Origin of the sequence: Jeotgalibaca sp. PTS2502, from assembly GCF_001975685.1 — a bacterium.
Taxonomy (GTDB): Bacteria; Bacillota; Bacilli; order Lactobacillales; family Aerococcaceae; genus Jeotgalibaca; species Jeotgalibaca arthritidis.
Window position 1 is genome coordinate 1,326,444 of the sequence record NZ_CP019433.1, and the last position, 57,671, is coordinate 1,384,114.

Annotated in this window: 51 protein-coding genes and 1 riboswitch (1 of these 52 only partly in view); of the genes, 10 read left to right on the top strand and 41 right to left on the bottom strand. The window is 39.4% G+C overall.

Annotation, left to right across the window (positions count from 1 at the left end; all coding sequences use genetic code 11):
• From BW721_RS06495 to BW721_RS06505, 3 genes are all read left to right on the top strand, one after another.
• Positions 1–242: the 3' end of a vitamin B12-dependent ribonucleotide reductase gene (locus tag BW721_RS06495; protein ID WP_076767235.1), read on the top strand. Its footprint begins 2,332 nt before the window's first position; 242 of the gene's 2,574 nt are visible here — the last part of the coding sequence; the start codon falls outside the window, past its left edge; the stop codon is at positions 240–242.
• Between the two features lie 243 nt (positions 243–485).
• Positions 486–2,288, top strand: a complete 1,803-nt coding sequence (gene uvrC, locus BW721_RS06500; protein ID WP_076767237.1) for an excinuclease ABC subunit UvrC — start codon at positions 486–488, stop codon at positions 2,286–2,288.
• A gap of 70 nt (positions 2,289–2,358) precedes the next feature.
• Complete coding sequence (locus BW721_RS06505) at positions 2,359–3,210, top strand: DegV family protein (RefSeq protein ID WP_076767239.1); 852 nt, start codon at positions 2,359–2,361, stop codon at positions 3,208–3,210.
• Positions 3,211–3,378: 168 nt separating this feature from the next.
• Here BW721_RS06505 and BW721_RS06510 read toward each other — a convergent pair whose 3' ends face one another.
• From BW721_RS06510 to BW721_RS06540, 7 genes are all read right to left on the bottom strand, one after another.
• Positions 3,379–5,364, bottom strand: a complete 1,986-nt coding sequence (locus BW721_RS06510) for an HIRAN domain-containing protein (RefSeq protein WP_076767241.1) — start codon at positions 5,362–5,364, stop codon at positions 3,379–3,381.
• Positions 5,365–5,685: 321 nt separating this feature from the next.
• Positions 5,686–6,465 (bottom strand): DUF975 family protein, encoded by a 780-nt coding sequence (locus BW721_RS06515; RefSeq protein WP_076767243.1) that lies wholly within the window; start codon positions 6,463–6,465, stop codon positions 5,686–5,688.
• 26 nt (positions 6,466–6,491) lie between these two features.
• A complete protein-coding gene (locus BW721_RS06520) occupies positions 6,492–6,866 on the bottom strand; it encodes a zinc-ribbon domain-containing protein (protein WP_076767245.1) in 375 nt (124 codons plus the stop codon).
• 23 nt (positions 6,867–6,889) lie between these two features.
• Positions 6,890–7,102, bottom strand: a complete 213-nt coding sequence (locus BW721_RS06525; protein ID WP_076767247.1) for a YdbC family protein — start codon at positions 7,100–7,102, stop codon at positions 6,890–6,892.
• A gap of 144 nt (positions 7,103–7,246) precedes the next feature.
• Complete coding sequence (locus BW721_RS06530; protein WP_076767249.1) at positions 7,247–8,071, bottom strand: TIGR00366 family protein; 825 nt, start codon at positions 8,069–8,071, stop codon at positions 7,247–7,249.
• 24 nt (positions 8,072–8,095) lie between these two features.
• Positions 8,096–8,278 carry a hypothetical protein gene (locus BW721_RS11930; RefSeq protein ID WP_076767251.1) on the bottom strand — a complete coding sequence of 61 codons (183 nt, stop codon included), beginning with the start codon at positions 8,276–8,278 and terminating at the stop codon, positions 8,096–8,098.
• A 248-nt stretch (positions 8,279–8,526) separates the two neighbouring features.
• Positions 8,527–8,674: riboswitch (Lysine riboswitch) on the bottom strand.
• A gap of 78 nt (positions 8,675–8,752) precedes the next feature.
• On the bottom strand, positions 8,753–9,532 hold the full coding sequence (locus BW721_RS06540) for a GyrI-like domain-containing protein (RefSeq protein WP_076767253.1): 780 nt from the start codon (positions 9,530–9,532) through the stop codon (positions 8,753–8,755).
• 109 nt (positions 9,533–9,641) lie between these two features.
• Here BW721_RS06540 and BW721_RS06545 point away from each other — a divergent pair, with 109 nt between their 5' ends.
• Positions 9,642–10,256 (top strand): CAP domain-containing protein, encoded by a 615-nt coding sequence (locus BW721_RS06545; RefSeq protein ID WP_076767256.1) that lies wholly within the window; start codon positions 9,642–9,644, stop codon positions 10,254–10,256.
• A 49-nt stretch (positions 10,257–10,305) separates the two neighbouring features.
• On the opposite strand, the gene argS is transcribed toward BW721_RS06545, so the two are convergent.
• Positions 10,306–11,997 (bottom strand): arginine--tRNA ligase, encoded by a 1,692-nt coding sequence (gene argS, locus BW721_RS06550; RefSeq protein ID WP_076767258.1) that lies wholly within the window; start codon positions 11,995–11,997, stop codon positions 10,306–10,308.
• A 415-nt stretch (positions 11,998–12,412) separates the two neighbouring features.
• Between argS and BW721_RS06555 the strand changes: the two genes are divergently transcribed.
• Entirely contained in the window at positions 12,413–12,835 is a 423-nt protein-coding gene (locus BW721_RS06555; RefSeq protein WP_076767260.1) for a DUF2188 domain-containing protein, read from the top strand.
• A 289-nt stretch (positions 12,836–13,124) separates the two neighbouring features.
• On the opposite strand, the gene BW721_RS06560 is transcribed toward BW721_RS06555, so the two are convergent.
• The 9 genes from BW721_RS06560 to BW721_RS06600 all read right to left on the bottom strand — a co-directional run bounded on the left by BW721_RS06560 (position 13,125) and on the right by BW721_RS06600 (position 21,585).
• A complete protein-coding gene (locus BW721_RS06560; protein ID WP_076767262.1) occupies positions 13,125–14,309 on the bottom strand; it encodes an IS256 family transposase in 1,185 nt (394 codons plus the stop codon).
• A 218-nt stretch (positions 14,310–14,527) separates the two neighbouring features.
• Positions 14,528–15,262, bottom strand: a complete 735-nt coding sequence (locus BW721_RS06565; protein ID WP_076767264.1) for an alpha/beta fold hydrolase — start codon at positions 15,260–15,262, stop codon at positions 14,528–14,530.
• A gap of 14 nt (positions 15,263–15,276) precedes the next feature.
• Positions 15,277–15,555 carry a barstar family protein gene (locus BW721_RS06570; RefSeq protein WP_076767267.1) on the bottom strand — a complete coding sequence of 93 codons (279 nt, stop codon included), beginning with the start codon at positions 15,553–15,555 and terminating at the stop codon, positions 15,277–15,279.
• Between the two features lie 2 nt (positions 15,556–15,557).
• Positions 15,558–16,043 (bottom strand): ribonuclease domain-containing protein, encoded by a 486-nt coding sequence (locus tag BW721_RS06575; RefSeq protein ID WP_076767269.1) that lies wholly within the window; start codon positions 16,041–16,043, stop codon positions 15,558–15,560.
• Between the two features lie 14 nt (positions 16,044–16,057).
• A complete protein-coding gene (locus BW721_RS06580; protein ID WP_083686812.1) occupies positions 16,058–16,483 on the bottom strand; it encodes a hypothetical protein in 426 nt (141 codons plus the stop codon).
• A gap of 192 nt (positions 16,484–16,675) precedes the next feature.
• On the bottom strand, positions 16,676–17,167 hold the full coding sequence (locus BW721_RS06585) for a CarD family transcriptional regulator (RefSeq protein ID WP_232222972.1): 492 nt from the start codon (positions 17,165–17,167) through the stop codon (positions 16,676–16,678).
• A gap of 325 nt (positions 17,168–17,492) precedes the next feature.
• Entirely contained in the window at positions 17,493–18,476 is a 984-nt protein-coding gene (locus BW721_RS06590) for a diacylglycerol kinase (RefSeq protein ID WP_076767273.1), read from the bottom strand.
• Positions 18,477–18,551: 75 nt separating this feature from the next.
• Positions 18,552–19,385, bottom strand: a complete 834-nt coding sequence (locus BW721_RS06595) for an endonuclease/exonuclease/phosphatase family protein (protein WP_232222900.1) — start codon at positions 19,383–19,385, stop codon at positions 18,552–18,554.
• Between the two features lie 67 nt (positions 19,386–19,452).
• Positions 19,453–21,585 (bottom strand): PTS transporter subunit IIBC, encoded by a 2,133-nt coding sequence (locus BW721_RS06600; protein WP_076767275.1) that lies wholly within the window; start codon positions 21,583–21,585, stop codon positions 19,453–19,455.
• Positions 21,586–21,799: 214 nt separating this feature from the next.
• Between BW721_RS06600 and BW721_RS06605 the strand changes: the two genes are divergently transcribed.
• From BW721_RS06605 to BW721_RS06615, 3 genes are read left to right on the top strand one after another with little or no spacing between them, the layout of a single operon-like run.
• Entirely contained in the window at positions 21,800–24,061 is a 2,262-nt protein-coding gene (locus BW721_RS06605) for a glycoside hydrolase family 65 protein (RefSeq protein WP_076767277.1), read from the top strand.
• Positions 24,062–24,064: 3 nt separating this feature from the next.
• A complete protein-coding gene (gene pgmB, locus BW721_RS06610; RefSeq protein WP_076767279.1) occupies positions 24,065–24,733 on the top strand; it encodes a beta-phosphoglucomutase in 669 nt (222 codons plus the stop codon).
• Positions 24,734–24,773: 40 nt separating this feature from the next.
• Positions 24,774–25,802, top strand: coding sequence for a LacI family DNA-binding transcriptional regulator (locus BW721_RS06615; RefSeq protein ID WP_076767281.1), 1,029 nt, complete (start codon positions 24,774–24,776; stop codon positions 25,800–25,802).
• A gap of 69 nt (positions 25,803–25,871) precedes the next feature.
• Here the strand turns inward: BW721_RS06615 and gatB are convergent, their stop codons facing one another.
• The 21 genes from gatB to BW721_RS06720 form a co-directional block, all read right to left on the bottom strand.
• Positions 25,872–27,302 carry an Asp-tRNA(Asn)/Glu-tRNA(Gln) amidotransferase subunit GatB gene (gene gatB, locus BW721_RS06620; RefSeq protein ID WP_076767283.1) on the bottom strand — a complete coding sequence of 477 codons (1,431 nt, stop codon included), beginning with the start codon at positions 27,300–27,302 and terminating at the stop codon, positions 25,872–25,874.
• A 12-nt stretch (positions 27,303–27,314) separates the two neighbouring features.
• Positions 27,315–28,772 carry an Asp-tRNA(Asn)/Glu-tRNA(Gln) amidotransferase subunit GatA gene (gene gatA / locus BW721_RS06625; protein WP_076767285.1) on the bottom strand — a complete coding sequence of 486 codons (1,458 nt, stop codon included), beginning with the start codon at positions 28,770–28,772 and terminating at the stop codon, positions 27,315–27,317.
• A complete protein-coding gene (gatC, locus tag BW721_RS06630) occupies positions 28,769–29,074 on the bottom strand; it encodes an Asp-tRNA(Asn)/Glu-tRNA(Gln) amidotransferase subunit GatC (RefSeq protein WP_076767287.1) in 306 nt (101 codons plus the stop codon). Before gatC ends, gatA begins: the two co-directional genes overlap by 4 nt.
• Before the next feature lie 94 nt (positions 29,075–29,168).
• Positions 29,169–30,296 carry a CamS family sex pheromone protein gene (locus BW721_RS06635; RefSeq protein WP_076768670.1) on the bottom strand — a complete coding sequence of 376 codons (1,128 nt, stop codon included), beginning with the start codon at positions 30,294–30,296 and terminating at the stop codon, positions 29,169–29,171.
• On the bottom strand, positions 30,289–32,334 hold the full coding sequence (gene ligA / locus BW721_RS06640; RefSeq protein ID WP_232222973.1) for an NAD-dependent DNA ligase LigA: 2,046 nt from the start codon (positions 32,332–32,334) through the stop codon (positions 30,289–30,291). The genes BW721_RS06635 and ligA overlap by 8 nt, the downstream gene beginning before the upstream one ends.
• A gap of 63 nt (positions 32,335–32,397) precedes the next feature.
• Entirely contained in the window at positions 32,398–34,671 is a 2,274-nt protein-coding gene (gene pcrA, locus BW721_RS06645; protein ID WP_076767289.1) for a DNA helicase PcrA, read from the bottom strand.
• 261 nt (positions 34,672–34,932) lie between these two features.
• Positions 34,933–36,042 (bottom strand): ATP-grasp domain-containing protein, encoded by a 1,110-nt coding sequence (locus BW721_RS06650; RefSeq protein ID WP_076767291.1) that lies wholly within the window; start codon positions 36,040–36,042, stop codon positions 34,933–34,935.
• Between the two features lie 34 nt (positions 36,043–36,076).
• Complete coding sequence (locus BW721_RS06655; RefSeq protein ID WP_076767293.1) at positions 36,077–36,700, bottom strand: glycoside hydrolase family 73 protein; 624 nt, start codon at positions 36,698–36,700, stop codon at positions 36,077–36,079.
• 33 nt (positions 36,701–36,733) lie between these two features.
• Positions 36,734–37,600 carry a M15 family metallopeptidase gene (locus BW721_RS06660; protein ID WP_076767295.1) on the bottom strand — a complete coding sequence of 289 codons (867 nt, stop codon included), beginning with the start codon at positions 37,598–37,600 and terminating at the stop codon, positions 36,734–36,736.
• A gap of 29 nt (positions 37,601–37,629) precedes the next feature.
• Positions 37,630–38,166: a hypothetical protein gene (locus BW721_RS06665; RefSeq protein ID WP_076767298.1), complete on the bottom strand. Its 537-nt coding sequence runs from the start codon at positions 38,164–38,166 to the stop codon at positions 37,630–37,632.
• 102 nt (positions 38,167–38,268) lie between these two features.
• Entirely contained in the window at positions 38,269–39,096 is an 828-nt protein-coding gene (locus BW721_RS06670) for an SMP-30/gluconolactonase/LRE family protein (RefSeq protein ID WP_076767301.1), read from the bottom strand.
• A 127-nt stretch (positions 39,097–39,223) separates the two neighbouring features.
• The gene (locus BW721_RS06675; RefSeq protein WP_076767303.1) at positions 39,224–39,880 is read right to left on the bottom strand and encodes a CBS and ACT domain-containing protein; all 657 of its coding nucleotides are present in this window, start codon (positions 39,878–39,880) and stop codon (positions 39,224–39,226) included.
• A 3-nt stretch (positions 39,881–39,883) separates the two neighbouring features.
• Positions 39,884–40,588 (bottom strand): ABC transporter ATP-binding protein, encoded by a 705-nt coding sequence (locus tag BW721_RS06680; RefSeq protein WP_076767305.1) that lies wholly within the window; start codon positions 40,586–40,588, stop codon positions 39,884–39,886.
• 2 nt (positions 40,589–40,590) lie between these two features.
• Positions 40,591–41,364 (bottom strand): ABC transporter ATP-binding protein, encoded by a 774-nt coding sequence (locus tag BW721_RS06685; protein WP_076767307.1) that lies wholly within the window; start codon positions 41,362–41,364, stop codon positions 40,591–40,593.
• On the bottom strand, positions 41,361–42,350 hold the full coding sequence (locus tag BW721_RS06690; RefSeq protein WP_076768671.1) for a branched-chain amino acid ABC transporter permease: 990 nt from the start codon (positions 42,348–42,350) through the stop codon (positions 41,361–41,363). Before BW721_RS06690 ends, BW721_RS06685 begins: the two co-directional genes overlap by 4 nt.
• Positions 42,351–42,359: 9 nt before the next feature.
• The gene (locus BW721_RS06695) at positions 42,360–43,238 is read right to left on the bottom strand and encodes a branched-chain amino acid ABC transporter permease (RefSeq protein ID WP_076767309.1); all 879 of its coding nucleotides are present in this window, start codon (positions 43,236–43,238) and stop codon (positions 42,360–42,362) included.
• Positions 43,239–43,344: 106 nt separating this feature from the next.
• Complete coding sequence (locus tag BW721_RS06700; RefSeq protein WP_076767311.1) at positions 43,345–44,508, bottom strand: ABC transporter substrate-binding protein; 1,164 nt, start codon at positions 44,506–44,508, stop codon at positions 43,345–43,347.
• A gap of 258 nt (positions 44,509–44,766) precedes the next feature.
• A complete protein-coding gene (locus BW721_RS06705) occupies positions 44,767–48,597 on the bottom strand; it encodes an FtsX-like permease family protein (RefSeq protein ID WP_076767313.1) in 3,831 nt (1,276 codons plus the stop codon).
• A 16-nt stretch (positions 48,598–48,613) separates the two neighbouring features.
• A complete protein-coding gene (locus BW721_RS06710) occupies positions 48,614–49,315 on the bottom strand; it encodes an ABC transporter ATP-binding protein (protein ID WP_076767316.1) in 702 nt (233 codons plus the stop codon).
• A 119-nt stretch (positions 49,316–49,434) separates the two neighbouring features.
• The gene (locus tag BW721_RS06715) at positions 49,435–49,743 is read right to left on the bottom strand and encodes a hypothetical protein (protein ID WP_076767318.1); all 309 of its coding nucleotides are present in this window, start codon (positions 49,741–49,743) and stop codon (positions 49,435–49,437) included.
• Between the two features lie 36 nt (positions 49,744–49,779).
• The gene (locus BW721_RS06720) at positions 49,780–49,965 is read right to left on the bottom strand and encodes a hypothetical protein (RefSeq protein ID WP_076767320.1); all 186 of its coding nucleotides are present in this window, start codon (positions 49,963–49,965) and stop codon (positions 49,780–49,782) included.
• A gap of 186 nt (positions 49,966–50,151) precedes the next feature.
• Between BW721_RS06720 and BW721_RS06725 the strand changes: the two genes are divergently transcribed.
• Complete coding sequence (locus BW721_RS06725; protein ID WP_076767322.1) at positions 50,152–51,414, top strand: NAD(P)/FAD-dependent oxidoreductase; 1,263 nt, start codon at positions 50,152–50,154, stop codon at positions 51,412–51,414.
• A gap of 412 nt (positions 51,415–51,826) precedes the next feature.
• Here BW721_RS06725 and BW721_RS06730 read toward each other — a convergent pair whose 3' ends face one another.
• Positions 51,827–53,017, bottom strand: coding sequence for a class I SAM-dependent rRNA methyltransferase (locus BW721_RS06730; protein WP_076767324.1), 1,191 nt, complete (start codon positions 53,015–53,017; stop codon positions 51,827–51,829).
• 217 nt (positions 53,018–53,234) lie between these two features.
• Here BW721_RS06730 and BW721_RS06735 point away from each other — a divergent pair, with 217 nt between their 5' ends.
• On the top strand, positions 53,235–55,424 hold the full coding sequence (locus BW721_RS06735) for an LTA synthase family protein (RefSeq protein WP_076767326.1): 2,190 nt from the start codon (positions 53,235–53,237) through the stop codon (positions 55,422–55,424).
• 42 nt (positions 55,425–55,466) lie between these two features.
• On the opposite strand, the gene BW721_RS06740 is transcribed toward BW721_RS06735, so the two are convergent.
• Together BW721_RS06740 and BW721_RS06745 are read right to left on the bottom strand one after the other, a co-directional pair.
• Positions 55,467–56,876 carry a sensor histidine kinase gene (locus BW721_RS06740; protein WP_076767327.1) on the bottom strand — a complete coding sequence of 470 codons (1,410 nt, stop codon included), beginning with the start codon at positions 56,874–56,876 and terminating at the stop codon, positions 55,467–55,469.
• An 11-nt stretch (positions 56,877–56,887) separates the two neighbouring features.
• Positions 56,888–57,601: a response regulator transcription factor gene (locus tag BW721_RS06745; RefSeq protein WP_076767329.1), complete on the bottom strand. Its 714-nt coding sequence runs from the start codon at positions 57,599–57,601 to the stop codon at positions 56,888–56,890.
• Positions 57,602–57,671: the final 70 nt, after the last annotated feature.

The window sequence follows — 57,671 nt, forward strand, 5'->3', positions numbered from 1 at the left end:
TGTTGACATTGAAGGCTGAAGAAAATCAATTCGACGATGTTGACGAAACAAATGAATCAGCTAAAGTGAATAAAGATAAAACATTCTTAGTTGAAACAATTGCTGACCTAGAATCAACAGATGTGACAATCGGAAATGAAATTGGCGATACTTGTCCAATTTGCCGAATTGGTACGGTTGAAGACTTAGGTGGCTGTAATACCTGTAATAACTGTGCTGCACAATTAAAGTGCGGTTTGTAATAATGAGTTAAAAAAGAGCGAAGACGGTTTTAGCATCTTCGCTCTCTTTATGTTGTGTGGTTTGTATATGTTTTGGAAGTTCGGAGAGTATTTTTGCACTGAACTTCCGTAAAATGCCTTTTTGAGTGAGTAGAAACTGATTTTTAGCTTTCTACTCACTCTAAACTGCTAAAGCTTACAGTTATTTGCTTTCAATCAAGTCGTGGTATACTGGTAGTACTAGATTATAAAGGATTTGAACATATGAGCAGAGAAGAAATTAACCAAAAATTGGCGATTCTTCCCGAATTGCCAGGCTGCTATATTATGCGTAATAAGGATAACGACATTATTTACATTGGTAAAGCTAAAAATCTTCGGTCACGCGTGAAATCCTACTTTCACTCCAAGCATGAAGGTAAAACAGCTTTGTTAGTAGCGGATATTGATCATTTTGAAATCATCGTAACAAAGACGGACAAAGAATCTTTGCTACTTGAGATTAATCTAATCAAACAATATCAGCCTAAATACAATATTAAATTAAAACAAGGAACCATGTACCCTTATTTAAAAGTAACCAATGAAAAAGATCCCCAACTCATTATCACCTCTGTCGTCGAAAATGATGGTGGTGTTTATTTTGGACCTTATCCAAACGTTTATGCAGCTAGCGAAACGCAACAATTTATTCAAAAAGTTTATCCCCTTCGCAAATGTAACAAAGGACAAAAGCGCGCCTGCCTCTACTACCATATGGGCCAGTGTATCGGTTGCTGTGATCACGATGTTTCTAAAGAAGAATATGATGAACAAATCAAACGTATTTCTCGCTTTTTAAATGGTGACGTGAAAGAAATCAAGCAAAACCTCGTTACAAAAATGCAAGCAGCTGCCGGTGATATGAATTTCGAGCAAGCCGCTGAATATCGCGATCAAATCCGTTACATTGAAGCAACGGTAGAAAAGCAAACCATTATGTCACGCGACTATACCAACCGCGATGTCTTTGCCTTTCATATGGATAAAGGCTGGATTTCGATTCAAGTCTTTTTACTTCGTCAGTCAACTGTTATTAAGCGTGAAGCCGCCCTTTTCCCAAGTTACGGCAATCCAGAAGAAGAACTTCTTTCTTTTATTATGCAATTCTATCAAGAACAAAATCATATTTTACCAAAAGAAATCCTCGTTCCAGAAGGCGTTGATGTAACCTTACTAGCTGAAGCACTCGATATTAAAGTTCACGTTCCTAAACGTGGCAGTAAAAAAAGTATCCTTGATTTAGCAATTACCAATAGTGAATTGGCTCTGACTGAAAAGTTCATGTTAATTGAGCGCAGCAAAAACAAAACGGTTGGGGCGATTCAAGAATTATCTGAGGCACTCGGCCTGAATTATTTAGAAACGATTGAATCCTTTGACCACTCTAACATCCAAGGAACGAACCCGGTATCGGCCATGGTCGTTTATAAAGATGGCCAGCCAGACCGCAAGTCTTACCGTAAATATAAGGTCAAAACGGTTGAAGGTGCCAACGAATTTGCGACTACCCAAGAAGTGATTAGACGTCGCTATAGTCGACTATTGAGAGAACGCAAACCATTACCTGATCTCATTTTGATGGACGGTGGTAAAGTTCAAATTAGAGCGGCCAAAGAAGTTTTAGAAGATGAACTAGGCATTCATATTCCCATTGCAGGTATGGTTAAAAATAAAAAGCACAAAACGGCCTCCCTCATGTATGGTGATGACAATGACGTGATTGATCTCGACCCTCGTAGTCAGGCCTTCCACCTTGTTCAACGTATCCAAGATGAAGTCCATCGTTTTGCGATTACTTTCCACCGTCAGATTCGTGGTAAAAATAGCTTTTCATCGTTACTGGATGACATTGATGGTGTCGGTCCTAAAACACGTACTAAAGTCTTGCGTCACTTTAAAACGATGACTAATATTCGTCAAGCCAGTCTCGATGACATTAAAAAGTTAGGGATTTCTGAGAAAGTGGCTATTAGCATTAAAGATGCCTTCCAAAATGAAGAAAATCCATCATCTTCTGATACTTAGGAAGTCAACTTTAAAAAGAACATGCTATACTAGGATTTAGATTTCGTGAAAACGTTAGGAGGAAAAAGAAATGAATATTATTGTCGATAGTGCTTGTGATTTGCCTTTGAGCTATCTTCAAGAGCATGAAGTAAACCATTTACCGCTATCTGTCATTATGGACGGTAAAGAATATAATGATCAAATTGAGATTACAAACAACCAAATTTATGATTTTATAAAAGTAGGCAAGCATCCATCAACGAGCCAAGTGGGTCTAGAAAAATTTGATAGCTTGTTCCGCAAGCTAGCGTCAGTCGGGGAAAGTGGTATTTACATCGCCCTTTCAAGCGGCCTATCTGGAACCTATCAAGCAGGCGTTTTAGCCTACCAACAAGTAAAAGAAGACTATCCTGATTTTGATTTGCGAATTGTAGATTCTCAGAACGCCTCACTCGGTATGGCCTTGATGGCTCGTGAAGCCATTCAAATGAAAGCTGATGGCTTCAGTTTAGATGAAATTGAAGAGCGTATGCAATTCATGGTCAAACATGTGGTATCTCTCTTTACCGTTCAAGACTTAAACTACTTAGCTGAAGGCGGTCGTTTATCGAAGTCTAGTGCCTTTCTTGGCGGACTTTTAAATATTCATCCGCTGCTTGAGGTCGTTGATGGTAAGTTAGAGCCTAAAGAGAAGCTACGAGGTCGTAAAAAAGTGCTAAACCGTATGTACAAACGCTTAGAATCAGAAGCCAAATATATTGAAAAGCAAACTATTTTAATTGTTCACACGAACGAAACTGAGACGGTTAAAGAGATGAAAGACCATTTGCACGATACGCTTAAACCAGCAAACATTATAGACTATCCAATCGGAGCTGTCATTTCTGCTCACACCGGAATGGGAACAATTGGTATTTTCTATATGAATGACTATGAATAACAAAAAGGGGCTCCCAGCCCCTAAAATATATACGAATCATTGTTGCGCAAACGTGCTCAAAAAGGCAGCCCCGACGTCACTTCACGAATAATGCTCGGATGATCTACGACCATCCTGTGCCTATTCGTTCCAGTGATTCGGGGCTAAACGCCTTTTTTCCCACTCTTTTTATTTTTTACTCGGGAAAGCTACAATATTATCCCTTGATAAGGCTCTATCTTTTAAGGGTCCCTCAATTGTTTTTCTGAGATAAATAGAAATCATTGTCTCATCGGCTTCTAGGGCGTCTGTTTCTACAAGCGCATAGAGCTTTTCGTTGGAATCAAGCAGAGTCGCTAGGACACGATTATCTGCCTTTGGAACATAGCCAATTAAATAGCCATCATCCATGGTAATACCAATCGCATATCGATCAAATTCGTTGTCTTTCTCACGAACAAGCTGTAAGATTTTCCCGCGCTTAATCAACTCTTCCACAATGGATAAATCCCGGTAAGTCATTCCAGCGATATAGGTATCCAACAACTTTTTGTCGGTCAAAGCCGGCTCACTAATAATATAAGGAAGTGGCAAATTTATTTTTTCTTTGTTTGAATCATCTTCTTTTTTCAACAAGCGGCGTAAAATTCTGATATTACGCTTATTTTCTTCGAATTCAAATAAGCTTTCTAGTGCATCAGCAACGTCTTCCTCTTCCCACAAGTCTTGGTATTTGCGCAACGCCTGCAAGGCTAGTCGTCTCATTTTTGGATGATAGTAATTTAAGGCATCCAAACACCACTCTAGAGCAAACAAATCTTTTTCTAGCATGGTTTTAAACAAGGTTTCCATCCAGATATTCAATTTAAATAGGTCCCGGGATTCTTTTTCAATTTCTTCTTCGAATTTAAATGGTAAATCAAAAACGTGGTCACTCAACAAATTCGTCAGATAGTAACACACCTCTTCAAAATAATAGAGCGGATTGTTAGCCAAGAAGAAATCGAGTAAATTCAACCCTAATGGATTAGCCGCCAACCGTGGCATAAAGTCTGCCATCTCTGGTTTCATTTCTAAAAACTGTAACACACTGACGATCAGAAAATCTGTTTCCTTGGCAACTTTTAATTCTTGTAAGGCGACATGTTGCCATTTTGGTTTATTTAAAAAGACTTCAATCATCCGAATCATTTCTTCGTAGTTATTAAAACGCTGATCCCAATAGTCACTCAATTGCTCCGTTTTATCAAGCTGTTTTTCAAGATAAGCATAGTCCCGCTTCCAGCTATCAATGACTTGTAACCAAATCATAACTAAGCCTGCTTGTTCGATAAAGGAGGTTGCAAATTCCCTTGCGTCAACTATTTTTCGCATAAAGAGTAATATATCATCTGCTAACTGCCCTTCATCTGTCGGCTCACGATAAGCTAACACATACATCGAATGGCGGTAGTTTTCGGCTGTAATCGGCGAATAGAGTAAATAATGACGAATATCAGCTTTTTGTAAGGCGACATTGACATAAATACTAGACAAAAAATCGCTCTTAATAGCGTGATTAATAATCCATTCTTTTTGTTCGTCTGACACCGCCTTGACTAAAAAGAGAGCTGCTAGTCTGCCGTAGCCATCGGTATTTTGCAGTAACTCAAATAAAAATTGATTTTCTTTAGTGGCGCTTTGACGGATACTTTCTGCTGCATAAACCGTATAGTCACTATGAAATCCTAATGTTCGCAACACTTTCATCGTTAAGTCATTCGGATAAAGGCCTAAAATCATAATACCAAGCTTTACTTCTTCTGGAGATGTACTTGTTTTTACCAGTCTCATTCCTAATTTGTAGAGCTCTTGACTGTCGATTAGTTCTTCTTCTAACAGTGCTTTGAGGCGCTCTTTTAGTTCAATGAAAAAGAGGCGCATCGGGTATTGTTTTAAAAAAGGTTGGATTTTATTGTAGGCTGTATCTGTTTGTCTAATCAGCATCTCTTTAATTATCTGGCAACATTGTAAGGCAATTTCTTCCTTTTGCGTAAATGAGATGCCATCGGTCATTAATATGAATAAGGTGTCTTCTCTTCCTGCTAGTTGTGGATCCTGGAATGTATAAGGAAGAGATGAATCGTCTTCTCTTTGCTTTAAAATTGTTTCATAAATACTCATTTTCTCGTTCATCTGCCCTCACCCTTACCCATCGCTTTAGTGGTAAACTTCTTATCTCAACTATAACACAAGTCGTCTAAACAAAAAACGAGCAAGGACAGATGTCTTTACTCGTTTTTATTTATAGACTAGGAGATTATACGTTCAGCCATCAATGTCTAGCTCCCAAGTCCTGACCTAGTGAAAAAAAGATAAATTTGCCCCATTGCTCGCTTCACTGCTCGCTAACGCATATCATTCGACTAACCCACTGAAGCGTGAAGTCTCCTGACAATTCAGGGTCAGATGTCCTATTTTTTCATAGGCCAAGGCGGACTTGTTCGCTTTTCTTACTTAGACAATATCGTTACTTTTCCCAACTAAATCTACATAGAAGGCTGCTCGTGCTGATAGTCGACGCGGTTCAATAATAAAAGCTAGCACCGTAGTCAGGCCTATTACAACAACCAAAATACCTAGTAATGCAAAAGCAGCAACATAGCTCTCATTATCACCCTGACTTGCTAATGTTACTAAGAAGAAAACAAGCCATAGTAGAATAGGAATAAAATATAAAATGCTGTAGAAAAAGTCCATTTTAAAGAGTCTCCAACGGCTTCCCTTCATGATATAAGAACTTTCAGCTAGAATATCTTTAATTGCTAAATCACGGTTATCATAGTAAATAAATTCTGCCATCGCCCATGAATAGCTTTTAATAATTCCGGGTACAATCAATAGTAGTGTCCACAGCATTAATAAGAATTGCTTAACTAATGAAAAACCAATTGATTTACCCATACCTTCTTTAAATGGTTTAAATAAGTGACCGACCGTTAATTTTTCACCATCTTGAATATCTAAAAATCCCCAAGTCAAACCTAACGTTAAAAGTGCTGAAACAAATGATGTAATCATTGTTATTATAAATTGCTTAACGCCATATGGATCACTTAAATCATTAGCAGTTATATCTGCAGTTATATCTATTGTTGAGATACCTAACACTTTTCCAAGGATGCTTTGAAGAATAAGACCAAAAACACCAACTAAAATTAAGTTAGATACCGCTGTTAAATAATTTCCTCTTAAATTTTCTCTCCCAATCATTCGAAGCTCTTTGTTCGTTTTCATAATTTTCCTCCTATAGTCATGTCAGCTTAGTCTTGAACCGGATTCCCGCAATGCGGACAGAATCTTGACCCGGTTGGATAAGCATGTTGGCAAAGGTCACACCTGCCTGTCGCTTGTCTTCCCTCTTGATAGAGGTCTAAATCTGTCAATTCAATACTAACTGTTTCATGCCGTTCAATCGCCTTACCTTTCAGTGAATCCAACACATACCAACTCTCACAGCAACTTGATTTAACCATATATTTTTTCCCAAAAGTGAAAATCGGAATAAAAAATAATCGGAATCGATTTCCTATTAAATAAACCTCGTAGCGACCAAAATGGCCACAGTTGTGGCAAGTCAATGTTTGGTTGTAGTTAAGTTGCTTGCGAAATTGTCCCACATCAAAAAATAAAAACATGGCCTGTCATCCTTTCTAACGAATTAATTGATGATTAACAAGCGCAATTGTCCAATTTCTTCTTCGTTTAAGGTAATTCCTTTACCCATCTTCGTATGGTCAGGGCTCCAGTCACGAATATCGTATTTTGGTTCGCCACCATTCCAACTCACTACGTTTAGCTCTTTCGTCCAGCCACTTTTTGAGGTGCTCAGAACGCCAATCTCAGCAACAATTTCATAATTTAAGTCAGCCATCTTTATCTCTCCTTCTTCTATTGAAACTTTTTATCTTTCTCATAAGTCTAGAGTTTTTTAGTAAAAATTGCAACTATTATTATATATTCTAAACTGTATAAAAAAAATAAACTGAGCGCAAACGTCTCAGTTTATTTTTAATTTTTAGAATGGGCCGTAGAGCTTGTAGTATGCAAAGACTAAGAATACTACCCCTGTTAACAACCAAATCATCATCAATGGACCTAAGTAGCGAACCCATTTGTTGTAAGGAATTTTAGAAATGGATAGTTGTGCCATCAATACACCTGATGTCAACATAATCGAATCCATAAACCCCGCGCCTAATTGGTAAGCCATGACAGCCGTTTGTCTTGTGATACCCACTGCATCAGCAAGTGGTACCATGATAGGCATGGTCGCCGCTGCCTGTCCTGAACCAGATGGAATAATAAAGTTAATAATAATTTGAATCACATACATAGCAACTGCAGGCAATGCACCTGCTACAAATAAATCAGCAATTTTTGATGGGCTGTAACCATAAGCAAACCCTGCATTGATCCCTGTTGTCATAAAGATTGCACCAATTTCTTGGATATACCAACCATATTTAACAACACCGAATGCAATCGCACACATACCGATAAGGAAAACCAAACCAACGATACTATGACCTTTTTTCATTTCAACAAAACTTGCTGCTTCTGTTGTATCGTCTTTATCAATATCTGAATATACTAAACTATTAGTTGGATCTTGTTTCACTTTTTTTGCGTAGCGCATAATGTAAGCTGATGTAATCAACCATAAGACAATAAAAAGTGCAACGCGTAATCCCATACCAGAGAAAGTTGGCAATTCGGCAATCCCTTGTGCAATTCCTACCGCAAAAGGATTCATAAAACCTGCACTAAACACAATCGTTTCTTCAGAGAAGCCAAGCGTTGCGCCCATGATCCCGAAAATCAATAGGAATACGGGAATCACCAAACTTTCTCTACCGTTTAACTTTTATGATGTTTTGTAAATCAACGCCTCAACTGTTCCTTTTTCATTAATAACAGTAAACGCACCACCGATTAAAAAGATAAAGAATGATATCTCCGCCGATTCAACTAAACCACGTGGAATAGAATTAATAATCGCAAAGAAACCTTGCGGATTTTGCTCTACCGCATGCCATGTTCCTGGCAATGAAATCGTACGACCGTTTTATTCGATGACATCAAATTGTCCTGCTGGAATAATCCAAGTTAACAGTGCCATTACTAACATAACCCCCATTTATAAGACATATGTATGAGGTATTTGAAATGATGTTTTCTTTTTCAACATTGTTCCCACCTTACTCTTTTTTTCAATCACTAAAAGCGGAACGCACCTAAAATGGATACAAAAATCCCCAGTGAGCAAAAGGTCACTGGGGATTTCCTTCTGCCCTCAACAATGACAGCACTCCTTAATAGTCTTTGGGCAAGACTATCAGGCAGTTCCCGTCTTATTCAAACGGACCCCAACACAGCTAAGCTGCATTTCGGCGAAAAACCCTTTCGAAACCTACTGATTTTTTTCGCATCCTCTTTCAATATTGAACATGATTATTATCTTGCTTGTAATAGCTCTTATTGCTTTCAATTTCAATGAGAATAGCTTATTATCATAAATCCTTTATAAAAGTCTCATCAGTTCAGCTTGTAAGAGGTCATATTCTTCAAAGGCAAGAGTGACATTGTGCTGAGCGAAGTAGCGATAAGTTTGGGCAATTCGAACGGCATAAGCTTGGGGAAGTTGTTCCAATTGCTTTGCTGCTTTTATAGTTGGTTTTTGGGTAGGTAGTAGTTGGTTATTTAAGGCAAATAGGAACTGATTCCACTTGTCGACCGTTTGACTAAAATAACTAATGAGTTCATGATTGTTCGTTGTATCGCTTATTTGACGTGCTTCTTCCATAAGAGTTTGAGCTTGGTTTAAGTATATGATCAGGTTTAATGGACGAACCGCAATTAAGAGTTGGGTGAGTAGCTGGTCTTCGTCTTCATGATAGTTGAGATAAATCTCCTCTGATTGGCCGTACTTAACAAAACCGTGGTCAGCTAACCATTTCTCTGCTTCTTTATAGAGTTTGGGTATTTTTTGGTAAGGTCCTTTGTCGTAACAACTTAAATAAAGGCCTGCCACTCTTTGAGATGGCTCAATAGAGCCGGTTCCATTGAGTGGTACAGCAAGAGGAAATCCTGCTTCATAAGTGACTCCCCCTTTTCTGAATTGATGATAGTAGACAAAAAAATCGCCAGCCGGATAGCTATCACGACTGTCTAAGTAAGCCAATAAATCTGCTTTGTGTTTTTTCAGTATCGGAATTAATTGACTTTGGGCAACCGTTTCTTTGATCACGACTGTTGGTTGGCTGTGGCGTTCAATCAGTTGCCACTGACTTATTTGAACCATATTCATTCCCCCTACTCATTTTCTTACGACAAGGATAGCATATTTTAAGGACTGAAGGTAAATGTTTGCTATAATACAACTAAGAAAAAGGGAAAGAGGTGGCTAAACAATGATGCGATTTCTAAAACGAGTCATTACAATTCTTTTTCTAATTGGAACATTTTTTTATATGATTGACAGTGGACTATTGGTCACTCAGGTTATACCTTTTTTCCAAAACTTAGTACCGCAAACTCCCGCTAGTGAATCAGTCACAGATTCATCCAGTATGGAACAGTTTGTTATTAACCAACCTATTAGCCAGCCCGATGAAGTTGATTCCCTTTTACTTCGCGAGACTATCCTTCAACTAACTAACGATTTACGCAACAGTTTAGAAGTCGGAACATTAACCCAAAATGATACGCTTCAGCAAGCCGCTGATATTAGAGCACTCGAGTCTGCTCAAAGCTTTTCGCATACAAGACCGGATGGCAGTGACTTTTATACGGTTTTAAATGAAGACGGTCTCTCTTATACTTATCAAGTTACAGGAGAAAACTTAGCACTAGCCACTTATCATTTGGATGATGTAGGTATGGCAGAATTTCTTTTCGATGGCTGGGTAGAGAGCCCAGGCCATTATCAAAATATGATTGAGGCTGACTTTTCAGAACTAGGTGTTGGTGTCTACTATGATGGTGACATTTTGTACTTGGTTCAAATCTTTGGCACTTCCTATTAAAAAACCCAAGAAAGACGCGCTTTTCAGCAGTCTTTCTTGGGTTCTTTGATTACATTTTATTTGGTGCCTTAACGCCTAGTAGACGTAAGCTTTCTTGTAAAATAACTGTTGTTGCTTTAACTAATACAAGACGAGCATTCTTTTCTGCATCATCATTTAAAATACGTGTGTTACCGTAGTATTTGTTAAAGGCTTGTGATAAGTGTAAAGCGTACTTAGCAATCACTGATGGCTCGAATTTTTCGAAGGCTGTCATAACTACATCTGGGAAGCTGTTAATTAATTTAATCACGTCCCACGCATAATCGTCACTCAAGCTTAGTGGTTGGTCAAGATCAAGTTCAACCGCGGCTTTACGCAAGATACTTAACGCACGAGCGTTAGTATATTGTACGTAAGGACCAGTCTCCCCTTCAAATTGCACCACTTCTTCTAAAACAAAGTCAAAGTTATTTAAGCGATCATTTTTAAGATCGTGGAAGATAACAGCGCCAATACCAACTTGTTTAGCTACTTCTTCTTTATCTTCAAGGCTTGGGTTTTTCTCATTAATTTGAGCCATAGCCAAGTTTGTTGCCTCATTCAACACTTCTTCTAGTAAAATAATTTTACCTTTACGCGTAGATAGTTTCTTACCGCCTTGTGTAATCAAACCGAATGGAATGTGGTGCATATCATCTGCCCAATCATAGCCCATCTCCGTTAGAACAGCCTTCAATTGTTTGAAGTGGTTTGATTGCTCGTTACCCACTGTATATAAAGACAAAGCAAAGTCGTATGTACGTTTACGGTAAATCGCAGCCGCTAAATCACGTGTAATGTATAGCGTTGCGCCGTCGCTCTTCTTAATCAAGGCAGGATTCAAGTTGTATTTCTCTAAATCAACGATTGTTGCACCACGGTCAGTCGTTAGAAGGTTTTTCTCTTCTAGTAATTGAACCACTTCATCCATTTTATCGTTGTAGAATGCTTCTCCGTTAAATGAATCGAAATCGATATCAAGCATATCGTAGATTTTCATGAACTCTTTTAATGACTCTTTGCGGAACCATTTCCATAGTTCATTCGCTTCTTGGTCGCCGTCTTCTAGTTTCTTGAACCATTCACGCGCTTCGTCTTCCAACTCTGTTTCTTCTTCTGCAACTTCGTGAAAGTGAACGTAAAGTTTCAATAGTTGTGCGATAGGGTCAGCTTTAACATCCGCTTCATTTCCCCATTTTTTGTATGCCACAATCAACTTACCAAATTGTGTTCCCCAGTCACCCAAGTGGTTAATTTTAACCGGTTGGTAACCAACTTTTTCAACAATATTAGCTAATGCATTACCGATAACTGTTGAACGCAAGTGCCCCATTGAAATTGGCTTCGCGATATTTGGTGATGACATATCAATCGGAACTGTCTTGCCTTCCCCTACTGTTGCATTACCGAATGCTTCTTTTTTGCTAGCGATTTCTTTTAGAACAGCTGCACTAATTTCACTCTTATTTAAGAAAAAGTTTAAGTAAGGTCCTACAGTTTGTACTTTTTCAATAAATGGGTGGTTCATCTTCTCTGCTAGTTCACTCGCAATCATTGGTGGTGCTTTGCGCAATGCTTTCGCTAAGGCGAAAGCTGGGAAAGCCACATCCCCATGATCATCATGTTTAGGGTTTTCTAGTAAGTTATAAACAGCTTCTTCTGTTAAATACTCAGCAACATGGTGGTGAATTTCTTTTGCAATTAATAATTTATAATCCATTCTTCTACTCCTTCATGGTTTCTTGCCATTATTTACTGTTCTCTTGTAGACAAAAAAAAGCGTCCTCTTTTGCCATGCAAAAGAGAGACGATCATCCGTGGTACCACTCTCGTTCAGTGCTAGACAGCACCCTTCTTACCGTTAACGGAGCCACCCGAACAATCCTACTCATTTCAGACTATTTTCAAAAGAAGTGCGGTTCGTTTCTCGCTTCCTTGTAGGCTCTCACCTTTCCCACTCGCTAAAAAGGAATCTGACAAATTACTCTCTTCTCTATCGAATCTCTATATCCACACTAATATAGCAATAAATGCTTGACTTGTCCATGTTTTTTTTAAAGTCTTATCTTTTGAGCCTACTTTCCTTTTTCAGTAAACTAAAGCTATAAAATATACCATATTGAGGAGGAAATATGATGCCTTGGACAGAAAACGACTACCCTAATAGTTGGAAAAACGTTGACGAGACAACTAGACTTAAAGCCATTGATATTGCCAATGCTATGTTAGCTGATGGCTACAAAGAAAGCGACGCTATTCCAATCGCAACCGCGAAAGCCAAAGAGTGGGCTGAAGACGCTACTAATGCAGATAAACAGCAACTCAAGAAAAAAGATATTACTGACCATCAAGCTGATGCTAGTAATAAAGGAGCTGACTATATTGAAAAGGACGTCCATGTCCGCTACGTCGAAGAGGACGACCACTGGGAAGTAAAAACAGAAGGCGCCCAACAAGCAGCTGAGACCTTTCCCACTAAAAAAGAAGCAGAAAGCCGTGCCAATGAAATTGCTGCTAACCGAGACACAACAGTTATTTCTCATAAGAAGAATGAATAAAAGCTAAACTGAGAGATACAACACTCAATTTGGAGCTGTATCTTACATCTTGAGAGAGAAATGTAAGATACAGTATGGATAGACTAGTCAAGTCCTAATTTATGTGTAAATTTGTAGTTACAGTTATGTTTTATTCGCATTTAAATCTTACTAACTAAAATTAGTCATATTCTTTTTATCCTGTTTCTATTTTTTGATAATTGAAGGCAACCTAAATAACCCTTCTTTTTTAGGTATCTTTCTAGGATAAGAGTGATGGTCTTGACAAGACTCCTAAGGGAGTTAGCCTTTAGGAATCTAACAGAGGAACAACACGTAAGAGTCTCCGTTTTGGCTTTTGAAATTCCTCTTGAATATCCATTAATACTGCACCAAATAATCGTGTGACTGATTCTGTATTTGGAAAAATGGAAATAACTTGTTCGCGTGAGCGTAAGTTACGATTGAGACGTTCTAGTGAGTTGGTTGATTTTAACGAGCAATGATAAGCTTCGGGTTCGTTTAGGAATTGTGTCGCATCATCAAATCCTTCCTCAAGAACACGCAGGGCGTCTGCAAAACGTTTGTCTGTACCAACGAGCTGAAATAAGGCATCTCTTCTTTCGCGTGCTAACGATAACGTGCTTGATTTAAAGATACTTTTTAAAATTTCTCGTGCTTGAACAGTATCTTTCTTCGGCATTCTAGTAACAATGTTTCTCATAAAATGAACAGCGCACCGTTGCCAAATGGCACCTGTCAATTCCTTTTGAACAGCTAAAACAAGACCTTTGTGAGCATCTGAAATGACCATTTTAGGTGTTGCTAGACCACGTTCTTTGAGTTCTGAAAAAAAGTCACGCCAGTTATGTTCAGATTCCACATCAGCTACTTTAAAGCCAACAAGTTCCCGAAACCCGTCTTCTCGAACTCCTTGAGCAATATAAACTGCCTTAGATACAATCTTTTGATTTTCTCGCACTTTAACATATAAGGCATCCGCATATAAATAAGGAAAGGCTGGTGTTAACGGTCGATGACGAAACGCTTTTATATCAGGATCAATCTTTGCGACAAGTGAGGATACCAATGATTTTGAAACACTCTCGCCAACTAGGGCTTCAACTACTTTAGTGACCTTACGAGTTGAGACACCATTAATATAGGCTTCAATTATAGTGAGAACAAGAGCCTGATCCATTCGTTTATATTTCTCGAAAACAGCTGTTGAAAACTCGCCAGATCTTGTCCTAGGGACGGTTAACGTCATTCTCCCAATGTTCGTGACAAATTCTCTTTTATAATAACCATTTCGATAATCGACACGTCCTGTAGTCCGTTCATAATGTTTCGCCTTAATATATTGGTCACGTTCGTATTCCATCGTATGATTAATCATCATGGTCAACTGACTTTTAATCAGACCTGACAAATTACTCCCCATAACTTGTTCTATTAATTCTTCCATGTTTATAGTAAAATTAATTTGAGTCATATCAATACACCCTTTCTAATGTTGTGTCGTAACTACATTATACAAGAGTATTGATAGGGCTCTTTCTTTTTACACAATTATACGGACATAACCGGATAGACTAGTCTGTATCTTACATTTGGTGCTCCCAGTGTAAGATACAAACTTTTTATTTGAGCTGTATCTTACACGTTTACATAAAAATGGCACCCAAGATCTTGGGTGCCATTCTTTTTCGATTAATGAGCTTGAATAAATTCGGTTATTGCTGAAATAGTCATTGCTTGTTGGTCTTTGGCTGATAGACTTGCTTGTCCATCACCTTCTTGATGACCATAGTCACCAAACTGACCATGGTTGCCGCCATCAATCATGACTTCTTCGAAATCAGCTGGTAGCATTGGTTGATATTCCGCTAATTTTTCCATATTCAAAACCCCATCTTGGCTACCGTGAATACTCATCACAGCAAGGCCAGATTCCGATAAATCTGCTGTTGAATAGGAAGCCAATAAAATAAGACCTTTGATTTTATCGCTATTGGCTTCAGCGAAAATGGCGCCCATCGAGCCGCCCAATGAATGTCCTACCAAGTACCAGTTGGTAATCTCTGGATGAGACACGATAATGTCCTCTGCAGCACCTGTACCAAATACCGCTAAATTAAAGGGCATTTCTACCAAAAAGACCTGATAACCCACTTCTGCTAAGCCTTTCATTAATGGTGCATAGGCTTCTTCATCCACTTTTCCACCGGGATAAAAAATAATGCCCACTGTTCCATCCGCTACTTGGCTTGGGCTAAACTGAATCACACTGTCCGCTTCTTTCACCGTTACCGATTCATCTGATGTCAGCGCTGAAGTCGCCACTTCTGTTCCTTCATAATAGTCATTCACGTACCAGAAAAAGGCGCCAAAGCCGATAACTAATACAGGCGTTAGTACGATTACTAATCGTTTTAAGATTTTCATACGTCCACCTCAATCTAAAATTGATAAGCCATAACAATCACCATACTGGGATTCGCCCGTTTCAGTTGGCTAAATAATCTTAAGAGCATCACACCATACTGCCCTAGCTGTTGGTTGATGGCTTGCGGGTGACGAATCACAATCCGTTTAGGAGTGAAATCCGTTGTTAGGCAGTCCCACAAAGCATCCAAATTCCGCCCATAATGGTCAGGTAAGCCTAACTGCTGGCTGAGGTAATCATGACTTATTTCCTTGTTTAAAAATTCTCTACCATCCAAAATAACTTGTTCCATGCTTACTCCTCCCCATATAGGTGCTCGAAGCTCTCGTAATGATCATCGGTATAGTAAATCAAACCGTCATTCGAAAAAATAAGGCGTTTTGCGTTACGGTAACCACCTTCGTAGTCAATGTCTGCCTCATAGTAATCGCGGCCCGACTCGTCAGGTAGCAGCCCTTCGTAGTTCCCGAAATAGTCACCACCAATGGACATACCGTCTGCCACCTCCCAGAGATTTCCTTTGGCATTATCCCAACCTAATTCTCTAGCTTCCGATTTCGTTAGGTAGTTGGGCGGCAGTTCGTCGTAGGTAATCAAGTAGTCGGTTACCTCGTCTTTGGAGGAATACCATTCGCCTTCTATGACACCAACTTCAGTTTGATTGTCTTCTAGCGGTGATACGAGTTGTTCAAAATCAACAGTTGTACAGGCAGCTAGCAGCCCTACCATTAAAAATAAGAGTGATGATTTGGACAACCACTTTTTAACTATTGCTAACATCTTCATAACGCTCCTTAACTCTTCTTCACAAATTTATGACTACATGACGGACACTTGATGGCAATCTTGCCCTTGCCTTTTGGTACTCTTACCTTTTGGCCGCAATCTGGGCACTTGTAAAAGCGATGTGTTTTTCTTTGCTTCATCCGATTTTGCTTATTCATCAAGCGATTACGAAAATCATTAATCCGTCTCATTACTTGATTTCTGTATTTTAAATAAAGTTGATTTTCTCTGTAGTAGCGTTGTTTGTCTTTCGAAAATATTCGGACATACAACACAATAATCGCTGAAAATCCTAACCACAATATTGTTTTGAGCGATAATATAATCCCAATCAAGCCTAGAACAACACCTAATTTTAATAAAAAGCGTGTTAAATCATCTGGGCGGTTTGTCTTTTTCATTGTTTCTTGAAACCAAGCTAACAGTTTATTCATCTATGGATACAACCTCTTTTCTTTTTCAGTCTTGTTTATTATAGCTCAAAGATAGCCTGCTGACACTGGTCCAAGGTCTGAAAAACGTCTTATTTATAGTTGTAGGACGTTAAAAGTGTTTTTTTATTTCCTTTAACCAACAAAAAAACGAAGCCAGCTCATTCACTGTCTTCGTTTGATAAACTATCTCTATTAAGCTTCAATCTTTTCTTTAATATATGTATGCACTTGATTGGCTGGCATATCTAAGGCAATGGAAAATTCGCTATACAACAGGTCTTCTGCCTTACGCAAGTAATATTTGTCGGTCTGACCGATTTTTTTATTCTTCTTTTCGGCAATATCTTCTTTCGTTGTCACCGTTTTAATAATTTGTATTAATTCACTGCAGTCATTAGCGAGCAGCATTTCAGTATATTTGTTCTTTAGGAATGTCGCATTTGTCGGCCCATCTGTCTCTGCTTGGATGGTAGGAATCTCACTTATTAAACGTTCTGCAGCCTCTTTAGAAATGACAGGTCGCATTGAAACTTTAGTATCGACTGGTGTATAAACTGTCCCACTTCTATAAACAGGTTGTAAAACGTAATATATTTTTTTTTCGTTCATACCTGTTAAATCAAGCGCTTCAATCGCCGTAATCTGACAAACACCTTCGTTACCATAAACAACATAATCTTCCACTTGATACAATGCAAGTCCTCCTTTAAATATGTGTGCAACGTACAATATATATTTTTTGCACATCACTATATATATATTATAACAGAAAAAACAAAAAAATGTAAGCGACTAAAAATGATGCCTGTTATACCAGCTTTTTTTTGAAAATAAAAGGGCTGTGAACTAACACCACTCCCTAAAATAGATACGACTAATTGTTGCGTAAACGTGCTCAAAAAAACAGCCCCGACGTCACTTCACGAATCATGCTCGGATGATCTACGACCGTCCTGTGCTGATTCGTTCCAGTGATTCGGGGCTAACGCCTTTTTTCCCACTCTCTGCTTTAATCCATTTCATTTGTTTCAAGTTGTTCTACCATATCCACAAACTGGTTACGGTGGTTAGACGTATCAATTGGGTCTGCAAAATCTGAACGATTCCCAATAATTTGAATATGTTGCTGATGATTAGTAAAGGTCGTCGGAGCATCTCCACCGTATTCGCCATCTAAATTAATCATCAAACGTTGGTTATCTTTCGACTCGACTTTTACAAAACTAGTCTTCGCGTAGAGGACCTGAGGATGGTTTAAGTGTTTCCCACCATTTAAGACTGCTGCAATAATTTGTAGAATTTCAAAAATATTAGCCGTTTTTAAGATAAACAGGGAAAACTTCCCATCACCTAAAACGATATTCGGGTCCAACATTTCAAAGCCACCCGTTGAATTGGTCATTGCCACAAAAAACATTGACGCGCTACCGTCATAAATGCCGCCTTCATACTCCACTCGCATGTGAATCGGTCTCACACTTGGCAGTTTTTCAGCACCTTTTACCAAATAAGCTAAGTAACCGAAAATGGTTTTTAGCTTAGCTGGAACTTCATAAGTTAAGTCGGTTAAGTAACCACCCGCTGCAATATTCACAAAATACTGATTATTGGCTTGGCCAATGTCCATGGGTATGACGTGTCCAGCCGCAATCACTTCAGCAGCAGCCAACAAATCTGATCGTGGAATTTTCAGTGCTCGTGCATAGTCATTCGTCGTACCAGCAGGGATAATTCCTACTTTCGGGCGTCGTTCTAAATCAGCAATACCATTAATCACTTCATTAATTGTACCATCACCACCTGCCGCTACAAGTAGGTCAAAACCAGCTAAAGCTGCTCGTCTCGCTTCATTTCGTGCAGAATGTGATTCCGGTGTTGTAGCGTAGGTGCTCGTTTCATAGCCAGCTTTCTCTAGTATGCGCAAAATGTCGAGCATATTTTTCGTTAAAATTTCTCGACCTGCTGTTGGATTATAAATTATTCTTGCTCGCATGTTTCAATGCCTCTTCTTTCGCTATTCAATATGCCAGTCATTATAGCACACTTTGGTTTTTCTAGCTAAATTTTATCATTGAACGAGTCGCACTTCCACACCATAATGATCGCTGACTACTGGCCCTGTTTTCCCATCAAAAATAACCCGGTAAGTTTCAACGCTAAAATCTGCCGTCAGAAAAATATAATCAATACGCAATTGTTGGTGATTCCCTTCCCAGCCATCAATACTTTTTTCAACGGTATAGCGGCCCTGTTTTTCAGAAGCTATTCGATAAGCATCCTGTAATTGTGGCGCTGTTTGGTGTACGTAGTCATAACCTTCTTCACGAACATCAGCTGCATTGTTCAAATCCCCCATTAAAATAATTGGCCCAGACTCTTGTTTTAAGTAGTCAAGGGTGCGATCCCATTCATAAGAAAAACCTGCTTCTTGATCTGCTTGCCACCAAGAATAATGGCTACTTATAATACGAACACTCTGTCCAAATAAGTTAGTTTTCCCAATTAATAATCGGCGCGTATGATAGTCTGAAAAGTCATCTTCGACAGACACACGACAGTCGCTAGCTTGGATAGGTTGTTTAGATAAAATCGCTGCCCCTTCCGCATAACGGTCATAACCAATATGACTAGCAGTCCAAGACCAATAGTAGCTACGTCCTCTTTCTTTCAATAACTCTGTTAAGACATAAGCAAAGTTATCAACATGAATAGGGCTTTGGTTAGCTATAGCTTGGAAAAACTGGTCCGTTATTGCTTGCTGAGAATCGAGAAGTTGATTCACTTCTTGTAATGCAACAACTTCATAATCCATTTCAATAATGCGGTCGGCTAACTGTACCAGCTTTTCATTGGGCTCCTCTTCCATCCAGCTGTGTGTATTTAACGTCATAATATAAGTCATGGTATCTTCCTTTCTAATGACACAAAAAGCCAGGAATCATTTCCCAGCTTTTTGTTTATTTATCTGATTAGCTTTCAAAATAACCAATAACAGCTTTTGCATGTTGCTGTCCTTCTTGAGTGAGTTGGTAAGATTTCACCATATCGCCATTGGTTAAAACAACAACAATCGTTGTTTCTTTTCCTTCAGCCTTAACAGTTTCTAAATCCATTTCTGCCAATAAATCTCCCGCAGCAATCGTTTGTCCTTCTTCAACATGCACGTTAAAAGCTGCTGCTTTCAACTCAACGGTATTTAATCCCATATGAACTAAAACATCTACACCCGATGCCGTTTGCAAACCAATGGCATGCTTAGTCGGGAAAACAGAAACGACTTTACCAGCAACTGGGGAATAAACCAGCTTATCTGCTGGCTCAACAGCAAATCCGTCTCCCATCATTTTGCCTGCAAAAACGGGATCGTTAACCTTTTCAATGGCAATAACATCACCAGTAGCGACACTCAATAAATCTGTTTTTTCACGCTGCATTGAGTTATCAGATGTATATGCTGGTAATGCTACACCGGAATCCAATAAATCTTGAATATCAGATTTTAAGACATCTGCTTTAGGTCCATAGACCGCTTGAACGCCTTTATCTTTCACTATCAGTCCCATTGCGCCAAGTTTTTTCCATTCTAGCTCCTGAGCAACATGAGCGTTTTCTTTTACAGTTACACGTAAGCGTGTCATACACGCATCCACATCAACAATATTGTCGCGTCCACCTAGTAGTCCAACAATAGACGCTGCTTGACTATCAACTGCTGCTCCATTTGATGATGGCGTTGATTCTGCATCCACCTCATAATTTCCATTACGGCCTGGTGTTGCAAAGTTAAATTTACGAATCATGAAGCTCGCTAAGAAATAAGTTAAGACACCATAAGCAATCACTAAAATAACAAAATAAATCAAATCAGCACTCAGCCCTGCTTTAATTGCAAGTGGTGTTCGTGTCAATAATTCAATATTACCAAAAGAATGCAAACGTAGTGGCAAGATATCTGCCATCGCAAATGCAGTCCCTTGAATAAAGGCATAAACCACATACAATGGCACTGCCGCAAACATAAACATAAATTCAAGCGGTTCTGTTACACCTGTTAAGAAAACAGCTAATGCTGCTGAAATATACATGGATTTGTAGGCACCACGTTTGTCTGCATCGACATTTTTAAACATAGCTAAAGCAAGTCCCATTAAAATACCTGATGCACCAATCATTTGGCCAACTTTAAAACGAGCTGGCACCCAACCATTGATGACATACTCATACTGTGATGCATCAACACCACGCAAGTTTACTAAGTCAGTTGCCCATGCTAACCACAATGGATCCTGACCAAATACTTGTGTACCTGCCTGTGCGCCAGAAAGAATCGTATATGTGCCACCTAATTGCGTGTAGTTAATTGGAATCGTCAACATATGGTGTAAGCCAAATGGTAGTAGCAGACGTTCTAACGTTCCATACAAGAATGGTGCTAAAACAGGTGCAGAGTCTTGCGACTGCGCAATCCATAAACCAAAGTTGTTGATTCCTGCTTGAATATACGGCCAAACAACAGCTAATCCTAGTGAAATCACTGCCGACCATAGAATCACCACAAACGGGACAAAACGTTTACCATTGAAGAATGATAACGCATCTGGCAGCTTACGGAAATTATAGTATTTATTGTAAGCCATTGCGCCAACAAAACCGGCAATAATCCCAACAAATACACCCATATTAAGCGCTGGCGCTTCCAAGACACTCGTAAAGAACCCGTTTACCATAATCTTTGTACCAAAGAAAGTATGAGTAAATGCTTCTGGATCATTTAGCATATCCCCTGTGACACCAAATAAACTTCCTGTAATACGGTTAATTAAAATAAATGCAATTCCTGCTGAAAATGCACCACCCGCACGTTCCTTAGCCCAGCTTCCCCCGATGGCTAAAGCAAATAACAAGTGAAGATTGCCAATGACTGCCCAACCAATGTTTTCAATCACACTAGCAGTTGTTGTTAGCAACGCTAGGTCTGCATTAATCAGTGGTAATGTTTTACCAATACTAATCATTAAACCTGCTGCCGGCATAACGGCAATTACAACCATCAATGCTTTTCCAAATTTTTGCCAAAATTCAAAATTAAATACTTTTTTCAAACTATTTCCTCCTCAACTTTCCGATGCCATAACGCAAACGGTTTCGTTGAAACATATTATAGTATCTCTCAAACAATTTGTAAACCCTTAATGCCAAGTTTAAAACACAATATTTATTTAATAAAATTAATAATTCAATGAACCTCTTGACTACGCAACCGGTTGCGTCTATTATTAAGGTAAGTATTTATTAATTTATTAGGAGGAATTATGAATGAATAACGTACAACGTCTCTTCAATGTTGACCCATGGAAGGTATATACAAACACACTCGACCGGGAAAATTTACGCTTGCAAGAATCATTAACAAGTATTGGTAACGGCTATATGGGGATGCGTGGAAATTTTGAAGAATCTTATTCTGGTGACCACCATAAAGGGACTTACCTTGCTGGTGTCTGGTACCCCGACAAAACACGTGTTGGTTGGTGGAAAAATGGCTACCCTGAATATTTTGGTAAAGTGATTAACGCGGTTGACTTTGCGTCCATTGACTTGTATGTCAATGATCAAGCAGTTGATTTAGCAACTATGGATCCAGAAGAATTTTATTTGGAATTAGATATGAAGACTGGTGTTCTCACTCGCCATTTTACTCTAACTATTAATGATGTTACTGTTCGCTTTAATTTTGAACGGTTCTTGAGTTTGACGAAAAAAGAAATCGGCGCATTTCGACTAACCGTTGAAACCTTATCAGGGAACGGCTCATTAAATGTCGTATCAAAACTGAACGGTAACGTTCAAAATGAAGATAGCAACTATGGCGAAATGTTCTGGGAAGAAATCGAGACTCAACCGTCTCACCTAACCATGCGTACCATCCCTAATCCATTCGGGGTGGACCAATTCACCGTAACAGCAGCTATGCAAAACCGTACAACTGTTACATCTGAACCAGCACAGTCTAGTCTTTTAACTGAAGAATCCTTTGATTTTGAATTAGCAGAAGGAACAACCATTCAATTAGATAAATTCGTCGCTATTGTTACTAGCCGAGACATTGAAGAAAACCAGCAAGTAGCTGTTGCAACGGGTCTATTAACTGACCTAACAGAAACTTACGAAGAATTAAAAGCTGCACATGCTGTTGCCTGGTTAGAGCGTTGGAAGTTAGCAGATGTGGTTATTGATGGTGATGTTGCAGCCCAACAAGGGATTCGTTTCAACCTCTTCCAGCTGTTTTCAACTTACTACGGTGAAGATGAGCGTTTAAACATTGGACCAAAAGGCTTTACAGGTGAAAAATATGGTGGTGCAACTTATTGGGATACAGAAGCTTATGCCGTACCACTTTACTTAGCTTTAGCTGATTCAAGTGTAACGAAAAATCTATTGAAGTACCGCTACAACCAGCTAGATGGCGCTATTCATAATGCTCGTCAACAAGGTTTAGCTGGCGCTTTGTATCCAATGGTGACATTCACTGGCGTTGAATGCCATAACGAATGGGAAATTACTTTTATGGAAATCCATCGTAACGGTGCTATTCCTTACGCTATTTACAACTATACCAATTACACTGGCGACGACAGCTACTTGAAAAAAGAAGGGCTTGAAATCCTTCTCGAAATTTCACGTTTCTGGGCAGACCGCGTTCACTTCTCTAAACAAACAGGCAAATACATGTTGCATGGCGTAACAGGACCAAACGAATACGAAAATAACGTTAATAACAACTGGTTCACGAATACAATCGCAGCTTGGGTGCTACGTTACACCATCGAAAATTATAAAAAGTATCAAGACACTGCAACGATTACGATTTCTGCCGACGAACTAGCGACTTGGCAAGACATCGTAGACAACATGTACTATCCTATTGACCCTGAGACAGGTGTCTTTATCCAACATGATACATTCATGGACAAAGATTTAATGGCCGTTTCTGAGGTTGATCCAAAACATCTACCATTAAACCAAAATTGGTCATGGGATCGTATTTTACGCTCGTGCTTCATTAAACAGGCGGACGTCTTGCAAGGTATTTATTACTTCGGCGATCAGTATACTGAAGAAGAAATTCGTAAAAACTTTGCATTCTACGAGCCAATGACCGTTCACGAGTCGTCACTTTCCCCTTCTATTCACGCTATTTTAGCTGCTGAATTAGGGATGGAAGAAAAAGCTGTTGAGATGTATCAACGTACAGCTCGACTTGACTTAGATAACTACAACAATGATACAGAAGATGGCCTTCATATTACATCCATGACAGGAAGTTGGTTGGCGATTGTTCAAGGCTTTGCTCAAATGAAGACTTGGAACGAGACACTATCTTTTGCACCGTTTGTGCCCGCTTCATGGAATAGTTATGCCTTCCATATCAACTATCGTGGCCGCTTATTATTAATTACAGCTAACAAAGAAACTGTATCAATCGACTTACTAGAAGGCGAACCGTTAACTCTTCATTTATATGGTGAAGCTGTTACATTATCGGACCGTCTTGAAGTTGAAACAAGGGGGAACTAACAAATGTTCGAAGCCGTATTATTCGATTTAGATGGTGTCATTACAGATACTGCTGAGTACCACTATCAGGCTTGGAAAGGTTTAGCTAACAAACTAGGTATTGATATTGATCGCCGTTTCAATGAAACACTAAAAGGAGTCAGTCGTGAGGATTCATTACAATTGATTCTTGAGCATGGCGGACAAACTGGACGCTATAGCGATGCAGAGTTTGAAGCCTTTGCAAAAGAAAAGAATGATTTTTACGTTGAGTCCATTCAAGCTTTCTCAGCTAACGATATTTATCCAGGTATTCTAGATCTCTTAAAAGAACTAAAAGATAAAGACATTAAAATCGCCTTAGCCTCTGCTAGCAAAAACGGTCCTTTTTTACTTGAGCGCATGGGACTAACTGATTACTTTGATGCCATCGCGGATCCAACTGCTGTTAAAGAAGGAAAGCCCGCTCCTGATTTATTTTTACTAGCGGCAGAATTAATTGGGGTTCCTATCCAACATTGTATAGGAATTGAAGATGCTAAAGCTGGAATTCAAGCGATTCAGGCAGCAGGTGCTTTACCAATCGGTGTTGGGACAGCAGAAGATTTGGGTAAGGATATCCCCCTTGTTTCTGATACAAGTCTATTGTCTTATGATTATTTGGTTTCAGAATGGCAGCAGACAAACGGCTAAAATAGTAGTAAGATAGATAAAATAACGAAGGAGGATAATCATGACGATTACTGTAAAAGATGTGGCGAAACGTGCCGGTGTTGCGACATCAACTGTTTCTCGTGTCATTAATGACCACCACAGCATTTCGCCTGCTACCAAGAAAAAAGTACGCAAAGTGATGGAAGAAATGGGTTATGTACCAAACAAAACCGCCCAAAACTTAGGTAAAGGTTCTGCAAATGCAATCGGCGTTATTCTTCCTCCATTAGATTCAAAAGAACGGATAGGGAATCCCTTTTATTTGGAGATTATTGAAGCCATTAACGAAGAAGCCCATAAACATGGGATGGCAACGGCCATCGCTTCTGCACGCGACTTTGATCATTTACTTTTAAATGTTAAACAGATGCATTTGCAACGGCAAGTCGATGGCTTCATCCTTCTTTATTCAGATCGGTCTGATCCTATCGTTGATTACTTAACGAAATATGAGATTTGCTTTACGTTAGTCGGCCAACCTTACAGACATGAAGAGAAGATTTCTTACGTCGATAATGACAACCAACTACTCGGAAAGCACGCAACCGATTATTTAATTAGAAATGGACACAAGCGTATTTTATTTATTAGTAATACAACCGAGGAAATCTTGTATTTCGAACGTTACTTTGGTTATCAAAAAGCATTAATACTAGCTGGACTTGACGTTTTCCCAGCAGTTACCTTGCTAGGTCCTGAAGACTACATGCACTTTGGCGATCGCCTAAAAGATGCGAAAGCAACAGCAGTTGTTGTGATTGATGATATCTTTGCCCTTCGCATCATTCAACTAGCTGAATTACATCATTACACCGTACCCGATGACTTATCGTTGATTAGCTTTAACAATTCTATTTTTGCAACATTGACACATCCGTATTTAACAAGTGTCGATATTGCCATACAGGATTTGGGTCGCCACGGCATCCAGTCCTTAATTAAGCAATTAAAAGAACCTGATCAGCCTTCAGCTGGTCTGAGAGTTGTCGTTCCCCATCAATTGATGGAGCGAGAAACGGTTCTAGATATTAATGAAAAAAAGGATTGAGTTTCAGACTCAATCCTTTTTTATGTGGTAGAGCTTTTTTAAAGCTGTATCGACCATCCTTATCTACTATTAACGTTTGCCAAGTTCTTCGGCTAGTAATTTGTTTACTATTCCAGGATTTGCCTGACCTTTTGTTTGTTTCATAATTTGACCAACAAGGAAACCTTTTGCACGGTCTTTTCCTGCTTTAAAGTCTTCGATTGATTGTTGGTTACCATCTAAAACAGCATTGATAATTGGTAGAAGTTGTGATGGATCGGACAGTTGAATCAATCCTTCTTTTTCAACGACTTCCTTAGCATCGCCGCCCTTAGTTGCCAACAAGCGGAATACTTTTTTCGCAATTTTCGAACTGATTGTGCCATCAACAATCAATTGAATCATTCCTGCTAAGTTAGCTGGTGTTAGTTTAGTATCGTGTAGTTCCAATTTCTCACTGTTTAGGTAAGCAGAAACTTCACCCATTAACCAGTTCGATGCTTGTTTTGGATCTGCGCCAGCAGCAATTGTTCCTTCAAAGAAATCTGACATTTCTTTTGAAAGGGTCAATACCATTGCATCATATTCAGGCAAGTCATATTGAGTGATGTAAACTTGACGACGTTCTTTCGGCATAACTGGTAATTCTGAACGAACTTTTTCAAGCCATTCTTGTGAAATTTCTAAAGGTGGTAGGTCTGGCTCTGGGAAGTAACGGTAGTCACTTGACCCTTCCTTCACACGCATTAATAATGTTTCACCTGTTGTTTCGTCAAAACGACGTGTTTCTTGTTGGATCACGCCACCTGCATTCAAGACTTTAGCTTGACGTTTTTCTTCGTAAATCAACCCACGGCGAACAAAGTTAAATGAGTTTAGGTTCTTTAACTCAGCTTTTGTTCCGAACTCTTCTTGACCATAAGGACGAAGAGAGATATTAGCGTCACAACGCATTGATCCTTCTTCCATCTTCACATCAGAAACGCCGGTGTACATAATAATTTCGCGCAATGCTTCCAAGAACGCGTAAGCTTCTTCTGGTGAGCGAATATCTGCTTCAGTAACAATCTCAATCAAAGGTGTGCCTTGGCGGTTTAAGTCCACATAAGAATAACCATCTGATCCATGGGTATTTTTACCAGCATCTTCTTCTAAATGCACGCGGTTAATACGGATTTTCTTTTTCTTACCTTCGACTTCAATTTCAACCCAGCCGTCGTAACCGATTGGTGTATCCATTTGAGTAATTTGGTAAGCTTTTGGATTATCTGCATAGAAATAGTTTTTACGGTCAAAGTAGTTATTTAGGTTAATGTCACAGTTCAAAGCTAAAGAAGCTTTCATTCCGTAACCAATGGCACCTTCATTAATAACTGGCAAGACCCCTGGGTAACCCCAGTCAATAACGTTTGTATTTGTATTTGGTTCTGCCCCAAAATGTGCTGGAGATGGGGAGAACATTTTTGATTCAGTTTTTAATTCCACATGGACTTCAAGTCCAATGACTGTTTCATAATTCATCTCAGTTTCCTCCTACAGGTTTGGGTGTTTTGTATGGTAGTCATTTGCTTGTTCTAAGGCAAATGCAGCTTGGTATAATTTTTCTTCTTCAAAATAGTTCCCAATCAATTGAATACCAATCGGCATGCCGTTTTCTGCAAAACCACCCGGTACAGAAATCGCCGGAACACCAGCCAAGTTAACTGTAACAGTCAATAAATCTGACATATACATTTCAACTGGGTCTTTTTCGAATTTCTCTCCCAAGCCGTAAGCTGTTTTTGTTGTGGTTGGTCCTAGGATAAAGTCATAACCTTCAAAAATACGAGCAAAGTCGCGTTTAATTAAGGTACGAATTTGTCCTGCTTTCTTAAAGTGAGCATCATAGAAACCAGCACTCAATGAGAATGTTCCTAGCATGATACGACGTTTTACTTCCATACCAAAGCCTTCTGAACGGCTATTAACATACATATCTTCAAGCGTACTTGAGTTTTCAGAACGGTACCCATAACGAACACCGTCAAAACGTTGCAAGTTTGATGATGCTTCTGAAGATGCAATAATGTAGTAAGCAGGAATACCGTATGATAGTGTCGGAAGTGACACTTCTTCAACGATTGCGCCCATTTCTTCATATTGGCGAGCAGCTTTTTTAACGGCTTCTTGAATCTCTTCAGATACACCATTTTGGAAGTATTCTTTTGGTAGAGCAATCTTCATACCCGCTACTTTACCATTTAAGCTAGCGCTGAATTTTGGAACCTCTAGTTTAACACTTGTTGAATCTCGTTTGTCATAACCACTAATTGCTTCAAGCATAATCGCATTATCAGTGACATTACGAGTCAATGGTCCAATTTGGTCTAAACTTGATGCAAAGGCAATCAAACCATAGCGTGATACACGACCATACGTTGGTTTCATCCCAACAAGACCATTGAAGGCTGCTGGTTGGCGGATTGATCCACCTGTATCCGTTCCAAGAGATGCTAATACTTCTCCTGATGCAACCGCAGCTGCTGATCCACCTGAAGAACCACCAGGAACTTTTGTTAGATCCCATGGGTTTTTAGTCTTTTTAAAGTAAGATGTTTCGGTTGATCCGCCCATTGCGAATTCATCCATGTTCAATTTACCAACGTTAACAGCTCCTGCTGCTTTCAATTGAGACACAACGTTTGCGTCATAAATCGGAACAAAGTCCTCTAACATACGACTTGCTGCTGTTGTTGTTAAGCCATCAGTCACGATGTTATCTTTAATCGCCAAGGGAATTCCGTTTAAACTATTTTCTGCTGTATAGCCTTTTTCATCAGCTGCTGCTGCTTGTTTTAATGCTTCCTCTTCATTTAAAGCAAGGAATGCATCCACTTTAGGATCAGTTTCAGCAATGCGTTTAAACGCTGCTTTTGTTAATTCAACTGACGTATATTCTTTGTTAACTAGTCCTTCATGTAGGCTGCTAATTGTTTGATCGAAGATACTCATGCGCCTTCCTCCTCACCGTCAATCATAGCTGGTACTTGAATCATGCCATCTTCTGCGGTTTTTACATTTTTAAATAATAGGTCACGATCGGTCCCTTTTTCAGCAATATCTTTACGCAATACGTTCTTCAATTCAAAACCATGCGTTGTAACAGGAATATCAGTTGTATCAACTTCATCTAATTGTTCAACCATATCAATAATATCACTTAGTCCTTTAGTGAAGGCTTCAATCTCATCACTACGAAATTCTAACTTTGATAATTTCGCTACATGGCGTACTTCTTCTTCAGTAATTGCCATTGGTTTCCCCTCTTTCGTTCATCAATTCTTATGATTGCTACTCTGCTCTATTCTAGCACAAAAGTAGCCCTCTTCCTCTTTAATGTTCACTTTTCTATTCAAAAATATGGAAATTAAAGGTCTGACTGCCTTGGTTTCGTGATAAAAAGGCTTCTATACCATCAATAGACTGAATTTTAATTTGAATCGCAGCTTGTTGTGGCAAATATTGAGTGGCTGCGTCAGTCACCTGTTGGGTAAAAGCAATCATTTCCGTTACCCCATAAAATTGGGTCATAATATTAATTTCCAAGCTTTGTAACTGGCTATTTGAATAACGACCGACACCCGTTACCCCACTTAAATTAGGGAAAAATTCTTGGATTTCGTTTTTAAAGTTAGCAAAGTGTGATGCATCTTCAGATTCGACAGAATTGGGAAACAGCACTTTTTTATCATTGCGCTCTACCCATTCTTCTATCTTGTTACCACTTGATGACAAGCCTTCGTGCGTATACAGGCCACCTGCTAAACTATCTTGCTCTGATTGAACAAAGATCCCAACGACAATTGGAATATCGCCTAGTCCTTCTACAGAGCGTAAACGAGACACAATCTCATTGCCGTATTTTTTAGCATTTTCAATAACTGTTTCTTGGTTTAATTCTTGTTCATAGTTATTGATCAACTCTTGTTCATTTTTAACGCTGTAGTAATCCGTGGCATTCATTGCTAAACCAATCGCAATCCCACCTAATTCAAAGCCCTTTTCGGTTTGAATCATATAGTTTTGTTCAAGGATTTGAGACAAATAAATCGGGATACGTTTGTCGGGATCAGTTTCGCCGTTTCCTTCTGGGTTCAGCCCATTGGGATTATCTTCTGATTTCCTTCCCAACCATTCAGTTGCTGTATCTGATGTAATAATTTGACCTTCTTGGAAAAAATACTCATCTGTTGAAAACACATTTTTTGAAATGTCTAATAACTCTGACTCAAAGTCTTTCATATTAATACTTGAATTTAAATTGAGGCTGACACCACGGTTTTGGCTAGTCTGATAGTTACCATCGACAATTAAGGCGCGGTAATAATCATTGGACAATTGATTGGATGTGGTTTCTACGGGTACAGTATCGGGTGCTTTTTGACTAATCGTTTCAGATTCACCTAACTGCGTACAGGCTGTTAAGCTGACTAAGGTTGTTCCTAATAGGGCTATTCGCCAAGTTTTTCTATTCATTTTCACTTGTTTCACTTCTTTCTAAGTGCTGCAACATCTCTTCTTCCGTCCAAACGGCAACATCAAGTGACTGAGCCTTGGTCAATTTACTACCGGCATCTTCCCCGGCAACCAATATGTCTGTTTTCTTAGAAACACTACCGGTTACCTTGCCACCTAGATTTTCAATCATCTCGGTTGCTTCTTGGCGATTATAGCGAGTCAACTTACCGGTTAAAACGACTGTCTTTCCTGCCCAAACCGATGCTTCTTCACTGGTTGTCGCTGTCGGTCGTCTGCCTTTAAAAGTCAAATTAACACCGTTACTACGGAAGGACTCAATCAAGTCATGCACTTCTTCTAGGCTGAAGAAGGCAACGACACTCTCAGCAATAATATCACCAAATCCTTCAATGGCTGCAATTTCTTCCTTAGTGGCAGTCATGAGGTTATCGATACTGTCAAAGGCTTCCGCCAGCATACGAGCAGCTTTTGAACCGACATTACGAATACCTAAACCAAAAATTAATCGCTCCACTGAATTGTCCTTACTTGCAGCAATAGCCGTTAAAATATTGGTCGCTGATTTTTCTTTGATTTTATCTAAAGTTAGCAGCTGGTCCATAGTTAATGTATATAAATCTGCCAAGTCTTCGACTAGTCCTTTTTCATACATTTGACTCACGACTCTCACACCTAAACCAGTAATATTCATAGCGTTACGAGAGACAAAATGAGATAATCCTTCCTTCATCTGAGCAGGACATTTAGGATTCAAGCAGCGTAATGCTACTTCTTCCTCCAAATGAGCTAGCTGACTGTCACAATCTGGACAGCGCTCAGGAATCGGATAAGGGACGCTATCTTCTGGTCGTTTGTCTAAAACAACATGTAAAATTTCAGGAATAATATCGCCAGCCTTATGAATCACAACCGTGTCACCTAAGCGGACATCCTTCTCTTTTAATAAATCCACATTATGCAAGCTCGCTCGTTGCACGGTTGAACCTGCGATAAACACAGGGTCCATCACAGCAGTTGGTGTGACAACGCCTGTACGGCCAACTGTCCACTCAATGTCACGAAGCAGCGTTTCTTTTTCTTCAGCTGGAAATTTATAAGCAATGGCCCAGCGTGGTGCTTTTACGGTATAGCCAATTTCTTCCTGAGCAGCAAATTGGTCCACTTTAATCACGATGCCGTCAATATCATAAGACAAGTCTAGTCGCTTGGTCGTCATCTCTTCGATAAAAGTCCAAACATCTTCCATTGATTCGTAGACTTGGTGCTGTGGATTCGTTCGTAATCCCAGTTCAGCTAACTCTTTTAGCAGATGGGATTGCGACTTAACACCCAATTCAGCAAAATCTGCCGCTCCATATAGGAAGATACTTAAGTTACGCCTGGCCGTCACACGAGAATCCAATTGACGCAGCGAACCTGCTGCAGCATTTCTCGGATTGGCAAAGATGTCCTCCCCTTTTTCATCGCGTTCTTCATTTAACTTAGCGAATGACGCTTTGGGCATATAACATTCGCCCCTTACTTCAAAGGAGTAAGGCTTGTTAAGGCGTAAGGGAATGGCTTTGACGGTACGCAAGTTTTGCGTAATATCTTCACCAATAACGCCATCTCCTCTAGTTGCTCCTCTTTCAAAAACACCATTTTCATAGCGAAGCGAAACCGCTAAGCCGTCAATTTTCAATTCACAAATGTAGCGAATCGGTTGATCGGTTAGCTTCTTCACCCGTTGGTCAAAAGCCAGTAAGTCTTCTTTATTAAAGGCATTACCAAGACTCAACATCGGCACCTCATGACTAACTTTCTCAAATCCGGGTAAAATCTGCCCACCAACGCGCTGGGTTGGGGATTCCTTAGTGATCAGTTCTGGATAATCGGTTTCGATAGCAACTAATTCATGGTAAAGCTTGTCATATTCAGCATCAGAAATAAGTGGTTGATCCAGAACATAATAGGCATGACTGTATGTTTGTAAACTTTGACGTAGTTCTGCTACACGTTTTTCAGCTTCTATTAAGGTTAATTTTTTCATTTTGATTAGCAAAGACAATCCACATCTTGCTTTACAAACGAATGGATTGTCTTTTCCCTCCTAATCTCTTTAGACTTTTTCTATCGGCGCAAAGGATGCTAATAATCGTTTAATTCCGACGCCTTGGAAGGCAATATCCAATTGAAGGCCATCGCCTTCGCCAGTTGTTTGAACAACGACACCTGTTCCCCATTTTTTATGACTTGCTTTGTCACCCACACGCCAAGCTAACTTGTCAGCACCGCTGTTTCCTGTCTGGTTGACTTGTTGAACGGGCTTGGCAGGTGTTTTTGGAGCAGGTTGAGCTTCACTAAAGGCACGGTCGTAGCGATCATTTTGCCAGCGTTGACGGTAAGTCGTCGCTGGTTGTTGACTACCAAATGAGGCGCTCCTCACTTGACTAGCATACTCTAAAGAGTCATCACCAATCTCTTCAATAAAACGCGATGGTGGGTTGTTTTGAGTCCGTCCATATAAGAGACGGCTGTAAGCATTGGTTAAATATAATTTTTCTTCTGCACGTGTAATCCCAACATAGGCTAAACGACGTTCTTCCTCCATATCAGACTCTTCCATTAATGAACGGAAGGATGGGAAAATCCCTTCCTCAACACCAATGACAAAGACAACCGGGAATTCCAAGCCCTTAGCAGCATGCAAGGTCATTAAGGTCACTTCTTCTTGCGGTACTTCTTCAACTTGATCTAAATCAGATACAAGAGCCAAGTCCGTTAAGAAAGTTGTTAAATCAGCGTCTTCTTGCATTTTTTCAAATTCTTGTGTCACAGAGAGGAACTCGTTAATATTATCGATTCGTGCTTCAGATTCTAGCGTATTCTCTTCTTTTAGACGTTCAATATAGGCCGTTTGTTTTAACAGTTCTTCCACAATTTGAGTCACGGTTAAAAATTCAGCTTGTTTTTGTAATTGTGCCATCATTTGAGCAAATTTAGCTGTTTCTTTAGCTGCCTTACCTGTTAAAGGTGACAAAGGAACATTTTTGGCTGCTTCTAAGTAAGAGTAATTGTAAACATCAGCGAACTGATATAACTTCTCCAAACTAGCTGCACCAATTCCTCGTTTTGGCACATTGATAATACGGTTAAAGCTCAAATCATCGGCTGGATTGGCAATCAACCGAAGATAGGCCATCACATCTCTAATTTCTTTACGATCATAGAACTTATGTCCGCCAACCATTTTATAAGGAATGTTTGATTTAACCAGTGTATCTTCAATGACACGAGACTGGGCATTGGTCCGGTATAAAATAGCGAAGTCACCATATCGGCGTTTCTTCTCCCGAACAGCGTCTAACATGGTTGAGACAATAAAACGCGCTTCATCATGCTCTGATTGGGCACGGTAATAATGGATTAATTCTCCGTCATCATTATCTGTCCATAGCATCTTATCTCGGCGGTTATTATTGTTTTTAATGACATTGTTGGCAGCTTGAAGAATACTTTTTGTTGAACGGTAATTTTGCTCTAATAACACAACTTTGGCGTTAGGATAATCCTTTTCAAAGTTTAAAATATTTGACATATCAGCCCCACGCCAACCATAAATACTTTGGTCAGCATCTCCCACTACACAGATATTGTGTAGTTTTTTAGCGATTAAATTAACTAAGCGGTATTGGGCATAGTTAGTATCTTGGTATTCATCAACGTGAATATATTGAAATTTATGTTGGTAGTAAGCGAGTGTCTCGGCATCTTCCTCAAATAGGTTCACCGTTAACATAATTAAATCATCAAAGTCCATGGACTGCGCATTTTCTAAAGCACGTTGATAGGCCTGATAACACTCTGCTACAATATTATCAAAGTAGTTGCCAGCTGCCATGTTGGCATATTCTGCGGGTGCAAGCAGTTCGTTTTTAGCTGTTGAAATTTTACCTAAAATCGCACGTGCTTCAAACTTTTTAGGATCAAGGTTTTTGTCTTTTATAATTCGTTTCATGAGACTTTCAGTTTCACTTTGATCACAGATCGTAAAGTTTCTACCATAGCCAATTTTTTCAGCTTCACGACGAAGAATACGGACACACATGGCGTGAAACGTTGATACCCACATATCATTTCCTGCAGTGCCGACTAAACGGATCACCCGTTCTTTCATTTCATTTGCGGCCTTGTTTGTAAAGGTAATCGCTAAAATATTCCACGGGTTTACCATTTTTTCTTGTAGTAAGTAAGCCATTCTGTGAGTCAAGACACGGGTTTTCCCACTTCCTGCCCCTGCCATAATGAGTAATGGCCCTTCTGTAGCCACTACAGCTTCTTTTTGTCTAGGATTCATCCCATTCAATAGTTTCTGTTCTTGCACGACGGCCATCCTTTCTATTGATAAAAGCTTTTTTATGCTTGTATGCATCATGCTCTAGTCTATCATTTTACAGCTGTATGGGCAACGAAACGACTAAATTTTTATTAAGCTTAATGGGGCCATAATCGGTCTGAAAATAAAAAAATCCAGCTAGAAACTAGCTGGAGCCATTCATGGTTATTGTGGGAAACCAATGAAGGGTTTGGGTACATTTAATATACCCTACCTTCATTGATTAACCGTTAAAAGAATGTAAAGTATTTGTAAAGTTTACTCCCAATCCCACTTACGGTCAAAATCTTCAATATGGTCCACTTGAGCAACGACATAACCAATCGCCTTGTTTGGATTTTCATTATCACTCGGATAAAAGGTTACCTTCCATTCTGGATGAAGCCGAAAATGCTCTTTAAATGCATCTAGTTGTTCGCGATAAAGATAACGAATGGTAACGGCACGTTGTGGTGTTAATCTCGGTAGCGGTAAATGGCATACTAAACGGAGCAACGCTTCGTATTGAGACATCATGCAACATTCACTTAAGAAATGGTTGGCTTCTTGAGGATTAACGCTAATCCGTTTGACGTAAAGCATCCCTGATGGGGTCATAAATAATTCGATGGTCACTAAGCCAATCAATGCCATCGCTCCTGCTACAGTTTGGGCCATTAATTGAATAGCCTGATTAACATCCTGTGATACTCTGGCAGGAGCATGAACCGCTAATAACTTGCCATCACGAGAGACTTTTTCTACTAGAGGAAACAAGCTAACCTGACCGTCTGCATCTACAGCTGCAGTCATCGTTAATTCTTTATCGAAAGCAACCCACGATTCTAGTAGCAAACTGCCTGTCTTCAGCATTCGTTCAGCATGATAAAAGTCTTCTTCACTATACAAAATGGCATTTGGTATTTGATTAGCTTCGACCCGAATCGCCTTTAACACACAAGGAAAACCGATTGATTTTACCGCCTCTTGCAAATCATCTAAGCTAGTAATGGTTGCATGAGGGGTTACATTGATATTTAAAGACTCTAAAAATACTTTCTCAATTAGGCGGTCCTGTGTAATCGATAGCATCTCTGAGAATTGAGGCATCGGTAAATAAGATTTAATCTTTGAAAAGGATTCAGTGTCAACTTGACCTGATTCAAACACTAACACATCTGCCTGACTGGCTAAATCAATCAGCTTCTCCTTCTCTACTAAAGTGCCTGTCATCATTTGGTCTGCCAACTTAGCAGTCTGATGATCAGGCCTATCTGTTAAAAGAATAGAGCGATAGCCCATTCTCCTTGCTTCTAAAAGCAAGCCATAGGCGGTTGGACCGCTACCGATGATACCTATTTTTTGTCCTAGTAATTGTGTTTTTGCCATTTTACCACCTCAGTGCCTAATATCATTTTCCAAATTAATCATATTTATAGAGCTCGTGTTCTTCAATGACTTGAATGAGCTTTTGGGGGTAGTCTGGATCGGTCGCATAACCAGCTTCACGAAGGGCACGAGCCGCTTCCTGATAGCTATCAGCTTCAATAACACCGTGATAAAGCTCATGATTCCAGCTTGTACCACTCACCATCAATAATGCATGGTCTTCAATCGAGGCAGCCAGACTATCATAGACTTTAAAATTAGCTGTAATCGTCAGCCATTCACCATCATAAAACTCTAGTGTTTCAAGTGCGATAACTGAATCGTTTTCGCCACCTTTCACCCCATATAGATTATTATAATGAGCTGCTAAGTCGCTGGACCCCCAATCCGATTCTAATATGGCTTGGGCAATACTCAAACTCGCTCGAACACCGTAGCGTTCTTGCATAGCTTGAGCGATAGGAGCGATTGTCTCAATAAAGCCGACATCATCCCTACTTCTTTCACTTTCGCGTTGACTACTAAAGGCAGAAAATTGCGTAGCTAAAGCATGGCCAGCCATATAAATGATTAACACACCAAAAAGAACCTGCACTATTTTTTTCTTTAATGCTTGATTCTCTTTTTTGCTTCTTCTCTTTATCTTCTTTTTGGCCATTACTTCCTCCTGGCTTTTTTGCACATCTCTCACTTATTCTAATTCATTAATTTTTTGCCGAATAGCATCATTCTCTTTTAACAGAGCAATGTATTCTTCTAACGTTAAATCATTTTCTTTTATATACAAGGCATTCTCCACACCAACATAACGAAAATGCCATGGTTCATAAGCAATAAAGGTAATCGCTTCTTTACCTTTAGGATAGCGCAAAATAAACCCATAGTCGGCAGCATGGTTTGCTAGCCATTGCCCTTCTGCTATTTCCTCAAACGCCTCAACTAAGCCGTCTCCAGTGCTAGCGAGCGTAGGCTCTGTAATATCAACTGCTAAGCCGGTTGAATGTTCACTGGCATTTGGCAAAGCAATATATGCTTCTGTCTTGCTAGTCGCTTCTTCACTTGAATAGCCTTGATCGATGTAAGTTTGATAGACAGAATCGTAGTTAAGTTGTTGGCTCTCAATGGATCGGTAGCCTGAAATTAAGATAAATTCCATGCCCGCTGCTCGTCCATCAGCCATCATCTGCTCATAAGCATCTGCCATTCTGCTATCAATGGGTTTTCCCTCATCGGTGATATAGTGGTCAAAGTCTGGATTAGCACTCAATTGGTTTTCCCGATTAACGAGTATTAAATTCCAATCATCCACACTGGCTTCTGGTGTTGGGACAAGTTGTTGCTCGAGTTGTTCCTTTTCAGATACTGTAATGTCACCTGTTTCACTAGTCGTTTCTTCTTCAATCACTTCAGACTCTTGGCTGTCTTTTATACTTATTTCTTGATTAGGTGTTGTCTTATTTTGGCAGGAATGCAATACGGTAGCCCCTAATATTAAAATAATCAGTATAGTAAATAAATAATTTCTGTTTCGTTTTTTACGTCGATGCTTTCCAGCCATGTTAAATCCCTCTTTTATTCCTTGACTTACTAAGGTTGCAATGTGTAGATACTATCAGGATTATTATCTTCAAACCATTCTAGCAAATCCACTTTCTTTGTTTCAATTTGTTGACGAATAACACTTGGAAGTCTCAGGTCAATGATATCCTGATAACTCCAAAAATCATAGCTTGTTTCTAATCGTAAAGATGTGACTGACGGCTTACGAATCGGGTGATCCGTATTAGTCTCCTCAACATTTTTCCATTTTACAGCAGCTATACCAGTCGTCAACCATTTTTTAGCAATCTGGTATTTTAAGAACTGATATTCTCTTACCGGATCATCTGCCACTTCTGGTAATATCTCTGCGTTACGCGATACCTTTTGGACTAACATCCACTCATAATCAGAAAATAGTTTCGCTACAATCTGCATATTATCAGGTTTCAGTCCATGTTCTCCTTTTTTCCAACGATCCCAACTTTGTGATGAGATCCCTAGTTGTCCAGAATAAAAAGCTTTTTCACTCACATACTGCTCTTTAATAGCATGTAGAACGATCGTAACCAATGCTTGATTCAATCAAAACGCCTCCTCAAACTATAGATATGTCACTATTATAACACCCATTGCGTGCATCCTACAGCTTATAGCCTCATTCTTACAAAAAAATTTAAGAGCGACTTATCTGAGTTTCACTTTAAACAAACCACCTGATAAGGGCTCGCCGTCTTTCTTGGCCGTGGTAATATAAAGGTCGTTTAAGTGTTCGCCACCTAGACAACATGAAGTGATATTGGAAACAGGTAAGGTGATATGCCCTTCCTTCTTGCCTGTTTCAGTATTCCACAAGCAGACTTGCTTGCCACCATACTCAGCCACCCAAATGCGGCCGTCTCTATCAACACACATCCCATCTGGCACACCATCACCAGTGATGCGACACACGAGTCGCTTGTTTGATAGCGCTGGTATTTCTAAATCATAATCATAGGCATGAACAGCCCGCGTTGGCGTATCAATGTGATACATGGTTTGGCCATCTTGAGACCACCCCAGTCCATTCGATAAGGTCAACTCCTTTAATAGCGTTTGATACTGGCCATCTCCATCTACGACATAAAGGCTTGCTCCGTTTTCAACCGTTTGATGATAACCCATGTTACCGATTAAAAATCGCCCCTTTGGATCAAGCTTACCATCATTATAGCGTAAGCGTTCATCCTGATTAGGCTGGCATAAAAAGCTACGTTCCCCACTCTCTTTATTAATTTTAAAGATACCCTCTTTTTCAGCAGATAATAACTCATGTTCCCCGTAAAGAACAGCTGCGCCAACTGGCCCTGAAGTGAGGTATGTTCTAATTTCTTTTGTCTGTTCGTTCATAACATAAATCACGTGATCCGTTATGGATAAAAAATAAAGCAGTTGATTCTGACTATCCCATACTGGACCTTCCAACAAGCTGTTTTGTGCAAAATAAACAAGTTCTGGTTCAAACGTCTGATACATCTTCGTCATTCCTCTCTTTTTGCCTATCTCTACTATACTGATATTATCTCACATATCAAATGAAGGCCCTTACATTTCAAGCTAGAAAACAGCAGTCTGGAATAAGTCCCAAACTGCTGTTTTAGTATTAAGCGATTGTCGCTTCTTTATACATAATAGATCCAATTTCATAGCCTTTAGCTTCTAGGCTCGTTTGAATAGCCGTTACATCATCGCTTTCCACTTGAATCACGACTTGAATTTTATCAGTTTTACGGTAAACAGCAACTTGTTGGATACTAATACCTGCTTCATAAAAAACATTAGTCACTTCTTCAAGAACACCCTTGCGGTCTTCAGCAATATGAATAACCACTCTCACGCCCGGTGTGTAGAATCCTAACACATCAATAAAGGCATCAAAGATATCTTTTTCAGTAATGATCCCAACAAGTTGGTCACCCTCTTCAACAACGGGCAACACACCGATATTGTTTTGGCGCATCTTCAAAGCAGCTTCCTCGAGTAAAGCTTCTTTGTTAATGGTAATGATTTTTTTCTCCATGATATCAGCTACACTTGTTTTATTAAGCAAGTAGTTAACCTCATGCATGTCTAAACTGGTCATCGTTGACGGTGTATTACGACCGATGACACCTTCTGTAATTAAACCGATTAAACGATTGCCTTCTACAACGGGCAGGCGATGAATCTGGTTTTCTTTCATTAAATCTAAAGCGTCTAAAATCTTAGTGTTTGGAGCAATTGTAACTAACTCTTTTGACATATAGCTATTGACATCCATTCATTACCCTCCTAGATATGCTTTTTGAACCTCATCACTCTTCAACAAGTTTTCTCCTGTATCCGACAAGACCACTTTACCTGTTTCTAGCACGTATCCGCGGCTCGCAATTTCTAAAGCCACTTTGGCATTTTGCTCAATTAGTAAAATAGTAGTTCCTTGCTTTTGAATATCTTGAATAATTTGAAAGATTTCTTTAATAAAGATTGGCGCGAGTCCCATCGAGGGTTCATCGAGTAACAACAATTTAGGTTGAGACATTAAGGCACGTCCCATCGCTAACATTTGTTGCTCGCCACCAGATAGGGTTGACGCATCCTGATTACGACGTTCTGCTAAAATAGGGAAACGTTCAAAAATTTTATCTAAATCTTCTTTTAAACCATCTTTTCCTTTTCGTGTAAAGGCACCTAAATCTAAGTTTTCTTGGACCGTTAGCCCTTTGAAAACATGACGGCCTTCTGGTACTTGGATGAGACGTCCTTCTACAATTTTACGAGCAGGTGTTTTGGTAATGTCTTGTCCCAAATAGTCAATGCTACCAGCTGTTGGACGAACTAGCCCAGACAGAGTACGTAGAATGGTTGATTTCCCAGCACCGTTTGCACCGATTAGTGTGACAATTTCTCCTTCATTCACTTCGAAAGAGACATCTTTAACAGCTTGAATCATGCCATATTGGACGGACAGATTATTTACTTTCAGCATTGCTAGTCTCCTCCCAAGTAAGCTTTAATAACTGCAGGATTTTTCTGAATGGCTTCAGGGGTTCCTTCTGCAATTAAACGGCCGTATTCCAAACAGTAGATGCGTTCGCATACCGTCATAACAAGCGACATATCGTGTTCAATTAAAACAACCGTAATTTTGAACTGTTGTTGAATTTGACGAATGAGGTCTGTTAATTCAGCTGTTTCTTGTGGGTTCATCCCTGCGGCAGGCTCATCTAAAAATAAAATTTTCGGTTGTGTCGCTAGTGCTCTAACAATTTCTAGACGACGTTGTTCACCATAGGGCAAGTTGCGGGCTAATGTATCTGTTTTTCCGTCTAAACGAAAAATCTTTAATAGCTTTAATGCTTCTGCTTTCATAGATTCTTCATTTTGATAAAATTTTGGTGTTCGGAAAATACTATGTAAGCTACCCACACCTTTTTTACTATGGAAGGCAATTAAAACATTATCCATGACACTCAAATCTTTAAACAGACGAATATTTTGGAATGTTCTTGCTAGCCCTAAGTCAGTAATGTTAAACGGTTTTTTACCATTTAATTTTATTTTTTGGCCATCATTCTCTAGGATAATATCCCCTTCTGATGGCACATAAACACCAGTCAATAAGTTAAAGAAAGTCGTTTTCCCAGCCCCGTTAGGCCCAATCAAACCAACTAATTCATTTTCCTCTAATCGAAAATCGACGTTAGACAAGGCAGCAAGACCGCCAAAGTTTTTGGTTAAATCTGTTACTTCTAGTAAACTCATTGTCCTGCCTCCTTATCTGTTTTTGGCTGGCGTTTTTTACGATCAAGCAAAGCTGAAATAGTAAACTCTTTGTTGCCCAATAACCCACCTGGACGGAAAACCATAATCGCAATTAAAGCTAGCGCATAAATAATCATCCGCATCTCTCCAAAGGATTGCAACGATGTATTCAAAATACCAAGTACAACAGCCGCCACAAATGTGCCTGTTACGCTACCGATACCGCCAAATACAACAATGATTAAAATATCAACTGAACGTTGGAATGTAAAATCACTTGGGTTGATTACACTAAAGAATGTCCCATATAACGAACCTGCTATAGACGCCGTTGCAGCCCCAATCATAAAAGCAATTACTTTATAAAGAGTCGTATTAACTCCCATTGATTCTGCTGCAATTTCATCTTCTCGAATAGAAATGGTCGCACGACCTGGACTACTCTTAATATAGTTAACTGTTACGATAGTCGATAAAACGACCATGATAAAAGCAACCATAATAAAGGATGTATTCGAATCAAAGGGGAAGGCAATACCAGTAATCCCACGTGCACCATTAGTAATATTCGGAATATTAATAATAATAATTCGGATAATTTCAGCCACCCCTAAAGTGGCAATAGCCAAATAGTCACCCTTTAAACGCAAGGTTGGAATACCGACAATCAAAGCCACTAACATAGCTAGAACCGCACCCACTACTAAACCAAGTAGGAAACCGCCAATACCGTCTACCTTATCGCCAACAATGGCACCGCTATAAGCACCGATGGCCATAAAACCAGCGTGTCCGAGTGAGAACTGTCCAGAAAAGCCGATAACCAAGTTCAAACCAACCGCTAAAATAATGTTAATCATAATCGAAACTAAAGTGATTTGGTGAAAGGCAGAAATAGTTCGTGTGCTAACACCTACATACAATGCTGCCGCTACAACAACAGTGAGGATAAGCCAACCCAGATTGTATTTATTAAATTGTTTCATCTGACTCACCTACACTTTCTCTTTTGTATTCTTGCCGAAGATACCCGATGGCTTCACAATAAGGATAATAATTAAGATGAGGTAAACAACTGCATCTTTATACATTGACCCACCGTAAGCACTAACCATTGTTTCAATGACTCCAATTAAGTAGCCACCAACCATGGCACCCGGTACAATACCAATACCACCAAACACAGCTGCTACGAAGGCTTTCAAACCGGGTGTCACACCCATAAGTGGATTAATTGAATTATAGTAAATACCAACTAATACTCCTGCTGCACCTGCTAAGGCAGATCCTAAAATAAAGGTAAAGGAAATGACATTATCCACATTAATCCCCATTAATTGGGCAGCATCCATATCGGTACTAACCGCACGCATGGCTTTACCCATTTTGGTGTATTTAATAATGACTTGTAAAGCAATCATCAAGAAAATAGTTGTTAAAATAATGGTAATTTGTTGGCTATTAATAGCGATGTTACCAAATTTAAAAATGTGATTTTCTAAAGCAGATGGGAAGGCTCTTCTCCCTGCTCCCATAAAGTAAATCATCAAGTTCTGTAATAAATAAGAAACCCCGATTGCGGTAATTAAAGTCGCAATTCGCGTTGCTCCTCTTAGTGGTTTGTAAGCCACCTTCTCAATCAAAACACCTAGAATCGCACAAAATAACATGGATAGAATAAGCGCTGGTACAAGACTAAGCCCAACATTACTAATTAGGCTATAACCAACATAAGCACCGACCATGTAAATATCACCGTGTGCAAAGTTAATCAATTTAATAATACCGTACACCATGGTGTATCCAAGTGCGATTAGCGCGTAGATGCTTCCCAGTGAGACTCCGTTTATCATCTGCTGGATAAAGCTCTCCATAATGACACCTCTTTTTTCTTTTTAATGATACTTTCCGCAGAAAAGGAGGCTGAGACAGATGTCCTAGCCTCCTTTCGAAAAGCATTAACAATAATAATCTTTATTTCTATGGTTCTACAACTGTATTCGCTACTTCAACACCTTCTTGAAGCTCGATAACGAATGTGTTTTTAATTGGATTATGGTTTTCATCCAATGAGAATGTTCCTGTAATACCTTCAAAGTCTGTAATTGTTGTTAGCGCATCTGTTACATCTTGAGGATCAGTTGATCCAGCTTCTTCCATTGCTGCAAATGCTAAGTTAGCTGCGTCGTAAGCCAAGGCTGCAAATGAGTCAGCCGCTACACCGTAAGTTTCTTCATATTCTGCTAAGAAGTCTTTTACTTTTTGGTCATCGCTATTTGGTGTGAAGTGTCCTGTATAGTACACATCGTTCACATTTTGAGCGCCTGCTAATTCAACCAATACTGAGTTAGCAAAACCGTCTGGTCCTAAAATCGGTTGTTCAATTCCCATTTCACGAGCTTGTTTGATAATCAAACCAGCTTCTTCATAGTAACCTGGGATAAAAATAACGTCGTAGTCTAAGTTACGGATATTTGTTAAAATCGCTTGGAAGTCAGTATCACCCGTTGAGAATACTTCTTCTTGGACAATCTCACCCGTGAAGACATCTTTAAAGGCATCTGCTAATCCCACACCGTAGTCAGTTGAGTTATCAACAACAATAACTGCTTTTGTAGCAGATAGATTGTTTTGAGCAAAGTTAGCTAAAACTTCTCCTTGGAATGAATCTTGGAAACAAACACGGAAAATATATTCCCATACTGTTTCGCCATCTTTCGTTACAGAGTCACCTGTTGCAGCTGGTAAAATCGCTGGCACACCTGCACGCGTTACAGCTGGTGTTTGAGCATTCGCATCACCTGTTGTTGCAGGTCCAATGATTACTGAAACATTGTCTTCTGTTGCTAAACGAGTCGCAACACTGGCTGCTTCTTGAGGTTCTGTTTTGTTGTCATAGCTGATGTAAGTAACGTCTTTACCTAAGACACCACCAGCATCATTAATGTTTTCAACAGCAAGTTTTACACCTTGATCCATTGGCGTACCGTATGCACTTGCACCGCCTGATAATTCAAAGTTACCACCAATTACTGCGCCTGACGCATCTGCTGCCCCACCATTTGATGAATCAGAATCTGCCCCGTTTCCACATGCAGCCAATAGCACTGTAGATGCTAGTCCTAACCAAAACTTTTTCTTCATATATATTCCCTCCATGTTCAACGCAGTTCATCTTTGCTGTTGATCGTTTATAAAATTAGGAGAGTATCTTTTTTCTCCTTAATTTTTAATGTTCATAGTATAGAATATTCTGACAATTTAAGCAACCTGTTTTTGAACCTTTTTCTTTTTTTCTATCAAAAAGTCAATTTCCTCCCTCTTTTCATTTTGAAAATCATCTTTTCTTTCATTTTCAAAAAAAATGGAGCTAGCAAGCAACTAGCTCCATTTCTTAGACGACTACTCAACTGACTTGAGCGCCTCAATCATATCAACATGTTTTAATTTATAGTGCATAATGACCATAACAATCATAGAAAACAGAATGGTCAACAAGAAAGAATAGAGATAACTCGACAATGAGATGGTAATTGGGAAGAGCATAAAGTCCACTTCAACCATCCCCAGGATGACTACGGTCAGTAAACGGCCCAGTCCAAATCCAGCTAAAATCCCTAGTAAACTTAATATAAGTGTTTCGCGATAAATATACATGCTCACTTCCGTATGGTAAAAACCGAGTACCTTAATCGTTGATAATTCTCTAATTCGTTCTGATACATTCACATTGGTCAAATTATAAAGGACGATAAAGGCTAGGGCTGCAGCTGAGATAATCAAGACTACAGTCACTAAATCCAATATTTCCAAAGTATCAGAGAATTGTTTATCGATTGTATCGATAAATGTAATCAAGTTAATGTAGCCTGCGTCCATACTCTCCTCAGCAAACTGCCGTTCCCAGTCCCCTTTTTCTTTAAATGTTAATAATTCTGTGTTAGCCTCGAAGCGTTCAGAAAAAATTTCTTCATATAAAGTTGCCGTTAAGTAGATGGTATGTCCCGTATAATTCTCAGTAATCGCTTGAACAGGCATACGGTAGCTCACTTCTTGGTCATCACGAATAACTAATTCATCCCCCACTTCAACGGCCATTAAACGGGCTAGCTTTTCTGTTACGATAATACCGTCGTCAGTTAATTGATAAGACTCATCATTCTTGCGATCCTTTAACTTTACAAAATCGGCTAAGTTGTCCGTTGTCTCTGGCACAAAAATGGTTACATCTTGGGTAGAAATGCTTGGTCGATCTGCTTTATAAGATGCCTGTAAGGTTAATAAACTATTATCCAATTGTGAATAAGCATCTTTCAATTGCTGATAACCAACTTCATCCTCAGCCGTTTGATTTTCAGCTAAGGCAACTACCGCATCGTAAGTAGCAATTTCACTAAACTGAATACGTGCCAAGCCAGATATTGAATTGGTAATGGCAAAACCAGTTAGAATGAGAGCCGTACTCCCTGCGACACCAATAATCGTCATGCTATTTCTTAATTTATAGCGAACAAGATTACGAACGGTAATTTTGCCATTAAATCCTAGGCGGTTCCAAACAAATGGCAGCCGTTCGAGTAAGACACGCTTACCATTTTTTGGTGACTTCGGTCTCATCAATGAGGCTGGGCTTTCTTTTAGGGCGCGGTGAGCTGTATATGCAGCTGGGCCAATCGTACAAAGTAACGCTACGAGTAAAGATAGGATGCCATATGATGGGTAATAGCTAATGTTTAGTTCTGGCAGAGTATATAAGGTGCTGTAGGCTTTTACAATTACTCTTGGGAACAAGTTATAGCCAATTAATAATCCTAAAATTGTTCCTCCAAAACAAGCGGCTGCAGCATAGACTACAAATTTCTTTGCAATATCAAGATTGCCATAGCCTAATCCTTTTAACGTTCCCATTTGTTGACGCTGCTCGTCAACCATACGGGTCATCGTCGTAAAACTAACCAGCGCTGCAATCAAGAAAAAGAATATCGGAAAAATGGTTGCAATAGCAGAAATACGTTCTGCATTATCACGGTAACTCTGATAACCGGGATTGATTGTCCGATCTTGAACAAAATAAACAGGTGTATCTAAATCTGCTAGTTCTTCTTTGGCTGTCGCCAATTCTGCTTCGCCATCGGCTATTTCATTTTCTGCTTTTATCCGTTCTACTTCAAAGCTAGCAACCCCTTCTAAATAGTCCGCTTCTCCCTCTTCTAATTGTTGAAAAGCTTCATCAAGTGCTTCTTGTCCTGCAACTTTGTCAGCATTAAACTTACTGTATGCCTTGTCGATTTCAGCTTGTCCTGACTCAAGTTCGCTACGACCAGCTGCTAATTCTGTTCGAGCTGTTTCTAATGCATCTGCTTGGATTTCAAACTGCTTATCCGCCTTAACCACTTGGTTTTGAATGTCTTGCATAGCGAGTTGCACTTTATTTTGTAAGATATTTTTAGCTTGTGTTAATTCTTTTTGTTTTTGGTCAAGATTAACCACACTTGTTGCATAAACATCTTTTGCATTAATCAGCATCTGACCTTGGTCTAATAAGTCAGTTTCAGCTTGCTTAATTGTTACTTGAAGGGTTGAAGCGTTTGATTGGAGTCTACTAACTGTTTCTGTTTGTTGGTTAATGCCAGTCGCTAAGCTGGATTGGAGGCGTTCTTCTTCCGATAAGGGAATGGTATCAGCTGTAGCTTCTCCTTTTAAATAAGCGAGGGTTGAAGCAAACAAATCCGTGCGAGCTCCTTGGTCATTTAGCGCTTGTAAATAGGTCGATTTCTGTTCTTCCGTTAGTGAGTCATAAGGTGTTTGTAAAATTTCCTTCACCAGTTGCAATTGACTCTGACGGTTAGCCAACAAATCTGTTTGTGACTGAAGAGCCGTTTCCGCCGCTGTTAAATCGGATTGGATTTGGTTTAATCGGTCCTTAGCAAGCAGGAGGTCTGCTTGTCCTTCTTCCAATAATTGTTCTTGAGCTTGCAAACTTTCACCATAAATTTCAAGCTCGCTTTGGGCACGTTCAACTTCCGCTTCCCCAACCAATAATAATTGGATTTGCTCCCCTAACGCCTTTCCTTCGGGTGTTGGAATTGGATTCTCCGCTAGAGCTTCTAAAGAAACTGCCGCATCTAGTTGTTGGAGTAGCTGATCGCGTTGAATTTGCCAATTTGCCTTAGCATCGGCATAGCTTCGTGCATTTTCTTGCCACTGATCCAGGCCGCTACGATAGGCTGCCCAAGCTTCATCTAGTTTAGCCTGTTCTTGGGCAAGTTGGGCTTGTGCATCTGCAATTTCTCTGTCGAAGAGTGCCTGATTTGCCTCATATTCTGCTCTGCCTGCATCCAGTTCTTGGCGGGCAGATAGTACTTCTTCTTCAGCATCTTTCAATTTTTGACGAGCGCTTTCCAGTTCTTTTTCTGCGTCAAATAGCTCTTTACGGGCATCGTTGCGGATTTCATTGATCCGTTCAATCGGCCGGCCATTCAAAGTGACTTCTACTTCATTGGCTTTTTTGTCGACTAAAGATTCATACTCTTCTGTATAGGCGATGAGAGACTCGCTATTATTAAATCGTCCATAGACCTCTGAATAAATATCTGCGATTATATCATTTTTTACAACAACACCGAACCCATCTAAAGTCCCCTTTCCAACACTAGTATTTCCCCTTGAAATGTTTTCAATATAAATAGGCGAATGAACAAAACCAACCACTGTATAGCTTTGATCAATGACTTGAATCGTTGCCTCTTCGTCGGCGCTCTCTTTTTGGTTATCTATGTCAAAATGGATTTGATCACCAATTTGATAGCTATACTTCAATTGTTGGCTAGCATCTAATGCGATTTCACCTGTTTTTTGAGGTAAGCGACCAGACTCTATCTCAAAGTTATTCATGCTTTGCTTGCCTGCTTGATAAGGATACAGTTTTAATAGGTAAGCATCGGCTTCAACCGCCACATCTATGGTGCTAACTGCCTCGAATGTTAGGCCATGAACTTCTTCGATTGCTTCGATGTCCTTATCGACAATGCCGTAAGTAGATAAAATTTTCAAATCGAAAAGTTGGTTATCTCGGTAATAATTATTAGCGATTTTCAACATGTCTGGTCCTGCCGCACTAATACCTGCATAAAAACCAACACCTAATGTAATGATGGCGAGCAAGGCAATAAATCGTGCCTTATTATTGGAAACTTCCTTCCAAATATCTTTCCATAGTGCTTTCTTCTTCATTACAGTTGTCAGTCCTTTACCATTCTATTTCTGAAACAGCCTTTGGTTGAGGGTTCTGGCGGATTGCCCGAACTTTGGCATTGTTTATTTCAATAATACGGTCTGCCATTGGGGCAATGGCTTGGTTATGCGTAATCACAATGACCGTCGTGCCTGTATTACGACAGGTATCTTGCAATAAGGACAAAATTTGTTTGCCTGTTTCATAATCAAGGGCACCCGTTGGCTCGTCGCATAAGAGTAGCTTCGGTTGTTTAGCAATCGCTCGCGCAATGGCCACACGCTGTTGCTCTCCCCCAGACAATTGGGCAGGAAAATTATCCATACGCTGTTCCAAGCCTACTGCATTCAGAACCATTTCAGCATCCAAGGCCTTTCCAGAAATTTGCGATGCTAATTCTACATTCTCCTTAGCAGTAAGATTAGGAACTAAATTATAAAACTGGAAAATAAATCCAACATCTAATCGACGATAAGTCGTTAGTTCTTTTTCTGTGTAGTCTGCAATATTAGTGCCACCAATGATAATTTCACCTTCACTAGCCATATCCATGCCACCCAATATATTTAAGACGGTTGACTTACCAGCCCCTGACGGACCTAAAATAACTACAAATTCACCTTTTTCAATTTCAAAGTTTATATTATCGTTCGCAACAATTTTATTGTCACCCATTTGGTAGTATTTACTAATATTCTTTAAGCTCACATAACTCATGCCGTCACTTCTCTTCTATATTAAATAGTCAAAATTGCTTTCTTTGATATTATTATACTTAAAATTGTTAAATAGATAAAGCACCACCGTGTCCTTTGCGAACACGGCGTTGCTTTTCATTACTTAATGATATTAGTTAAAACTTCGCCATGCGAAACTTTTCTCTTTTTGATATCCTCTTCAACGTAACCAACTTTCAAAACTTGAACAGGTTTAAAATCTTGGGGAATTTCTAAACGCTCTTTTAAAACTTGGTCGATTAAAGTAACTTTCTTTTGTTCAGAGGCAAATCGATAACCCAAGAAACTATTGGTTGCTTGTAATTGCATGTTACCCATTACAATGCCTGCATAAAGGTGGGCAGATTCTTCAGACAAGTCACTTTCCTTAACAGAAATAATAAAGTAAACAGGTCCACCTAAACTCACTTCTTCTATTAAATAAGCTGGAATATTCTTACCGCTTTATGTTAAGTATTCCAATGCACGTTCACTGCTAATCACAGAAATATGGAATTGGTCTCGCAGCTCATCAACAATCGGTGCTGATTGTCCAGCTTTAACGATACTTTCAATCTGTGCTCGGGTTAAATGTATTCCCTTAAAATGCTCACTCGTATGATTTTGAGCAATAACTTTTTCAAATTCCATTTTTCTGCCTTCTTTCTGTTAATCGCTTAATCAAGCAAATTCATCATTTTTTAATATTATACGCTATTTGTCCATTTTCTTTAGCCATTTTTTAAATAAAATTGTGAACAATCTTCGCATAGGTTGAGACCACTGATTATGTTAAAATGGTCTTATCAAGACCCCTAGAAAGGGATGGAAACTATTATGAAGAAAAACGTTATCGTCATTGGTGGCGGATCAAGTGGCCTAATGGCTGCTGCCACTGCTGCAGAATTTGGTGCAGCCGTAACAATCGTTGAAAAAAACAACGATCTCGGCAAAAAACTGCTACTTACTGGCGGAGGCCGATGTAATGTTACTAATAACCGACCTGAAGAAGAAATTATCGCTCATATCCCTGGTAATGGCCGTTTTTTACACAGCGCCTTTAACCAATTTAACCAGTTCGATATTATGACATATTTTACATCACGTGGTGTTGCACTAAAAGAGGAAGACCATGGTCGGATGTTCCCGGTCACAGACCGGGCGAGAACGATCTTGGAAACCTTTATTGAAGAACTGAAAAGACAAGGCGTAACGGTTCGGACCAAGGCAACAGTTACTAACATTATCTATTCTCAGAACAACGCTATTGAAGGTGTTGAACTCGACTCCGGTGACATTCTGCCGGCAGACCGAATTGTTTTAGCTACTGGTGGAAAGTCATTACCTCGAACAGGTTCAACAGGCGATGGCTACCGTTTTGCTAAGGAAGTCGGTCATACGATTACAGAGCTTTATCCAACAGAAGCTCCTATTACGTCACCAGAACCCTTTATTAAAGAACGTGTTCTAAAAGGTTTATCACTAAGAAACGTTGCCTTAAGTGTCTTAAATAAAAAAGGTAAAAAAGTGACCAATCATCAAATGGATATGATTTTTACCCATTTTGGTGTCTCTGGCCCTGCTGCCCTTCGTTGTTCGATGTTTATTCATCAAACAAAGAAACGCGATAAAGTGGACATTGTAACTATGAGTTTGGACGTTTTTCCAGAACAAAGTCTGGGACAGCTTCAACAAGACATGCAAAAGCTTATTAAAGAACACGCAGATAAAAGTGTTAAAAATGGTTGGAAAGATTTAATGCCAGAGCGCTATTTACTATTTGGGCTTGAGCGTGTAGGAATCGATCCAAACCAAACACTTAAATCATTGAACCCTAAAGACATTCAAGCATTTGCAGAGTTTTGTAAATCGTTTACCTTTCAAGCTGATGGCACACATCCACTAGACAAAGCATTTGTTACTGGTGGTGGTGTCTCTACTAAGGAAGTCAATCCGAAGACAATGGAAAGCAAGCTAATGCCCGGTTTATATTTCTGTGGTGAATTATTGGACTACAATGGCTATACAGGTGGCTATAATATTACAGGTGCCTTCGTTACTGGGCATACTTCTGGCTATCATGCCGCAATCGATGACTAATAAAATGGACTTGGGAATATTCCCAAGTCCATTTTTGTTTCGTATCGCTCATTTTTGTCGATACAAAACTTCAAATCCAGCTGTATCTTACATTTTGACCTTCAAATGTAAGATACAGCCTAGGAGAGTGACCTTGTATCTTACATTTTAGCATTCGAATGTAAGATACAGCTCTTTTTAGAGAGCTGTATCGACTATTTAACTAAGAAAAGCGGACAAGTCCGCCTTGGCCTATGAAAAAATAGGAAATTTGACCCTGAATGAGCAGCGAAGCGCGCAATGGGGCAAATTTATCTTTTTTTCAGTAGGCCAGGACTTGGGAGCTAGACATTGATGGCTGAACTTATAATCCCCTAGTCTATAAAAAAAACTCCACAGCTGTTTTGGAATAAACAACTGTAGGAGCAATTTTCTATTTAGTCTTTTGAATAATAAACACTTTTAAATATTGGCTTGTTTGACTGGCAGCTGGTGCTGGGAAGTCTTCTGGTAGGCGGTGCTCTTCTAGAATGCGGCAGCCCACTTCTTTATTTTTAAAGGCTTTTTCAATGTCTGCTTTGAATTTATCACGTTTGTAGTTAGCGGCGTTGGATGAACAAACAAAAATCGCATTATCTGCTGAAATATCAATTAAATCTTCAACCATTTTACTGTAGTCTTTGACCACTGAGAATGTCCGTTTCTTAGTACGGGCGAATGATGGCGGGTCAACGACAATCAAATCAAAGGCTAACGACTTACGTTTAGCGTATTGGATGTAATCAAAAACATCCATCACACGAATCAATTGCGTATCTGGGTCAATGCCATTCACGACAAATTGTTCTTTCGTTTTTTCCAAAGAGCGATTAGCAACATCCACACTGGTTGTATGAGCAGCGCCACCCATAGCAGCGGCTACTGAAAATGCCCCCGTATAACTAAAGGTATTGAGGACAGACTTACCACTCGCATAACGTTCCATAATCGCTTGACGAACATGACGTTGGTCTAAAAAGATACCCGTCATCCAACCTTCATCTAAGTAAGTCGCATACATGACGCCATTCTCTTTGACATAGAGTGGTTCTGGTGCTTGTTGGCCTTCTACAAAATCACTAGCTGCCTGATCATCTGATTGATAGCGGTGTTTTTCGTAAATACCTGTTACAAATGGAAAAACTTGTTTAAAGGCTTTAATCAATTCTACTTGATAACGGTAAATGCCTTTACTGTACCAAGAGAAAACCGCATAGCTATCATAAAGGTCAATCGTTACACCAGGAATACCATCGCCTTCAGCGTTAAACAAACGAAAAGCAGTCGTCATCTCATCATCTAACAAAGCTTGACGTTTTGCAAAAGCCGCGTGGAATTTCTGGATAAAAAAGGGTTGATCAAACGCCTCTTGCTTGTGATAGCTGTAAATCCAACCTAATCCTTTGTTTTGAACAGCCAAGTAAGCATTAGCTACAAACTGCCCTTGTGGGTCAACTAATGACACGACTTCTCCTTCTTCAAAGTGAAGCTCTTTAGGAAAACTTTCTTTCACCAATAAAGGATCACCTTTTCTAATAAAAGACGCTGATTTTTGCGTGACACTGATTGCTCTTCTTGTACTCATCTTATTTCCTACTCTCATTTCTTTTTCACTTTCAAGCCTTTTATCACAATATTACAACATAAACATTAAGAATAGTCATCAAACGCATAACTTTATTTGACTGTTAATAACGGTAGTCATATAATACATATACGAATTTACACTTTTTTAACAGAAAAGATACAATTCGTTTTTTTATGAAAATAAACCTTGAAACTTACTGATAAAATATGTCCATATGGAGGGGATAACCTTGTTTCAAAAAATCAAAGAGACCAACCCTAAGCGTTACGGTTTCTTTCTTATTGCGGTCCTACTATTCTGGCTGAAAACTTACCTTGCTTATCAATTGGAATTTTCTTTAGGAGTTGATGGTTTTTATCAACAACTGCTCTTGTTTATTAATCCACTTGCGAGTACCTTACTTATCTTCGGGATCTCGTTACTGTTCTCGGACGCTAAAAAAGGTTACCGCGCACTCTTGGTTCTGTATGCATTAAATACATTACTCTTGTTTTCAAATATTCTGTATTATCGAGAATTCACGGATTTCATTACAATCAAAACGATTCTCAGCGCCTTTTCTTTAAGCGGCGGTATCGGAACCAGTGCAATTAACATGTTAAATATGCGCGATATTCTCTACTGGGCTGATTTCATTTTACTTCTTTTCCTATATAAAAAGAAGGTCTCTTTTTCAAATACTGAACAAGCTTTTAAAAAGCAATACGCTTTTGCTACATTAGCCTTGGCAGTCGGCGTATTCTTCGGTAACTTAAGTCTAGCAGAAATTGACCGTCCACAACTACTGACACGGACATTTGACCGTAACTACATTGTAAAATACTTAGGTTTAAATGTATACACAGCTTATGACAGTGTTAAAACAGCCCAAGCTAACTCGGTTCGTGCCAGCGCAGATAGTTCAGATATGGCACCTGTTTTAGATTACTTAGAAGACCATCACGCAGCAGCTAACGCTACTTACTTCGGTCAAGCTGAAGGCCGTAACGTGATTTTTATCCACTTGGAAAGTATGCAACAATTTTTAATGAACCTATCTATGGTTGAAGAAAATGGTGTTGAAAGTAAAGTGACACCTTTCCTAAACAGCCTTTACAATAGTGAAGACTCTTATAGTTTTGAAAACTTCTTCCACCAAACAAGCCAAGGAAAAACAAGTGATGCTGAGTTGCTCGTTGATAATTCATTATTCGGCTTGCCACAAGGTTCTGCCTTTACACAACTAGGCGCCGAGAACGTCTTACATTCCGGTCCACAATTGTTGAAGTCAAAAGGCTATACATCAGCTGTTTTTCACGGCAATGTGGGGTCATTCTGGAATCGTGATAACGTTTATAAATCAATGGGTTATGATTATTTCTTTAGTTCTGAAACAAGCTACACTCTTAATGAAGAAAATTCATTGGAATACGGCTTGAAAGATAAGCTATTCTTCCAAGAATCGGCTCAATATTTAGAAAAAATGGAACAACCTTTCTATTCAAAATTTGTTACCGTTTCTAATCACTTCCCATTCCCAGATGATGAATTAAACACTGTTTTTGATATTCCTGACACGACTGATCAAACCATTAACGGCTACTTCAATACGGTTCACTATGCCGATCAAGCATTGGAAGAATTTTTCCAATACTTGAAAGAAATCGACCTATATGATAACACCATGTTTGTCTTATACGGTGACCACTATGGTATTTCAAACTCAAGAAATCGTACGTTAGCACCGTTGCTTGGCAAGAGTCCAACTCTTTGGAATGATTACCAAAACACTATGCTACAACGTGTACCGTTTATCATCCATATTCCAGGAATTGGCACCGGCGAAATCAAAGACACATTCGGTGGACAAGTTGACGTTCTACCAACTGTTCTTCATTTACTTGGTGTCGAAACAGAATCTTACGTTCAAATGGGACAAGATTTACTTTCTGACGAGCATGACCAAACTGTTGTCTTTAGAAATGGAACGGTCGTGACACCAGATTATACTATCTTAGATAGCTATGTTTACGATACAAAATCTGGTCGTACGCTAGCAACAACACTCGACGTTGAGACAGATTTAACAAAAGAAGTACTTGCCCTGAAAGAAGTCGGTCAAACCCAATTAAATATGTCTGATCAAGTCTTAAATGGCGACCTACTTCGTTTCTACTCACCAGCTAACTTTACGCCAGCTGATAAAGAATCCGTTAATTACTTGGATTCTCCAGGTCAATTGTTAAACGATTATTTAGAAGCAGGTGAAGACAGTACATCCGTCTTGAAGAAAAACAAAGATGAGTCTACTGTGCCACTGTATCAAACTGATGCACCTGAGTTTCCAGCTAACCAAGTCGAAACAGAAGAGACAGATGTAGAAGAAGAATCTGCCGACGACACGCAAACACAAGAAATAGAATAAAGCAAAGCCTCCAACTCAAAATCAGAGTTGGAGGCTTTTTATCTAACTTATTTTTTTAGGAAATGTAATGGTAAAGGTCGTCCCCTCATTTAGCACACTGCTAACTGCTATTTGTCCATCATGCTTTTCAACCAGTGACCGTACAATAGCTAAACCAATACCACTTTCACCAAATTTATTATTTTTACGTGAAATATCAGCCTTGTAGAACCGTTCCCAAATAGAATGAATATCTCCTTCATCGATTCCAATGCCATTATCCGTCACCTTTATAACGACAGCCTGATCAGTTTCCTCAGCCGACAAATGAATTTGCCCCTGATCCGTAAACTGAATCGCATTGTTGGTGAGATTCACAATGATTTGGATGAAACGATCATAGTCTGCGTAGACCTGTAAATCTGCCGGCGCAACAGTCACCTTAATTTGGTTTCCTTTGCTAGCTGCCTTCTTTTCAAGTTGTTCTTGCACATTTAGCAAAGCCTCACCAACATGAAATTCCTGCTTCACTAAGACCAATTGATTCGACCTGATTTTTTCATAGTCTAGATTTTCATTCACCATCCGAATCATTCGTTTCGTCTCTTGATGCATGAGGGCGATGCTTCGGCCTTTACTCTTTTCTGGAATCATATCATGAGCTAAGCCTTCTAAAATACCATTAATACTGGTTAATGGGGTGCGCATTTCATGGGCGATATCCATCATAAACTGCCGGCGCAAATTTTCTTGCCGTTCAATCTCTTCTTGCGATTCTTTCAGAGACTTGGCCATGACATTAAAGTCACGAGACAGTTCATCGAATTCATCTTTCTGATAGTCAACCAGTGAAATATCGAAGTTTCCTTGCGCAATTTCATTGGTAGCCTTTCTCATACGGGTAATACGACGGGTTAAATAGTCAGCGATCCCAAAGCTTATCGTTGTTGCAATCCCGCCAACCATTAAAACGGTTAGAATAATATTTTTCTGGACGTCACTAATATCACTCTGGATGCCACTAACAGGTGAAGCAACCGCCACAAAACCTGAAAATTCCTTAGACAAGCTATTGAAGAGTGGCAAATAGACTGTCACAATCGAAATCTCCTCATTCATAAAGCCACGGTCTCGCTGAGTTAAGGAAATTCGCTCGCCTTCTTTTAGACGTTCAAGGTCCTGCCCACTCAAACCACTCACATAATTCGAATCGTTAGTAGGATAAACTAAGCGGTCACTGCTATTATATAGGGCTAAGAGTACATCTTGCTGAGCAACTATTTTCATACCCGCCTGAATTTCCTGAGTCGTCATACTTTCATCAATAATCGCTTCAGCATAACCAAAGAGCTGTTCTTCTTTTTGCTCATAAATGTTATGAACGAGGAAACGAACGAATATTAATCCAATTGCCGTTGCCGTAATAAAAATGACAATAAAGAAGGAGCAAAGTTGCTTATAAATAAATTTCAAATGGTCTCCTCCTATTCGATTATGGTGTCATCGAATTTGTAGCCGACTCCCCAGACCGTTTGAATCAATTGTGGTCCGACTTGTTCAATTTTTTGACGAAGCTTTTTAATGTGAGCATCAATCGTACGCTCGTCTCCAAAGTAGGGGTCTTCCCAAATACTGGTCAATAGGTGCTCTCTGGAGAAAACTTGTTTAGGATGGCTAGCCAATAAAGCAAATATTTCAAATTCTTTAGGTGTTAAGCTTTCAATACTAATATCATCAAGAAAGGCTTCACGCGTTGATGTACTAATTTTTACGCGATTTGTTGTAATATCAAACCGACTGTCATTCTCTGGTTCTTTGACCGGGTTAGCTAATTTAGAGCGGCGATACAGGGCTTTTATTCTTGCCATTAAAGTCAAAGGACTGAACGGTTTGGTTACGTACTCATCTGCCCCGATTTCCAAACCGATCACTTGATCACTTTCCGAATCACGAGCTGTGAGCATAATAATGGGAACGTGGTCTGATACTGATCTGATTTTTTGGCAAACTTGCATGCCATCCATCGTTGGCAAGTTTAAATCAAGGATAATCATATCCCACTTTTCTTGGTCTGCTAGAAATACATCTAATCCTTGCTTGCCATCACCTTCAAATTGGGGTTGCCAAGCTTCCTTTTCAAAAAACATATCCATCATTTCGCAGACTGCTTCATTATCTTCAATCATTAATATATTCATGACGGTCACCCTTCTTTCTGTCTTCTCTATTATAACCGATTATTGATTAGCTTTCTCTCAATAAGCAAGA

Coding starts and splice junctions, on each gene's coding strand:
- uvrC (WP_076767237.1), top strand. CDS start 486: ATGAGCAGAGAAGAAATTAACCAAAAATTGGCGATTCTTCCCGAATTG.
- BW721_RS06505 (WP_076767239.1), top strand. CDS start 2,359: ATGAATATTATTGTCGATAGTGCTTGTGATTTGCCTTTGAGCTATCTT.
- BW721_RS06510 (WP_076767241.1), bottom strand. CDS start 5,364: ATGAACGAGAAAATGAGTATTTATGAAACAATTTTAAAGCAAAGAGAA.
- BW721_RS06515 (WP_076767243.1), bottom strand. CDS start 6,465: ATGAAAACGAACAAAGAGCTTCGAATGATTGGGAGAGAAAATTTAAGA.
- BW721_RS06520 (WP_076767245.1), bottom strand. CDS start 6,866: ATGTTTTTATTTTTTGATGTGGGACAATTTCGCAAGCAACTTAACTAC.
- BW721_RS06525 (WP_076767247.1), bottom strand. CDS start 7,102: ATGGCTGACTTAAATTATGAAATTGTTGCTGAGATTGGCGTTCTGAGC.
- BW721_RS06540 (WP_076767253.1), bottom strand. CDS start 9,532: ATGGTTCAAATAAGTCAGTGGCAACTGATTGAACGCCACAGCCAACCA.
- BW721_RS06545 (WP_076767256.1), top strand. CDS start 9,642: ATGATGCGATTTCTAAAACGAGTCATTACAATTCTTTTTCTAATTGGA.
- argS (WP_076767258.1), bottom strand. CDS start 11,997: ATGGATTATAAATTATTAATTGCAAAAGAAATTCACCACCATGTTGCT.
- BW721_RS06555 (WP_076767260.1), top strand. CDS start 12,413: ATGCCTTGGACAGAAAACGACTACCCTAATAGTTGGAAAAACGTTGAC.
- BW721_RS06560 (WP_076767262.1), bottom strand. CDS start 14,309: ATGACTCAAATTAATTTTACTATAAACATGGAAGAATTAATAGAACAA.
- BW721_RS06565 (WP_076767264.1), bottom strand. CDS start 15,262: ATGAAAATCTTAAAACGATTAGTAATCGTACTAACGCCTGTATTAGTT.
- BW721_RS06570 (WP_076767267.1), bottom strand. CDS start 15,555: ATGGAACAAGTTATTTTGGATGGTAGAGAATTTTTAAACAAGGAAATA.
- BW721_RS06575 (WP_076767269.1), bottom strand. CDS start 16,043: ATGTTAGCAATAGTTAAAAAGTGGTTGTCCAAATCATCACTCTTATTT.
- BW721_RS06580 (WP_083686812.1), bottom strand. CDS start 16,483: ATGAATAAACTGTTAGCTTGGTTTCAAGAAACAATGAAAAAGACAAAC.
- BW721_RS06590 (WP_076767273.1), bottom strand. CDS start 18,476: ATGCGAGCAAGAATAATTTATAATCCAACAGCAGGTCGAGAAATTTTA.
- BW721_RS06595 (WP_232222900.1), bottom strand. CDS start 19,385: ATGACTTATATTATGACGTTAAATACACACAGCTGGATGGAAGAGGAG.
- BW721_RS06605 (WP_076767277.1), top strand. CDS start 21,800: ATGAATAACGTACAACGTCTCTTCAATGTTGACCCATGGAAGGTATAT.
- pgmB (WP_076767279.1), top strand. CDS start 24,065: ATGTTCGAAGCCGTATTATTCGATTTAGATGGTGTCATTACAGATACT.
- BW721_RS06615 (WP_076767281.1), top strand. CDS start 24,774: ATGACGATTACTGTAAAAGATGTGGCGAAACGTGCCGGTGTTGCGACA.
- gatB (WP_076767283.1), bottom strand. CDS start 27,302: ATGAATTATGAAACAGTCATTGGACTTGAAGTCCATGTGGAATTAAAA.
- gatA (WP_076767285.1), bottom strand. CDS start 28,772: ATGAGTATCTTCGATCAAACAATTAGCAGCCTACATGAAGGACTAGTT.
- gatC (WP_076767287.1), bottom strand. CDS start 29,074: ATGGCAATTACTGAAGAAGAAGTACGCCATGTAGCGAAATTATCAAAG.
- BW721_RS06635 (WP_076768670.1), bottom strand. CDS start 30,296: ATGAATAGAAAAACTTGGCGAATAGCCCTATTAGGAACAACCTTAGTC.
- pcrA (WP_076767289.1), bottom strand. CDS start 34,671: ATGGCCGTCGTGCAAGAACAGAAACTATTGAATGGGATGAATCCTAGA.
- BW721_RS06650 (WP_076767291.1), bottom strand. CDS start 36,042: ATGGCAAAAACACAATTACTAGGACAAAAAATAGGTATCATCGGTAGC.
- BW721_RS06655 (WP_076767293.1), bottom strand. CDS start 36,700: ATGGCCAAAAAGAAGATAAAGAGAAGAAGCAAAAAAGAGAATCAAGCA.
- BW721_RS06660 (WP_076767295.1), bottom strand. CDS start 37,600: ATGGCTGGAAAGCATCGACGTAAAAAACGAAACAGAAATTATTTATTT.
- BW721_RS06670 (WP_076767301.1), bottom strand. CDS start 39,096: ATGTATCAGACGTTTGAACCAGAACTTGTTTATTTTGCACAAAACAGC.
- BW721_RS06675 (WP_076767303.1), bottom strand. CDS start 39,880: ATGGATGTCAATAGCTATATGTCAAAAGAGTTAGTTACAATTGCTCCA.
- BW721_RS06680 (WP_076767305.1), bottom strand. CDS start 40,588: ATGCTGAAAGTAAATAATCTGTCCGTCCAATATGGCATGATTCAAGCT.
- BW721_RS06685 (WP_076767307.1), bottom strand. CDS start 41,364: ATGAGTTTACTAGAAGTAACAGATTTAACCAAAAACTTTGGCGGTCTT.
- BW721_RS06690 (WP_076768671.1), bottom strand. CDS start 42,350: ATGAAACAATTTAATAAATACAATCTGGGTTGGCTTATCCTCACTGTT.
- BW721_RS06695 (WP_076767309.1), bottom strand. CDS start 43,238: ATGGAGAGCTTTATCCAGCAGATGATAAACGGAGTCTCACTGGGAAGC.
- BW721_RS06700 (WP_076767311.1), bottom strand. CDS start 44,508: ATGAAGAAAAAGTTTTGGTTAGGACTAGCATCTACAGTGCTATTGGCT.
- BW721_RS06705 (WP_076767313.1), bottom strand. CDS start 48,597: ATGAAGAAGAAAGCACTATGGAAAGATATTTGGAAGGAAGTTTCCAAT.
- BW721_RS06710 (WP_076767316.1), bottom strand. CDS start 49,315: ATGAGTTATGTGAGCTTAAAGAATATTAGTAAATACTACCAAATGGGT.
- BW721_RS06720 (WP_076767320.1), bottom strand. CDS start 49,965: ATGGAATTTGAAAAAGTTATTGCTCAAAATCATACGAGTGAGCATTTT.
- BW721_RS06725 (WP_076767322.1), top strand. CDS start 50,152: ATGAAGAAAAACGTTATCGTCATTGGTGGCGGATCAAGTGGCCTAATG.
- BW721_RS06730 (WP_076767324.1), bottom strand. CDS start 53,017: ATGAGTACAAGAAGAGCAATCAGTGTCACGCAAAAATCAGCGTCTTTT.
- BW721_RS06735 (WP_076767326.1), top strand. CDS start 53,235: ATGGAGGGGATAACCTTGTTTCAAAAAATCAAAGAGACCAACCCTAAG.
- BW721_RS06745 (WP_076767329.1), bottom strand. CDS start 57,601: ATGAATATATTAATGATTGAAGATAATGAAGCAGTCTGCGAAATGATG.